The organism is Kitasatospora sp. NPDC057904, from assembly GCF_042887925.1.
Lineage (GTDB): Bacteria > Actinomycetota > Actinomycetes > Streptomycetales > Streptomycetaceae > Kitasatospora.
Genome location: NZ_JBHVOL010000022.1, coordinates 1 through 51,401, shown reverse-complemented (window position 1 = coordinate 51,401; position 51,401 = coordinate 1). Strand labels below are relative to the sequence as shown.

Annotated in this window: 65 protein-coding genes and 1 pseudogene (1 of these 66 running past the window's edge); 29 read left to right on the top strand and 37 right to left on the bottom strand. The window is 74.3% G+C overall.

Annotation, left to right across the window (positions count from 1 at the left end; translation table 11 throughout):
* Positions 1-1,040, bottom strand: the 5' portion of a protein-coding gene (locus ACFVSN_RS36580) for an ALF repeat-containing protein (protein WP_387957713.1). 274 nt of this gene lie to the left of the window's left edge; the window shows 1,040 of its 1,314 coding nt (coding positions 1-1,040); the start codon lies at positions 1,038-1,040; its stop codon lies beyond the left edge, outside the window.
* Between the two features lie 122 nt (positions 1,041-1,162).
* On the opposite strand from ACFVSN_RS36580, the gene ACFVSN_RS36575 reads away from it, so the two are divergent.
* A complete protein-coding gene (locus ACFVSN_RS36575; protein ID WP_387957711.1) occupies positions 1,163-1,459 on the top strand; it encodes a hypothetical protein in 297 nt (98 codons plus the stop codon).
* 155 nt (positions 1,460-1,614) lie between these two features.
* Here the strand turns inward: ACFVSN_RS36575 and ACFVSN_RS36570 are convergent, their stop codons facing one another.
* From ACFVSN_RS36570 to ACFVSN_RS36560, 3 genes are all read right to left on the bottom strand, one after another.
* Positions 1,615-2,391 (bottom strand): PE-PPE domain-containing protein, encoded by a 777-nt coding sequence (locus ACFVSN_RS36570; RefSeq protein ID WP_387957709.1) that lies wholly within the window; start codon positions 2,389-2,391, stop codon positions 1,615-1,617.
* Positions 2,392-2,711: 320 nt separating this feature from the next.
* Positions 2,712-3,704 carry an aldo/keto reductase gene (locus ACFVSN_RS36565; protein ID WP_387957706.1) on the bottom strand — a complete coding sequence of 331 codons (993 nt, stop codon included), beginning with the start codon at positions 3,702-3,704 and terminating at the stop codon, positions 2,712-2,714.
* Positions 3,705-3,745: 41 nt separating this feature from the next.
* A complete protein-coding gene (locus ACFVSN_RS36560) occupies positions 3,746-5,356 on the bottom strand; it encodes a PTS transporter subunit EIIC (protein WP_387957704.1) in 1,611 nt (536 codons plus the stop codon).
* A 55-nt stretch (positions 5,357-5,411) separates the two neighbouring features.
* Between ACFVSN_RS36560 and ACFVSN_RS36555 the strand changes: the two genes are divergently transcribed.
* Positions 5,412-7,217 (top strand): beta-galactosidase family protein, encoded by a 1,806-nt coding sequence (locus ACFVSN_RS36555; protein ID WP_387957702.1) that lies wholly within the window; start codon positions 5,412-5,414, stop codon positions 7,215-7,217.
* 55 nt (positions 7,218-7,272) lie between these two features.
* Here ACFVSN_RS36555 and ACFVSN_RS36550 read toward each other — a convergent pair whose 3' ends face one another.
* Complete coding sequence (locus ACFVSN_RS36550; protein WP_387957700.1) at positions 7,273-7,743, bottom strand: hypothetical protein; 471 nt, start codon at positions 7,741-7,743, stop codon at positions 7,273-7,275.
* 140 nt (positions 7,744-7,883) lie between these two features.
* On the opposite strand from ACFVSN_RS36550, the gene ACFVSN_RS36545 reads away from it, so the two are divergent.
* Positions 7,884-9,098, top strand: coding sequence for an RNA-guided endonuclease InsQ/TnpB family protein (locus ACFVSN_RS36545; protein ID WP_387957811.1), 1,215 nt, complete (start codon positions 7,884-7,886; stop codon positions 9,096-9,098).
* Here ACFVSN_RS36545 and ACFVSN_RS36540 read toward each other — a convergent pair.
* Both ACFVSN_RS36540 and ACFVSN_RS36535 read right to left on the bottom strand, forming a co-directional pair.
* Positions 9,057-9,395, bottom strand: coding sequence for a hypothetical protein (locus tag ACFVSN_RS36540; RefSeq protein WP_387957698.1), 339 nt, complete (start codon positions 9,393-9,395; stop codon positions 9,057-9,059). The genes ACFVSN_RS36545 and ACFVSN_RS36540 overlap by 42 nt on opposite strands.
* Before the next feature lie 30 nt (positions 9,396-9,425).
* Positions 9,426-9,842, bottom strand: coding sequence for a hypothetical protein (locus ACFVSN_RS36535; protein ID WP_387957696.1), 417 nt, complete (start codon positions 9,840-9,842; stop codon positions 9,426-9,428).
* Positions 9,843-9,922: 80 nt separating this feature from the next.
* On the opposite strand from ACFVSN_RS36535, the gene ACFVSN_RS36530 reads away from it, so the two are divergent.
* Complete coding sequence (locus ACFVSN_RS36530) at positions 9,923-10,132, top strand: hypothetical protein (RefSeq protein WP_387957694.1); 210 nt, start codon at positions 9,923-9,925, stop codon at positions 10,130-10,132.
* Between the two features lie 32 nt (positions 10,133-10,164).
* Here the strand turns inward: ACFVSN_RS36530 and ACFVSN_RS36525 are convergent, their stop codons facing one another.
* The 8 genes from ACFVSN_RS36525 to ACFVSN_RS36490 form a co-directional block, all read right to left on the bottom strand.
* On the bottom strand, positions 10,165-10,959 hold the full coding sequence (locus tag ACFVSN_RS36525) for a DUF4253 domain-containing protein (protein ID WP_387957692.1): 795 nt from the start codon (positions 10,957-10,959) through the stop codon (positions 10,165-10,167).
* Positions 10,960-11,041: 82 nt separating this feature from the next.
* Positions 11,042-11,428, bottom strand: coding sequence for a hypothetical protein (locus ACFVSN_RS36520; protein WP_387957690.1), 387 nt, complete (start codon positions 11,426-11,428; stop codon positions 11,042-11,044).
* A gap of 42 nt (positions 11,429-11,470) precedes the next feature.
* The gene (locus tag ACFVSN_RS36515; RefSeq protein ID WP_387957688.1) at positions 11,471-12,193 is read right to left on the bottom strand and encodes a helix-turn-helix transcriptional regulator; all 723 of its coding nucleotides are present in this window, start codon (positions 12,191-12,193) and stop codon (positions 11,471-11,473) included.
* Positions 12,194-12,218: 25 nt separating this feature from the next.
* Positions 12,219-13,199: an alpha/beta hydrolase gene (locus ACFVSN_RS36510; RefSeq protein WP_387957686.1), complete on the bottom strand. Its 981-nt coding sequence runs from the start codon at positions 13,197-13,199 to the stop codon at positions 12,219-12,221.
* A 136-nt stretch (positions 13,200-13,335) separates the two neighbouring features.
* Positions 13,336-13,593, bottom strand: a complete 258-nt coding sequence (locus ACFVSN_RS36505; protein ID WP_387957684.1) for a hypothetical protein — start codon at positions 13,591-13,593, stop codon at positions 13,336-13,338.
* Positions 13,590-13,940 carry a DUF6247 family protein gene (locus ACFVSN_RS36500; RefSeq protein ID WP_380497867.1) on the bottom strand — a complete coding sequence of 117 codons (351 nt, stop codon included), beginning with the start codon at positions 13,938-13,940 and terminating at the stop codon, positions 13,590-13,592. The genes ACFVSN_RS36505 and ACFVSN_RS36500 overlap by 4 nt, the downstream gene beginning before the upstream one ends.
* Before the next feature lie 137 nt (positions 13,941-14,077).
* Positions 14,078-14,599: a hypothetical protein gene (locus ACFVSN_RS36495; protein ID WP_387957682.1), complete on the bottom strand. Its 522-nt coding sequence runs from the start codon at positions 14,597-14,599 to the stop codon at positions 14,078-14,080.
* 125 nt (positions 14,600-14,724) lie between these two features.
* Positions 14,725-15,384, bottom strand: a complete 660-nt coding sequence (locus ACFVSN_RS36490; RefSeq protein WP_387957680.1) for a PH domain-containing protein — start codon at positions 15,382-15,384, stop codon at positions 14,725-14,727.
* 185 nt (positions 15,385-15,569) lie between these two features.
* On the opposite strand from ACFVSN_RS36490, the gene ACFVSN_RS36485 reads away from it, so the two are divergent.
* The 3 genes from ACFVSN_RS36485 (at position 15,570) to ACFVSN_RS36475 (ending at position 18,193) form a co-directional block, all read left to right on the top strand.
* Positions 15,570-16,016, top strand: a complete 447-nt coding sequence (locus ACFVSN_RS36485; RefSeq protein WP_329924585.1) for an XRE family transcriptional regulator — start codon at positions 15,570-15,572, stop codon at positions 16,014-16,016.
* Positions 16,017-16,304: 288 nt separating this feature from the next.
* The gene (locus ACFVSN_RS36480) at positions 16,305-16,898 is read left to right on the top strand and encodes a ParH-like protein (protein ID WP_387957679.1); all 594 of its coding nucleotides are present in this window, start codon (positions 16,305-16,307) and stop codon (positions 16,896-16,898) included.
* Positions 16,895-18,193, top strand: coding sequence for an MAB_1171c family putative transporter (locus ACFVSN_RS36475; protein WP_387957677.1), 1,299 nt, complete (start codon positions 16,895-16,897; stop codon positions 18,191-18,193). The genes ACFVSN_RS36480 and ACFVSN_RS36475 overlap by 4 nt, the downstream gene beginning before the upstream one ends.
* A gap of 223 nt (positions 18,194-18,416) precedes the next feature.
* Here ACFVSN_RS36475 and ACFVSN_RS36470 read toward each other — a convergent pair whose 3' ends face one another.
* The 4 genes from ACFVSN_RS36470 to ACFVSN_RS36455 all read right to left on the bottom strand — a co-directional run bounded on the left by ACFVSN_RS36470 (position 18,417) and on the right by ACFVSN_RS36455 (position 21,316).
* The gene (locus ACFVSN_RS36470) at positions 18,417-18,839 is read right to left on the bottom strand and encodes a hypothetical protein (RefSeq protein ID WP_380497862.1); all 423 of its coding nucleotides are present in this window, start codon (positions 18,837-18,839) and stop codon (positions 18,417-18,419) included.
* Between the two features lie 79 nt (positions 18,840-18,918).
* Positions 18,919-19,671, bottom strand: coding sequence for a helix-turn-helix domain-containing protein (locus tag ACFVSN_RS36465; protein ID WP_380441272.1), 753 nt, complete (start codon positions 19,669-19,671; stop codon positions 18,919-18,921).
* Between the two features lie 39 nt (positions 19,672-19,710).
* Positions 19,711-20,019, bottom strand: coding sequence for a hypothetical protein (locus ACFVSN_RS36460; RefSeq protein ID WP_387957675.1), 309 nt, complete (start codon positions 20,017-20,019; stop codon positions 19,711-19,713).
* 496 nt (positions 20,020-20,515) lie between these two features.
* Positions 20,516-21,316 carry a hypothetical protein gene (locus tag ACFVSN_RS36455; protein WP_387957673.1) on the bottom strand — a complete coding sequence of 267 codons (801 nt, stop codon included), beginning with the start codon at positions 21,314-21,316 and terminating at the stop codon, positions 20,516-20,518.
* A gap of 119 nt (positions 21,317-21,435) precedes the next feature.
* On the opposite strand from ACFVSN_RS36455, the gene ACFVSN_RS36450 reads away from it, so the two are divergent.
* A complete protein-coding gene (locus ACFVSN_RS36450; protein ID WP_387957670.1) occupies positions 21,436-22,257 on the top strand; it encodes a hypothetical protein in 822 nt (273 codons plus the stop codon).
* Between the two features lie 264 nt (positions 22,258-22,521).
* On the opposite strand, the gene ACFVSN_RS36445 is transcribed toward ACFVSN_RS36450, so the two are convergent.
* Both ACFVSN_RS36445 and ACFVSN_RS36440 read right to left on the bottom strand, forming a co-directional pair.
* Positions 22,522-22,992, bottom strand: coding sequence for a carboxymuconolactone decarboxylase family protein (locus ACFVSN_RS36445; protein ID WP_387957668.1), 471 nt, complete (start codon positions 22,990-22,992; stop codon positions 22,522-22,524).
* Between the two features lie 135 nt (positions 22,993-23,127).
* Positions 23,128-24,021: a LysR family transcriptional regulator gene (locus tag ACFVSN_RS36440; RefSeq protein WP_387957666.1), complete on the bottom strand. Its 894-nt coding sequence runs from the start codon at positions 24,019-24,021 to the stop codon at positions 23,128-23,130.
* Positions 24,022-24,086: 65 nt separating this feature from the next.
* Here ACFVSN_RS36440 and ACFVSN_RS36435 point away from each other — a divergent pair, with 65 nt between their 5' ends.
* Positions 24,087-24,893, top strand: coding sequence for an NAD(P)-dependent oxidoreductase (locus ACFVSN_RS36435; RefSeq protein ID WP_380441261.1), 807 nt, complete (start codon positions 24,087-24,089; stop codon positions 24,891-24,893).
* 20 nt (positions 24,894-24,913) lie between these two features.
* On the opposite strand, the gene ACFVSN_RS36430 is transcribed toward ACFVSN_RS36435, so the two are convergent.
* Positions 24,914-25,648, bottom strand: a complete 735-nt coding sequence (locus tag ACFVSN_RS36430) for an alpha/beta hydrolase family protein (RefSeq protein ID WP_387957663.1) — start codon at positions 25,646-25,648, stop codon at positions 24,914-24,916.
* A gap of 161 nt (positions 25,649-25,809) precedes the next feature.
* Here ACFVSN_RS36430 and ACFVSN_RS36425 point away from each other — a divergent pair, with 161 nt between their 5' ends.
* Positions 25,810-25,977 carry an SflA family class IV lanthipeptide gene (locus ACFVSN_RS36425; protein ID WP_380441257.1) on the top strand — a complete coding sequence of 56 codons (168 nt, stop codon included), beginning with the start codon at positions 25,810-25,812 and terminating at the stop codon, positions 25,975-25,977.
* A gap of 154 nt (positions 25,978-26,131) precedes the next feature.
* Entirely contained in the window at positions 26,132-28,711 is a 2,580-nt protein-coding gene (gene lanL / locus ACFVSN_RS36420; RefSeq protein WP_387957661.1) for a class IV lanthionine synthetase LanL, read from the top strand.
* Positions 28,712-28,732: 21 nt separating this feature from the next.
* Here the strand turns inward: lanL and ACFVSN_RS36415 are convergent, their stop codons facing one another.
* Complete coding sequence (locus ACFVSN_RS36415) at positions 28,733-28,945, bottom strand: hypothetical protein (protein ID WP_387957659.1); 213 nt, start codon at positions 28,943-28,945, stop codon at positions 28,733-28,735.
* Between the two features lie 240 nt (positions 28,946-29,185).
* On the opposite strand from ACFVSN_RS36415, the gene ACFVSN_RS36410 reads away from it, so the two are divergent.
* Entirely contained in the window at positions 29,186-30,025 is an 840-nt protein-coding gene (locus tag ACFVSN_RS36410) for a BPL-N domain-containing protein (protein WP_387957657.1), read from the top strand.
* Positions 30,026-30,040: 15 nt separating this feature from the next.
* On the opposite strand, the gene ACFVSN_RS36405 is transcribed toward ACFVSN_RS36410, so the two are convergent.
* Complete coding sequence (locus ACFVSN_RS36405) at positions 30,041-30,262, bottom strand: hypothetical protein (RefSeq protein WP_387957655.1); 222 nt, start codon at positions 30,260-30,262, stop codon at positions 30,041-30,043.
* A gap of 231 nt (positions 30,263-30,493) precedes the next feature.
* On the opposite strand from ACFVSN_RS36405, the gene ACFVSN_RS36400 reads away from it, so the two are divergent.
* Positions 30,494-31,255 (top strand): aminoglycoside phosphotransferase family protein, encoded by a 762-nt coding sequence (locus ACFVSN_RS36400; RefSeq protein ID WP_387957653.1) that lies wholly within the window; start codon positions 30,494-30,496, stop codon positions 31,253-31,255.
* Positions 31,256-31,355: 100 nt separating this feature from the next.
* On the opposite strand, the gene ACFVSN_RS36395 is transcribed toward ACFVSN_RS36400, so the two are convergent.
* The 4 genes from ACFVSN_RS36395 to ACFVSN_RS36380 form a co-directional block, all read right to left on the bottom strand.
* Positions 31,356-31,907 (bottom strand): hypothetical protein, encoded by a 552-nt coding sequence (locus ACFVSN_RS36395; protein ID WP_387957651.1) that lies wholly within the window; start codon positions 31,905-31,907, stop codon positions 31,356-31,358.
* 43 nt (positions 31,908-31,950) lie between these two features.
* Entirely contained in the window at positions 31,951-32,409 is a 459-nt protein-coding gene (locus ACFVSN_RS36390; RefSeq protein ID WP_387957649.1) for an NUDIX domain-containing protein, read from the bottom strand.
* A gap of 83 nt (positions 32,410-32,492) precedes the next feature.
* Positions 32,493-32,744, bottom strand: coding sequence for a hypothetical protein (locus tag ACFVSN_RS36385; protein ID WP_387957647.1), 252 nt, complete (start codon positions 32,742-32,744; stop codon positions 32,493-32,495).
* Positions 32,744-32,938 (bottom strand): hypothetical protein, encoded by a 195-nt coding sequence (locus ACFVSN_RS36380; protein WP_387957645.1) that lies wholly within the window; start codon positions 32,936-32,938, stop codon positions 32,744-32,746. The genes ACFVSN_RS36385 and ACFVSN_RS36380 overlap by 1 nt, the downstream gene beginning before the upstream one ends.
* A gap of 121 nt (positions 32,939-33,059) precedes the next feature.
* On the opposite strand from ACFVSN_RS36380, the gene ACFVSN_RS36375 reads away from it, so the two are divergent.
* The 7 genes and pseudogenes from ACFVSN_RS36375 to ACFVSN_RS36345 all read left to right on the top strand — a co-directional run bounded on the left by ACFVSN_RS36375 (position 33,060) and on the right by ACFVSN_RS36345 (position 37,029).
* Positions 33,060-33,914, top strand: a complete 855-nt coding sequence (locus ACFVSN_RS36375) for a Scr1 family TA system antitoxin-like transcriptional regulator (RefSeq protein WP_387957643.1) — start codon at positions 33,060-33,062, stop codon at positions 33,912-33,914.
* Positions 33,893-34,105: a DUF397 domain-containing protein gene (locus tag ACFVSN_RS36370; RefSeq protein WP_387957641.1), complete on the top strand. Its 213-nt coding sequence runs from the start codon at positions 33,893-33,895 to the stop codon at positions 34,103-34,105. The genes ACFVSN_RS36375 and ACFVSN_RS36370 overlap by 22 nt, the downstream gene beginning before the upstream one ends.
* A 94-nt stretch (positions 34,106-34,199) precedes the next feature.
* Positions 34,200-34,616 (top strand): annotated as a pseudogene (locus ACFVSN_RS36365) (DNA-binding protein); the annotation flags it as partial.
* Between the two features lie 29 nt (positions 34,617-34,645).
* The gene (locus ACFVSN_RS36360; RefSeq protein WP_387957639.1) at positions 34,646-35,092 is read left to right on the top strand and encodes an NUDIX hydrolase; all 447 of its coding nucleotides are present in this window, start codon (positions 34,646-34,648) and stop codon (positions 35,090-35,092) included.
* Positions 35,093-35,129: 37 nt separating this feature from the next.
* A complete protein-coding gene (locus ACFVSN_RS36355; protein ID WP_387957636.1) occupies positions 35,130-35,696 on the top strand; it encodes a DUF5919 domain-containing protein in 567 nt (188 codons plus the stop codon).
* A 207-nt stretch (positions 35,697-35,903) separates the two neighbouring features.
* Positions 35,904-36,119, top strand: a complete 216-nt coding sequence (locus ACFVSN_RS36350) for a hypothetical protein (protein ID WP_387957634.1) — start codon at positions 35,904-35,906, stop codon at positions 36,117-36,119.
* 394 nt (positions 36,120-36,513) lie between these two features.
* Positions 36,514-37,029 carry a hypothetical protein gene (locus tag ACFVSN_RS36345; protein WP_387957632.1) on the top strand — a complete coding sequence of 172 codons (516 nt, stop codon included), beginning with the start codon at positions 36,514-36,516 and terminating at the stop codon, positions 37,027-37,029.
* 65 nt (positions 37,030-37,094) lie between these two features.
* Here the strand turns inward: ACFVSN_RS36345 and ACFVSN_RS36340 are convergent, their stop codons facing one another.
* The 3 genes from ACFVSN_RS36340 to ACFVSN_RS36330 are packed head-to-tail and all read right to left on the bottom strand — an operon-like array spanning position 37,095 to position 39,267.
* A complete protein-coding gene (locus tag ACFVSN_RS36340) occupies positions 37,095-37,625 on the bottom strand; it encodes a hypothetical protein (protein ID WP_387957630.1) in 531 nt (176 codons plus the stop codon).
* Positions 37,626-37,635: 10 nt separating this feature from the next.
* Complete coding sequence (locus tag ACFVSN_RS36335) at positions 37,636-37,824, bottom strand: hypothetical protein (RefSeq protein WP_387957628.1); 189 nt, start codon at positions 37,822-37,824, stop codon at positions 37,636-37,638.
* 6 nt (positions 37,825-37,830) lie between these two features.
* Positions 37,831-39,267 carry an RNA-guided endonuclease InsQ/TnpB family protein gene (locus ACFVSN_RS36330; RefSeq protein WP_387957626.1) on the bottom strand — a complete coding sequence of 479 codons (1,437 nt, stop codon included), beginning with the start codon at positions 39,265-39,267 and terminating at the stop codon, positions 37,831-37,833.
* 208 nt (positions 39,268-39,475) lie between these two features.
* Here ACFVSN_RS36330 and ACFVSN_RS36325 point away from each other — a divergent pair, with 208 nt between their 5' ends.
* Both ACFVSN_RS36325 and ACFVSN_RS36320 read left to right on the top strand, forming a co-directional pair.
* Positions 39,476-39,703 (top strand): hypothetical protein, encoded by a 228-nt coding sequence (locus ACFVSN_RS36325; protein ID WP_387957624.1) that lies wholly within the window; start codon positions 39,476-39,478, stop codon positions 39,701-39,703.
* Positions 39,704-39,926: 223 nt separating this feature from the next.
* The gene (locus ACFVSN_RS36320; protein ID WP_387957622.1) at positions 39,927-41,189 is read left to right on the top strand and encodes an FAD-dependent monooxygenase; all 1,263 of its coding nucleotides are present in this window, start codon (positions 39,927-39,929) and stop codon (positions 41,187-41,189) included.
* Between the two features lie 91 nt (positions 41,190-41,280).
* Here the strand turns inward: ACFVSN_RS36320 and ACFVSN_RS36315 are convergent, their stop codons facing one another.
* The 4 genes from ACFVSN_RS36315 to ACFVSN_RS36300 form a co-directional block, all read right to left on the bottom strand.
* Positions 41,281-41,946 (bottom strand): hypothetical protein, encoded by a 666-nt coding sequence (locus tag ACFVSN_RS36315; RefSeq protein WP_387957620.1) that lies wholly within the window; start codon positions 41,944-41,946, stop codon positions 41,281-41,283.
* 65 nt (positions 41,947-42,011) lie between these two features.
* Entirely contained in the window at positions 42,012-42,644 is a 633-nt protein-coding gene (locus tag ACFVSN_RS36310) for a cysteine hydrolase (protein ID WP_380441317.1), read from the bottom strand.
* Positions 42,645-42,844: 200 nt separating this feature from the next.
* On the bottom strand, positions 42,845-43,429 hold the full coding sequence (locus ACFVSN_RS36305) for a TetR family transcriptional regulator (protein WP_387600850.1): 585 nt from the start codon (positions 43,427-43,429) through the stop codon (positions 42,845-42,847).
* Between the two features lie 117 nt (positions 43,430-43,546).
* The gene (locus ACFVSN_RS36300; protein ID WP_387600848.1) at positions 43,547-44,131 is read right to left on the bottom strand and encodes a CGNR zinc finger domain-containing protein; all 585 of its coding nucleotides are present in this window, start codon (positions 44,129-44,131) and stop codon (positions 43,547-43,549) included.
* A gap of 58 nt (positions 44,132-44,189) precedes the next feature.
* Between ACFVSN_RS36300 and ACFVSN_RS36295 the strand changes: the two genes are divergently transcribed.
* Genes ACFVSN_RS36295 through ACFVSN_RS36285 form a run of 3 tightly spaced genes read left to right on the top strand, consistent with a single transcriptional unit; the run spans position 44,190 to position 46,705 of the window.
* Complete coding sequence (locus ACFVSN_RS36295; protein ID WP_387957618.1) at positions 44,190-45,698, top strand: FAD-dependent monooxygenase; 1,509 nt, start codon at positions 44,190-44,192, stop codon at positions 45,696-45,698.
* Positions 45,699-45,731: 33 nt separating this feature from the next.
* Positions 45,732-46,502 carry a MerR family transcriptional regulator gene (locus ACFVSN_RS36290; RefSeq protein ID WP_387600842.1) on the top strand — a complete coding sequence of 257 codons (771 nt, stop codon included), beginning with the start codon at positions 45,732-45,734 and terminating at the stop codon, positions 46,500-46,502.
* A complete protein-coding gene (locus ACFVSN_RS36285; protein ID WP_387600839.1) occupies positions 46,499-46,705 on the top strand; it encodes a hypothetical protein in 207 nt (68 codons plus the stop codon). The genes ACFVSN_RS36290 and ACFVSN_RS36285 overlap by 4 nt, the downstream gene beginning before the upstream one ends.
* A gap of 80 nt (positions 46,706-46,785) precedes the next feature.
* Here ACFVSN_RS36285 and ACFVSN_RS36280 read toward each other — a convergent pair whose 3' ends face one another.
* Positions 46,786-47,715, bottom strand: a complete 930-nt coding sequence (locus ACFVSN_RS36280) for an ADP-ribosylglycohydrolase family protein (protein WP_387600836.1) — start codon at positions 47,713-47,715, stop codon at positions 46,786-46,788.
* Positions 47,716-47,783: 68 nt separating this feature from the next.
* Between ACFVSN_RS36280 and ACFVSN_RS36275 the strand changes: the two genes are divergently transcribed.
* Positions 47,784-48,542: a hypothetical protein gene (locus ACFVSN_RS36275; RefSeq protein WP_387600833.1), complete on the top strand. Its 759-nt coding sequence runs from the start codon at positions 47,784-47,786 to the stop codon at positions 48,540-48,542.
* Position 48,543: 1 nt separating this feature from the next.
* Here the strand turns inward: ACFVSN_RS36275 and ACFVSN_RS36270 are convergent, their stop codons facing one another.
* Positions 48,544-49,071 carry a DUF4232 domain-containing protein gene (locus ACFVSN_RS36270; RefSeq protein ID WP_387600830.1) on the bottom strand — a complete coding sequence of 176 codons (528 nt, stop codon included), beginning with the start codon at positions 49,069-49,071 and terminating at the stop codon, positions 48,544-48,546.
* Positions 49,072-49,304: 233 nt separating this feature from the next.
* On the opposite strand from ACFVSN_RS36270, the gene ACFVSN_RS36265 reads away from it, so the two are divergent.
* The 3 genes from ACFVSN_RS36265 (at position 49,305) to ACFVSN_RS36255 (ending at position 51,247) form a co-directional block, all read left to right on the top strand.
* Positions 49,305-49,877, top strand: coding sequence for an RNA polymerase sigma factor (locus ACFVSN_RS36265; RefSeq protein ID WP_387600827.1), 573 nt, complete (start codon positions 49,305-49,307; stop codon positions 49,875-49,877).
* Positions 49,874-50,533, top strand: a complete 660-nt coding sequence (locus ACFVSN_RS36260; RefSeq protein WP_387600824.1) for a PASTA domain-containing protein — start codon at positions 49,874-49,876, stop codon at positions 50,531-50,533. The genes ACFVSN_RS36265 and ACFVSN_RS36260 overlap by 4 nt, the downstream gene beginning before the upstream one ends.
* Before the next feature lie 90 nt (positions 50,534-50,623).
* Complete coding sequence (locus ACFVSN_RS36255; protein WP_380441195.1) at positions 50,624-51,247, top strand: carbonic anhydrase; 624 nt, start codon at positions 50,624-50,626, stop codon at positions 51,245-51,247.
* Positions 51,248-51,401 lie beyond the last annotated feature (154 nt).

The following is a 51,401-nucleotide window of genomic DNA, read 5'->3' as shown; positions in this document are numbered from 1 at the left end:
TTGCCGGCGGCGTCGGCCTCGTCCTGGGCGCGGGCCTTGGCCCAGCCCTCCTTGAGGAAGTTCGCGATGTCGTCGTTGCTGCCGTCGAGCGCCTGGAGCGCGGCCTTCTTCACGGCCGGCCCGCCGGTCTCGACGATCTGCGAGACCTTGATCCGGTTGTCGCTCGCGCGCAGCTGCGGCAGCTCGACCTCAAGGAAGCGCCGCACGTCGGCGGCCGTGCCGTTGAGCGCCTTCTGCGCTCCCTCCTGCACGTGCCGGCCGTTGCTCTTGTCAGCGATGATGCGCAGCGTCTCGACGCGGTCGTCCTCCGCGCGGGCCGTGAACTGGCCCTCCTTGAGGAACTTGACGACGTCCTCGTCGGTGCCGTTGCGGAGCACGGCCTTGGCGGCGTCCTTGACGGCCCGGCCGGTGGCGACGGAGAGGATCTGGTAGACCTTCACCCGGTTGTCCGCCACCCGAGCCCCGGGGAGCTCGACATCCAGGAAGTGCCGCACGGCGGCGGCGTCGCCCTTGAGGGCCTTCTCGCCGGCCTCGCGCACGCCGGCGCCGGTCTCCTTGTCGTCGAGGATGGCCTGCACCTTGGCCCGGTCCTCGTCCTCGGCGCGGGCTGTGAACTGGCCCTCCTTGAGGAACTTGACGACGTCCTCGGGGGTGCCGTTGCGGAGCACGGCCTTGGCGGCCTCCTTCAGCACGGGCCCGGCATTGTTGATGAGCTGGGCGACCCTCACGCGGTTGTCGGTGGCGCGCTGGTCGGCGAGCTCGACCTCCAGGAAGTGGCGCAGCTCGGCGGCGCCGCCCTTGAGGGCCTTCTCGGCCGCGTCGCGCACGCCCCAGCCGGATTCCTTGTCCGCGAGGATGCGCTGGACCTCGGCGCGGTCGTGCTTCTCCTGCTCGGTCATGTCGGGCTTGTCGGAGGCGGTGTCGGGTCCGGAGACGCCGGCCGGCTGCGGGCTGTCTGCGGCCGCGGCCGAGGACGGGAAGAGGACGGCGGGGGCCAGCACCGCGGCCGCGATCACGGCGGACACCTTGGGCAGCTTCATCCAGCGAAACCTGATTCGTGCGAAGAGTTTGTGAACGACGACAGCATAGATCGGTTTTTGCTATTGCCATACCAATCATTTACCCGACCGTCCCGTCCCACGGCGCCCCCTACGCTGACGCCATGAACAAGAGCGAGCTGCTGGTCGACGTCCGGGACCACGACGTCGACTCACTGATGGACTTCCGCACGGCCCTCGTCGCCGTCAACCACGAAGCCCTGCACCACTGGCAGGGCCGCAGCCTGGACGCCCTCTGGGACATCATCGAGAACCGCGGGTTCTCCGACCTCCTCGACTCCCACGACGTCCTGGTCGTACGCGCCCGGCGCAGCGCCTTCCTGTCGGAGGAGCATCCGGTGGGCCGGGTGCTGCTGGAGGTCTTCGCCGATGCGACGCACGCGCGGCTGGAGCTGTCCTGACGCACCGCCCGCGGGGGGAGGAGGAGGGACGGGTGTGGCGCCGCGGTCCCCCCACGGACCGCGGCGCCGGTTTTCCCCCGTTGCTCCCCCGTCTCCCCCGTCTCCCCCGTTGCTCCCCCGTTGTTCCCCCGTGGCTCTCCGCCCCCGCTATCCGGTCAGGCGCCGGCCGGGTACCACTTGGTGCCGTTGCCGCCGGTGTTGGCGAGGGTGTCGACGATGATGCTCCCGGGGTAGCGCGGGTGCTGCGCGAGGAAGCCGCTGAAGGAGTCCAGGGACGTCGCGTCGCAGACGCCGTCGGTCTTGATGCAGAAGCGCTGGACCGGCATGCCGCCGGGGAAGTTCTCCGGGCCGGTGCCCGGGGAGTACGCCACGAACGGGACCAGGGTGCCCTGCGGGACGAGGTGCCAGAAGCCGGTGCCGGGCTGCATCGGGTCGGCGTAGAGCATGCCGTCGACCTGCTCGCGGGGCACGGCGGTGCCGTTGTTGGCGATGGTCTGGAGCAGCAGGTCGCCGACCCAGGCGCCCTGCGAGTAGCCGGCGATGGTGAAGCGGGCGGTGGGGTCGGCCTTGTAGGCCTTCTCCAGGGCCGCCTTGGCGTTCCAGTAGCCCGCGTTGACGCTGTCGCCGAAGCTCGGCTCGAACGGGGCCGGCAGCTGGTTCTGGCCGCCGATGAACGGGCCGCCGCTGGCCGGGTAGCAGACCGGGATCGCGGTGCTGCCGGCCGGCAGGTGCTGGTTGGCGAGGTCGAAGGTGTAGGTGCAACGGGGTGCCGCCAGGGCCGTCCCGGTGCCGCCGAGCTCGATGTAGTAGTGGTGCGGCTGCGCGGTGTCGGCGTGCGCGGCGGTGGGCACGACGGCGGCGCCGGTGAGTGCGAGCGCCGTCGTCGCGAGGACGGCCTTGAGGCGGCGGGCGAGGCTGGCACGCATGGTCATGTGGGGTCAGCTCCCTCTGGTCGGGTGGGGCGCCGCGTCGGGTGCGGCGACCTGTGGCCATCGTGTTGTCCGGGCGCCGCGGGGAACCAGGACGGGCACCGGCCATATCTGGCCGGTGCCCGGAATGCCTGGTCAGGGGCTGTTTTTTGACGCCGTCATAGCGGGTGCGGACATCGGGGGAGCCGGTCGGCCCCGACCGCTCGGGACCTCATGACCACGCCAGCCCCGCGCGCGCCCGCCAGTACTCCCCCGCCGGCCCCGCCAGCGGCGCGAGGGCCGCGAGGGCCGCAGCCCGCCCACACCCCCAACCCCTCAGTTCCTCACGACCACACCAGCCCCGCACGCGCCCGCCAGTACTCCCCCGCCGGCCCCGCCAGCGGCGCGAGGGCCGCGAGGTCGTCCGGGGTGAGGGGGTGGACGACGGCGGTGAGGTTGGAGGCGAGCTGGGCGGGGGTGGCGGCGCCGGACAGGACGAGGCCGGCCCAGGGCTGGGCGGCGGCCGCGGCCAGGGCGAGGGCGTCGCAGGTGGCGCCGGTGCGGGTGGCGAGGGCGCGCAGGGCGGCGGTGTCGGGGCCGGTGGCGTTGCGGTCGGCGAGGCGGCCGTTGGCCATCGCCTCCTTGACGACCACGAGCCAGCCGGCGTCGTGGGCCTCGGCCAGGGCGGGGGCGGCGGAGGTCTCCAGCAGGTTCCAGGTGGACTGGACGGCGGCGAACAGCGGCTGCCCGTCGACCGTCACGGCGAGGGCCGCGCGGATCGCGTCGGCCTGGTCCGGGCCGCTGGTGGACAGGCCCACCCGCACGCCGTCGGCGGCGAGTTCGGCCAGGCGCCCGTGCAGGGCGGGGTCGGTGAGGGCGGGGCTGTCGGGAGTGACGGAGTGGACGAGGTAGACGTCCGGGTGGCGCCCGAGCAGGGCCCTGGTCTCCTTGACCTGACGGTCGAACACCGCCGTCGAGTGCTCCTTGACCTCGTGCGCGGCCACCCCGGAGGTGCGCCAGCCCGCCGTGTAGGTGTAGCCCCACTTGCTGCCCACCACCGTGTCGGCCGCCTCCCGGGGGTGCTCGGCCAGCCACTGCGCGACGAACTCCTCGGCGCGCCCGTAGGAGCGGGCCGTGTCGACGTACCGCACCCCGGCGGCGTACGCGGCGTCCAGCAGCTCGTGGGTGCGCCGGCGCAGCGCCTCGACGCTGCGCCCGGCGGGCAGGTCGGCGTCGCGCCCGAGGTTGATGTACCCCGGGCGGCCGACGGCGGCGGTGCCCAGGCCGAACCTGGTGATCGGCGCACCGGCGGGCGGGGTGGGCACGGCGGCACTCATGGCGGTACTCCTCGAAGATCGTCCGGTCGTCGTCACGGACCCTATCCGGCCGGGGCGCCTTCGGCCGGGGCCCCGCCTGCCCCGCCTGCCCTGTCTGGCCCGCCCGGCCCGCTTGGCCCGCCTGCCCCCTCCGCCGGGGCGTTGAGGGCGGTGAGCATCGCCGGGGTGAAGCCGAAGGCGTAGGTGGCGGCGCAGGCGGCGAGCGCGGCGGTGAGCCAGCCGCCGGTATAGACGAGGACGGCGGGGCCGATGCCGTGGCTGCCGTCGAGCAGGGGCAGCAGGACGAGGCCGGAGGGGCCGATCGCGGTGGAGCCGGTGGTGAGGCCGAGCTGGGCGAACGTGCCGACGACGGCGCCGCCGACCGCGGCCCCGATCCCGGCGGTGACGAAGGGCCGCACCAGCGGCAGCGTGACGCCGTAGATGACGGGCTCGGCGACCCCCAGGACGCACGTGGGCAGCGCGGACCTGATGACCCGGCGCAGCGAGGGGTTGTGGCGGGCGCGCAGGTAGACGGCGACGGCGGCGCCGGCCTGGCCGCCGCCGGCCATGGCGAGGATGGGGTAGAGCGCGCTGTAGCCCTGGTGCTCGATGAGGGTGGTGTGGATGGGGATGAGGGCCTGGTGGAGGCCGAACATGACGAGGGTGCCGAAGGTGCCGCCGAGGAGGACCCCGGCGCCGGCGCCGGCGTGGGCGAGGAGCCAGGTGGCGCCGTTGCCGATGCCGTCGGCGAGGAGGCCGGCGAGCGGCATCAGGAGGAGCAGGGCGGTCAGGCCGGACAGGGCGAGGGCGGTGGTGGGCACGAGCAGCATCTGCAGGGCGTCGGGGACCCACCGGCGGGCCCACCGTTCGAGCGCGGCGCACAGGGCGGCGGCGGCGAGGGCCCCGAGGACGCCGCCCTGGCCGGGCTTGAGGTGGCCGAAGGGGGTGTGGGTGATGGCGGCGACGCCCGGGTAGACGACGATGCCGGCGACCGCGCCGCCGAGGACGGGGGTGCCGCCGAACTCCTTGGCGGTGTTGTAGCCGACGAAGACGGCGATCAGGGACATGAAGCCCTGGGAGAGCGCGGTGGTGACGGGGACGATGCCGGTCAGGGCGGCGGTGTGGGTGGACAGGGCGAGGGAGTTGAGGGTGGCGCCGAGGCCGGCGATGACGCCGCAGGCGATGAGGGCGGGGATGAGGGGGACGAAGATGTCGGCGATGCGGCGCAGGAGCAGTTTGCCGGGGGTGGCGTTGCGGCGTGTGCGGTCGTCCTTGAGGGCTGCTCCCCTGGCGGCGAGGGCGTCGGCGTCCGCCGCCGGGGCGGCGGTGCCCGCTGCCGGGACGTCGGCGTCCGCCGCCGGGGCGGCGGTGCCCGCAGCCGCGGTGGCGGCGGCCACGAGCTGCTCGAACGCCTGCGCGACGCGGTCGACGGCCGCCGGTCCCAGGACGATCTGGTAGGTGCCGTCCACGACGACCCCGAGTACCGCCGGGTGGTCCTTGATCCGCTGGGTGCGCGCGAGGCCCGGGTCGGCCAGGCCCAGGCGCAGGCGGCTGATGCAGTGGGCGGTGGAGGTGACGTTGGTGGCCCCGCCGACGAGGGCGAGGAGGTCGCGGGCGGTGCCGGTGTGCGTGTCCGTCATGAAGATCTGATTGCCCGCGCGCGGCCTGGGCATACCGATCATCGTCCGTACGCACCCGGCCGCCCGGTTCCCTGCGAAAGGCCCCCGCATGCTCGACTTCGACGCCTCCGGATTCCTGCGCGACGGCGCGCCGCACCGCATCGTCTCCGGCGCCCTGCACTACTTCCGCGTCCACCCCGACCAGTGGGAGGACCGGCTGCGCCGGCTGCGGGCGCTGGGCGTCAACACCGTCGACACCTACGTCCCCTGGAACTTCCACGAACTCCCCACCGGCGAGGTGGACTTCACCGGCTGGCGGGACGTCGCCCGGTTCGCCCGCGCCGGGCAGGCCCTGGGCCTGGACGTGATCCTGCGCCCCGGCCCGTACATCTGCGCCGAATGGGACTTCGGCGGCCTGCCCGCCCGCCTGCTCGCCGTCGACGGCCTGCGGCTGCGCTGCTCGGAGCCCGCCTACCTCGCGGAGGTGGACGGCTGGTTCGACGCCGTCGTGCCCGAGATCCTGCCGCTGCTGGCGAGCCGGGGCGGGCCGGTGGTCGCGGTGCAGGTGGAGAACGAGTACGGCAGCTACGGGCGCGACTGCGCCTACCTGCGCCACCTGCGCGACGGCCTGGTGCGCCGCGGCGTGGACTGCCTGCTGTTCACCGCCGACGGCGCCCACGACACCATGCAGCAGGGCGGCACCATCCCCGGCCACCTCGCCACCGCGACCTTCGGCTCCCGCGCGCCCGAACGCCTCGCCGCGCTGCGCCGCCACCAGGCGTCCGCCCTGCCCGGGCCGCTGACGGCGATGGAGTTCTGGATCGGCTGGTTCGACCGCCTCGGCGAGCCGCACCACGTGCGCGACCCCAAGGAGAGCGCCGCCTCCCTCGACGAACTCCTCGCCACCGGTGCCTCCGTCAACCTCTACATGGCCCACGGCGGCACCAACTTCGGCCTGTGGGCGGGCGCCAACCACAGCGGCGCCCACCCCTGCGACGCCGGGTTCGAGCCCACCTCCACCAGCTACGACTACGACGCGCCGATCGGCGAGGCGGGCGAGCTCACCGAGAAGTTCCACGCGCTGCGGGAGGTCATCGGCCGCTACGTGCCCCTGCCGGAGGGCGAACTGCCCGCCCCGCCACCGCGCCTGGCCCCGCGCCGCCTGGAACGGGCCACGGGCCGGGCCCGGCTCCTCGCGGCCCTGGACTCGCTGTCGGCGCCGGTACGGCGGGCCTGCCCCGAACCGATGGAACGCCTCGGCCAGGCCCGCGGCCTCGTCCACTACCGCACCCGCGTGCCCGGACCGCGCCCCGAACTGCCGCTGCGCATCGACGGACTCGCCGACCGCGCCCACGTCTTCGCCGACGGGCGCCCGCTCGGCGTCCTGGACCGCAACAGCCCCCGGGCGACGCTGCCCCTGGCCACCGGGCCCGGCGGCGCCGTCCTCGACATCCTGGTCGAGGCCCTGGGGCGGGTGAACTACGGCCCCAACATGGACGACCGCAAGGGCATCACGCGGGGCGTCGCGCACGACGGCCAGCTGCTCTTCGAGTGGGAGATCCGGCCACTGCCGCTGGACGACCTCGCCGCCCTCCGGCTGGAGGAGCCGGGGGCGGTGGCGCTCACCGACGGCGACCCCGCGTTCCACCGCTTCGAGACCGACGTCGACGCCCCCGCCGACGCCTTCGTCGCCCTGCCCGGCTGGGGCCGCGGCCTGCTGTGGCTCAACGGCTTCCTGCTGGGCCGCCACACCGCCGAGGGCCCCCAGCGCACCCTCTACGCCCCGGCCCCCCTGTGGCGCCCGGGCCGCAACGAACTCCTCGTCCTCGAACTCGACCGCCACGGCGAAGCCCTCGAAGTCCGCGACCACCCCGACCTCGGCCCCACCGCCCAGGCCCCGAGCAGCGAGTACTGACCGCAGCCGCGCGGGAGGTCGGCGGGGCCGGCTTCCCGCGCGGCTGGAGGGGCGCTCAGGAGCACTCCCAGAAGAAGCGGCCTTCGCGGTGGTCGGGGCTGACGAAGCCGAAGCCGTAGCCGTAGCCGAAGTTGAGGAAGTACGGATCGTCCTCGCCCTCGCCGGCATCGCTGATCTTGAAGAGGAACTGCCAGGGGGAGTCGACGCGCGCGTAGAGGTTGGGGTAGCAGGCGGTGCCGCCGACGTAGTCGTGCAGGTCCTCGCCGCCGGGCATCTCGACATCGGGCCCCTCGCCCCGCAGGCTCCGCTCGAACGCCGCCTGGTCGTCGATCGAGCGATCGATCGCGGGGGCGACCGGCTGCAGGTCGACGTGCCACTCGACCGGGATCTCGGATTCGTCCGGGCCCCAGCGCCAGAGCGTCCGGCCCCGCGTGCCCGGCGGCCCGATGACGGCGAAGGACGGGATGCGGCCGCCGGGCTGCACCAGCAGGACGGCGTCGCCGGCCTCCGGGTCGATCCCTCCCATCCCTGATCTTGCAGGGTATCCCCGGCTTCAGCCGGGGAGGGAATGCATCCTTGGCCCGGAGCCGCGAAGCGGCGGAGAACGCTGCGTTGTCAGTGGGGTGCACTAGCTTGACCACATCGACCGAAAGGGGGGTGGGCTGGATGATCCGTGCGTACAAGTTCCTCATGCGGCCCACCGTGGGCCAGGCGCAGGCACTGTCGGAGATGCTTCGGGATCACTGCTCGCTCTACAACGGGGCGTTGCAGGAACGCCGCGACGCCTACCGGCACGTCTCGAAGACCGGCATCACGTACGGGATGCAGTCGGCGCAGCTCAAGGAGATCCGGGCGTTCGACCCGGAGCGCCAGGGCCGCTGGTCGTTCTCCTCGCAGCAGGCGACGCTCCGTCGCCTGGACAAGGCGTTCGCCGGGTTCTTCCGCCGGGTCAAGTCCGGCGAGACGCCCGGCTACCCGCGCTTTCGGGGGGTGAACTGGTTCGACACGGTGGACTTCCCGAAGGACGGGGACGGCTGCCGCTGGGATTCCACGCCGCACGACCGGGTGACCCGTGTCCGGTTCCAGGGCGTCGGGCACGTCAAGGTCAACCGGCACCGCCCGGTGGCCGGCAGGGTCAAGACCGTGTCCGTCAAGCGCGAGGGCCGCAAGTGGTTCGTCGTGCTGACCGCCGAACAGGGCGAGCCCCAGCCGCTGCCCGCAACCGGCTCCGTGGTCGGCATCGACATGGGCATAGCCAACTTCCTCGCCGACTCGGGCGGCGGGTTCGTGCCCAACCCGCGCCACGGGCGGAAGGCCGCCGCGAAGCTCGAAGCCGCACAGCGGACTCTGTCCCGGTTCCCGCGCTGCAAGGCCAAGGACCGCACGGCGAATCACCGGCGGGCGGTCGAGAAGGTTTCCGGGCTGCACGGCAAGGTGCGCCGTCAACGCCTCGACCACGCGCACAAGACCGCTCTTGACCTCGTGCGTCGGCATGACTTCATCGCGCACGAAGACCTCAGGATCCGCAGCATGGTCAAGGCTCCCGCGCCGAAGCCCGACCCCGGCCGGCCGGGTGTGTTCCTGCCGAACGGTGCGGCGGCCAAGGCCGGGCTGAACAAGTCGATCAACGATGCCGGTTGGGGGGTGTTCCTCACGATCCTCACCGGCAAGGCTGAAAGCGCCGGCCGGGAAGTGATCGCCGTGGACCCCCGCAACACCTCCCGCACCTGCCCCGAATGCGGGCACGTTGCGGCGCAGAACCGGCCCAACCAGGAGACTTTCCACTGCGTTGGCTGCGGCCACACGGCGCACGCCGACACGGTGGGAGCCACCAACGTTCTACGGGCAGGGCTTGTCCGTCGCAACCTCCGCCAGGGCTAGCGAGAAGCCCCCGGCTTCAGCCGGGGGAGGAGTCACGATGACGCCTTCCTCGTCGAGGAAGAGGTAGGCCAGGCGGAGTTCGTCCCCGGGGATCGGGAACTGCCCGATGAACACCAGGGGCCGCCCGCTGGACGGGTCCACCGGCCAGGCGGGCTCGGCCAGCCACACGGGCTGCCCGCCGAGCTTGGCCACCGGCTCGCGGATCGGCTGCTCGGCGGCTCTGAGGGTCATCTGCCGGCGCGGCAGGAAGGCGGCGTCGTACGGCCCCTCCGCCTGCCCAGTGGGACGCGTGATCATGAACGGGACCCTAGGCCATGCCACCGACTCCTACCGTCCTGCGGGTCCGGCGGTCCCGGCGGGCCCGGCTTGTGCGGCGGCTGCCGCCTCCAGCAGCGACCAGCCGTCGAGCTCCGCCGCCCGCTCACCGGGGTGCCACCCCCGGGCCGCGGCCTCGTCGAGCAGGGCCCGGACGGCGCCCGGTTCGTGCAGGTTCAGCGAGCCGCCCCGCACGAACCCCACGTCCCCGGACCCCAGCGGGGCCCCGCCCACGTACCGGCCCGGGCCTTCCGTGAAGACGATCCGCAGCGGGCCGCCGGTGCCGGCCGGCTGGGGATGCAGGGTGACGGTCGCACAGCAGTCCGCCCGCCGGCCGTCGCCGGGCGCGCGGTGACTGTGGCGCAGGGTCCACAGGTACGCACGCCCGTCGGCGACCAGGCGGCGGGGATTCCTCGGATGACGGGGCACGCAGCCGAGCGTACGCGCCCCCGGCGGGACCAAGCTCCGATGCAGGGTGGAGCGAGCGTCACCTGGCCGGGACGGCCGGGGTGCAGAGTCATCCCGGCCATGGCGGGGTCGACGTCCGCTACGACGAACTGACCCTGCTGCTGGCGTCGCACCGTCAGGTGCCGGCGGGCGCACGGCGGCTCGTGGGTGAGCTGCGGTTCGTTGCCGGTGCCCGCTACCGGGTCGACGGGCCCGACTACTGGTTCCGGTGGCGCCCCGCCATTGGTCGTCAGGCGCCGCCCCCGGCGTAGGAAGTCGGGCATGCCGACTTCCTACGCGATGCTCAGTCCCACCAGAACATCCACTCGTGCGAGCCCACGAGCAGGTCGGCGTAGGCGGTGAGGCTGCCGGTGCCCTGGAAGACCTGGTCGGGGCAGAGTGCCACGTGTTCGGCGGCCACCCGCAGGGCCGCCTCCCGTGTCGTGGGCGGGTTGGGGACGCTCAGTTCCAGGGTGTCGAAGCCCGCGCGGACGACGCGTATGCCGAAGCGGTGTTCCCAGTCGGCGAGGACGGCCGCGATCCGGCCGGTGCCGGCGTGGTTGGCCGGGCCCGTCCAGCCGCAGGCGGCCAGGGCCGCCGCACCGCCGGGGGCCGCGACCAGGCCGATCCGCAGGTTCGGCGCGCTCTCCAGGACCGAGGCGCGGATGCGGGCGCACTCGTCGGCGTCGGTGGCCGGGACCGGGGTCGAGGGCGCCGCACCGGGCCAGGTACGGCCGAACGGGGCCAGGACCGCGCCGAGTTCCTCTTCCTCGTCCTCTCCCTCTTCCTCTTCCGGGCCCAGGCCGTCCCACCAGGTGGGCAGGAGCTCGTGCGGGTCGTGCCGGGCGGGGTCGGTCACGGCGGGCGGGCTCAGTTCGCCCGACAGCCAGGGGCGGAAGTCCGCCGAGCGGTCGAGCGGGGCGAGCAGCAGCGGCCACAGTCCGGTGCGCGGGTGGGCGCGGTGCAGCGTCTCCCACAGCCCGGGCGCCGGCGCGGCGTCGCCGACCCACATCGCGGGCACCTCGTCGGCGCCGACGACGCGGCCCGGCGGCAGATCGGGGCAGTCGGCGAGGAGACGGCGCAGGTCGACGTGGTTCATGCGGCTCACCCTAGGCGCGGGCACCGACAACGGGGCGAGCCGGCCGACCCGCGCCCGTGCCCCGGGGCTGCGGGGCCGTCCGTCAGCGGATGACGCAGATCTCCGGCATCGGCAGGCGCCACTCCCCCGGCATGTCGGCGAGGACCCGGCGGGCCAGGTCCTGGGCTTCGCCCCAGCCGGGATCGGTCTCCAGGGCGTCCATGCTCCACCGGTCCGTGTTCCCCGCACCGCTCATCCCGGCGAAGACCGCGTCGATCGCCCGCAGGTCGGGAAGTACCGCAGGGCTGACGCCGTCGTCCTCGGTCAGGCCCCCGACCATGCGGAAGGCGTGGTCAAAGTCCAGGGCGATCTCGTCCGTCACGACACCGTGCCCGTCGATCCAGGCACACTGCGCCGAGGGGTCGGCCGCCACCACGGTCAGCGACTCGACGAGCAGTCGCCTGCCAAACGCAGCACCGGGGTTCCTCATCAGAGGATGGTCGCACGCTCCGCCGCCGGGCGGAGGCGGCCCTCACTTCCCCGACCGCAGCGGGTCCAGGGCCGCCGGGGGGAGTGCGCCGGCGGCGGCGGAGCCGGCCAGGAGGTCGGCCAGGGCGTGGGGCGGGGCCGGTTCGGCGGTGGGGGTGGCGGCGGTGATGCGGTCGAGGCGGAAGCCGCGGCCGGCGTGGCGGGTGCGGCACCAGGCGATGAGGTACCAGTTGCCGCCGGCGGTGAGCAGTCCGGCGGGTTCCACCTCGCGTTCGGTGGTCCTGCCCGCCGCGTCGGCGTAGGACAGGCGCAGCACGGTGGCGTCCGTGAGGGCCCGTTCGACGGCGGTGCGGACCGGTTGTCCGGTGTGGGCGGCGGGCAGGGCCACGATGCGGGCGGCGAGGTCGCGGGCGGCGGTCGCGGCGGGGCCGGTGATGGTGGCGGCGATCTTCTGGGAGGCGGTGCGGGCGGCGCCGGCGTAGGGGGCGCCGGGGTCGGCGGCGGCGAGGGCGGCGACCAGGGCGGAGGCCTCGTCGGTGGTGAAGCGGATCGGGGGCAGGGTCATGGCCCGGTCGATCGACCAGCCGCCGCCGCGTCCGGTGGTGGCGCGCACGGGGAGGCCGGCGTCCATGAGGGCCTGGAGGTCGCGTTGCACGGTGCGGGTGCTGATCTCGAACCGGGCGGCGAGCGCCGCGACCGTCAGGGGTCGCGGCGCTGCGGCGCGCAGATCTTCCACGAGTGCGTACAGGCGCGGGGTGCGGTTCACGGCGCCGACGCTACCGTCGGGGCCGTCACGCACCGGCCAGGAAGTCGCGCTCGCGCTGCTGTTCGCGTTCGGTGATGGTGAGGGGGAAGAGGGTGAAGCCGTGCATCGCGCCGGCCACGACGCCGAGGTGGACGTCCGCGCCGGTGGCCTGCCAGCGGGTGGCGAGGAAGAGCGAGTCGTCGAGGAGGGGGTCCTCGGTGCCGACGACGATGCGGGCGGGCGGCAGGCCGGTGAGGTCGGCGAAGAGCGGGGAGATGCCCGGGTCGCGGCGCCGTTCGGCGTCCAGGCCGGGGGTGAAGAGCTCGTAACTTCCGTGGAGGGATTCGGTGTTGCTGAGCAGTTGCCGGGAGCCGAAGAGGCGCTGGCTGGAGGTCATCGACAGGTCGTAGGGGCCGTAGACGAGGTTGGCGGCGCGGAACGCGCCGGTGACGCCGTGGCGGTCGCGCAGGCGCAGCAGGGTCAGGACACTGAGGTGGGCGCCGGCGGATTCGCCGCCGATCATCAGGCGCCGGGTGCCGAACTCGGTCTCGGCGTGGTCGACGAGCCAGCGGGCGGCGGTTTCGCAGTCGTCGGGTCCGGCGGGGAAGGGGTGTTCGGGGGCGAGGCGGTAGTCGACGCTGAGGACGGCGAGGCGGGTGTGCCGGGCGAGGTTCCACAGCCGTTCGTCCTGACCGTCGGCGGAGCCGAACGCCCAGGCGCCGCCGTGGATGTGGAGGTAGACGCCGTCGACGTGCTCGGGGACGAACGCCCGCACGCCGACCCCGCCGGGGAGGATCCGCTCCTGCGCCTGCGGCAGTCGCACGGGCGGGGTGTCGCCGCCGAGGCGGTTGGCGCGCAGGCGGGCGAGGGTGGCGGCGTCGGGGGTGGTGGAGCGGGAGGGGCGGGTCGCGGCGGCGACCTCGAACTGGGCGTTGAAGGCGAGGGTCTCGGCGAGGCAGTCCTCGTCGGTGAGAGCGGTGAGAGCGGGGGTGGTGGCAGTCGTCGTGGTCATCGCGGTGATCGTCATGCGTCGATGGTCGCGACCGTCCGCGACAACAGCATGTCACCCTTTCCGGGTGGCCTGCGTCACATTTCCGCCGTGCCGTCAAGGCAGGCGGATCCAGGTGTCCCTGTCGGCCTCGCACAAAGGGGTCCGGGGCTGGTCAGGCGATGGGTGGGGTCACCTGGCAGATCGCCACGAGTTCCAGACGGGGAACCACGTAGTAGGTCATGAAGCCGCCGGCAACGTCCAGGTGGCGCATGGGCTCACCGCTGCCCTCGTAGCCGGCACCGTCCAGGTAGAGCGCCTCGGCTGCGCGGACGAGTTCGGCAGCCCGGTGCTCCAGGGCAGCGACGAAGTCCGCGGGCGCACCGCCGATCACCCGCTCCTCGCTGGGGAGATACTCCCAGCTCCAGGTCATCCGGTCACCGCCGCGTAGGCGGTCCGGTAGATCTCGGCGACCTCGATGGCGTGCCTACGGCACTCGGCGACGGTTCCTGCGTGGTTGGCGAGGTAGTTCGCCCGGTGGTAGGCCTGCGAGGCCCCCGGGAACCGCTCGATCTCGACGACGGCGGCCCAGTGGTCCACGAAATTGCGAAGCGGCTGGACGCTGCCGGAGTCGATGGCCTCGGCCATCGCCCGGCTCTGCCCCTCGACCATCTCCTGCAGCCGGTCCGCGGCAACCACCGCCAGAGCGGCCTTGAGCGCGGCCGGGGTCTTCTCCGGGCGCGGGATTACTTCACCCCCGTTGGGTGCGGGCTGACTCATGGCTGGCTCCTCTCCCTCGGGTGTGAGGCTACTCGACGGACGCACCCATCGGCTGCGGCCCGAGGTGCTCCGGGGACGGCGCCGTCCTGCCGGCGGGAGGGGGGTGCGGCCGGTGCCGCGGGGCCGGGCGGGGGTGGCTACCCCCAGGGCTGCGGGCGGCCGTGTCCGTCGGCGGCGGCGGCCGGTTTGGCGGGGGTCTGGGCCGGGCGGCCGGCGGAGGGCCCGTACGTGGGGGCGGAGGACGTGGTGCGGATCGCCTGCGGGGCGGCGGGGGTGGCGGGGACGGCGGGGGTCATGGGGGTGCCGTGCAGGCGGGGCGTGCGCAGGGTCGTGGTGGGCTGCTCCAGGCGCAGCACGAAGTTGGCGTAGTCCAGGGGCTTGCCGGGGAAGTGGCGGTCGCTGCTGGTGAGCAGCCGGCCGCGCAGGCCGGCGTGGTCGGTGAGCGGGCCGGGGGTGGTGCGCGCGTTGGGTTCCCAGGTGCGGCCCCAGGCCAGGTGTTCCAGGGCGAGCGTCCAGGTGTCCTCGTCGACTTCCAGGGTGGCGCCGGGGCGGCCGGGGATGACGCGGGTGCCGTGGGGGCCGCGGACGACGGCGCGCTGTTCGAAGTCGGCGTCGCGGGTGAGGACGGTGATGCGCCACGCGCCGTGGAAGGTGAGCATGACGGCAGCCCCCTGGCCTCTCGCGCGCCGCGGGCCGGCGCGCTCCTGCCTGCGTCAACGGGCGCGGGCGGGCGCCGCGTTCAGCGGCGGCAGGTTCACCGGTGGCACGTTCAGCGGCGTCGCGTTCAGTGGCGGCCCAGCGGGGGCCGGCCGTGGGCGGAGAGGACGAGGGCGGCGTAGTGGGGGGCGTCGAGGCGTACGCCGTGGCGGTCGAGGAGGGTGAACAGGTCGGCGAGTTCGGGCGGTTCGGTGCCGCGCGGGCGGCGGTCGCAGGTGGTGGGGAGGGTGCCGAGGGCCGGTCCGCAGCCTGTGCGGCGGGTGGTGGCCAGGCGCAGGCGCAGCGCGAGGCGGGGGGCGGCGCTCTCGGAGTCCTCGCCGAAGTCCATTTCGAGGCCGGTGACGTCCTGCCAGCGGTAGCGGCGGCTCAGCAGGATGCGGGTGAGGGTGAGTCCCTGCTCGTCGGCGCGCAGCCGGAAGGTGCGGGGGGCGGCCAGCGCGACGGCGAGGGCGGCGGCGGTGACGAGCAGCAGGGACGGGGGTACGCCGAGGCGGTCGACGGTGCCGCTCTCGGCGAGGACGATGGCCAGCAGCAGGCCGGTGAGGGTGCCGAGGGCCCAGCCCGCTCCGCGCCACAGGAAGCCGAGGCGGACGGTCGCCGTACCGTTCGGGCCGATCGGGCCGTCGGTGGCGTCGGTGGCGGCCGCGTGCGGGCGGCCGGTGCGCGGGCCGGTGCCCGCGGGGTCGTCGGCGGTGTTGTCGGCGGTGTTGTGCGCGGCGTTGTTCACGAACCTCCCGGGGCCGGCGGTCAGTCGGCCAGGATGGCACCCGCCGCTCCACCGGTCAACTGGCATGGAAGAGTTGGCGCACCGCATCCACCCGGGCTCATCCCCTTGAGCTATGGTGATCGCGCAGGGTCTCCTCCGTTCACCCAGGCTGCGGCGCGGAGGTCACGGGCGGGAGAGGGGTTGCCATGGCGGAATCGCCCCGCGAGGACGGGCCGGTCGAGACGTCGGGGCTCGCGGCCAGGATCGAGGCGCTGTTCCAGACGGTCCGCCGGCCGGACCGCGAGCAGTACACCAACGAGGAGGTCGCCCGGGCCTGCCGCGAGGCGACCGGGGAGTCCTTCTCCACCACCTACCTGTGGCAGCTGCGCACCGGGCGCCGGGACAACCCGACCAAGCGTCACCTGGAGGCGCTCGCCCACTTCTTCCAGGTCCCGCCCGCATACTTCTTCGACGAGCGCCAGGGCGCCGAGATCGCCAAGGAGCTCGCCCTGCTCGGCGCGCTGCGCGACGCGGGCGTGCGCAGCCTCGCGCTGCGGGCGGTCAACCTCTCGCCGGAGGGGCTGGACACGGTCAGCGAGCTGATCGACGTCATCGCCCGCCGGGACTCCGCCCGCCGCCCGGCCTCGTCGTGACGCGTCCCTGAAGGTCTCGCCGCGGCGGGCCCCGGGCAGCGGGCGTCGGGAGTCGGGCGTCTTCGGGACGAGTCCGTGACGAAGTCCGCGGAACCCCGGGAGACGTCCGGGCGACTCGACTCATGCGGGGACGAGTCACGGCGACGGACCGGGGCCGCACCCGGGGGCGCGGGGCGCGGCCGCCGACGGCGGGCCGCGGGCAACGACCGGCCGGGGGCCGGAGGGCGAGGAGGACACACCGTGCGGGGTGCGTGGGGTTACCGGTCGGTACTGCGGCGGTGCCGGCGGATGGCGCAGGAGCTGGACCTGTCGGCGCCGTTCGACCCCGCCGTGCTCCTGGACCGGCTCGCCGGCCGGCGCGGGCGGCCCATCGAGCTGGTGCCGGTCGCCGCGCGCCCGAACCTGCCGTGCGGGCTGCTGGTGTCCACGGCGGAGGCGGACTACATCCTGTACGCGGCGGACACCAGCCCTCTGCACCGCCGGCACATCCTGGTGCACGAGATCGCGCACCTGCTGTTCGACCACGCCGGTTCGGCGCCGATCACGCCGGTGTCCTCGCAGGCGCTGCTGCCGCACCTGTCCCCCGCGCTGGTCCAGCGGGTGCTGGGGCGCACCGGGTACGACGAGCCGCAGGAGCGCGAGGCGGAGCTGCTGGCGTCGCTGATCCTCAGCCGGGCGGCGAAGGCCGACGCGGCGGCGGCCCGCCCGGGCTCGACGCCGGGGCTGGACACGCTGCTGTCGGCGCCGCCGCCCTCCGGCGCCGGCCCCGGCTTACGCGCTGGCTTCCGTACTGGCTTCGACGCCGGTTCCGAGGGCGGTTCCGGGGGCGGGGGCAGGGACGGGGGCACGGGCGGGGGCAGGGACGGGGGCGGGCGGCCGTGAGCGAGCTCGCGCTCTACCCCGTCGCCGCGTTCTTCGCCCTCAACGCCTACCACCTGGCGCGCAGCACCCGCGCCGCCCGCAACGCGCGCAGCCCGCGCGACGGCGCCCGCGGCGGGTGGACCGGGCTGGGCGCCTCCACCCGCTACACCTGCTACTGCACCGCCTTCCTCGGCGCGGCCCTGCTGCTGCTCGCGCCGCCCACCGTCACCGGCGCGGCGCGGCTGCTGAGCCTGGCGGGCCTGCTCGCCTCCCCCGCGCTGCTGCCCGTCCTGCTCGGCGACGCCCTGCACCTGTGCGCGACCGGCGCGATCGCCCTGCTCACCGTCGCGCTGGCCTCCGGCGAGCCCGCCCGGACCGCCGTGCGGCGCCAACTCGGCGTCCTGGGAACGGTCCTGGCGCTGTGCGCGGTGCTCATCACAGCCGCAGGCCCGGACGTGACCACCGGCGACCTCACCGTCGCCCCCGCCGGACGGCCCTACCTGGCCGCGTACAACGGGCTGCGCACCCTGTACATCGCGTACTGCCTCACCGCGCTGCTGCGCCAGGTCGCCCGCCGGGCGCGCGCCACCGCCCGCGGGCACCGGCGCACCGGGCTGCGCCTGCTCACCCTCGGGCTGGCCGTGGGCCTGGCCTGGGACGCCTGGGGCATCGACGACGTCGTGGACGCGGCCACCAGCGGCGCCCAGAGCGCGGGCGAGGACAGCGCCTCCGCCGTCCTCGGGCTGCTGTGCGCGGCGCTGCTGGCCGCGGGCCTGTCGACCACGCTGTGGCCGGCCGTGCTGACGCCCGTCCGCGGGTGGCTGCGGGCCCACCGGCGCTACCGGGCGCTGACCCCGCTGTGGACCGAACTGCACACCGTGCTGCCGCAGATCGCGCTCGTGCCCGCCCACCGGCTGCTGCCCCGGCGGCTGCTGCCGCCGCGCGACCCCCAGTTCGCCCTGTACCGGCGGATCATCGAGATCCACGACGCGCGCCTGATCCTGCGCCACCACCTCGACCCGCGCACCCCGCAGTGGCTCACCGCCGCCGCCCGCCGCTTCCCGCCGCCCGCCGCCCTCGTCGCGGCGACCGCGGAGGCGGCCGCGCTGGCCGCCGCCCTGGAACGGGCGGCCGCCGGCGCCCTGCCCACCCCGGTCGCCCCGCAGGCCGTCCCGCCCGCCGAACCGCCGTGCGCCGCCCTGGAGTCGGAGGCCGACCGCCTCGTCGACCTCGCCCGCGTCTACACCACCTCCCCGGCCGTCGCGGCCGTGCGCACGTACGCCCGCACGGCGCGGCCGAACGCCCCGCTGCCGTAGCCGTCGCGCCGATCACGGCGGCGGCCGGGGGGTGTGGCACCTGTTTCGCCGTCGCCACCGGAACGGACCGCCACTGACCGCCACGGACCGGACCAACGCGCCGTGCCTGCGGCGGAGTTGTCGGGCACCCGCCCCTCACCCCGGCCTCCGCGCCGACGCCAGCGAACGCAACCGGACATGGACGGCAGCCAGTTCGGTACCCCCGACCCCGACCCCACCCACCTCACCCCGGCCTCCGCGCCGACGCCAGCGAACGCAACCGGACGTGCACGGCGGCCGGTTCGGTGCCCGTGAGGGCGGCGATCCGGTCGGCGGGCAGGTCGAGGGCGAGGTGGAGCAGCAGGACGTCCTGCTGGGGTGCGGTGAGGTGGGCGACGGGGCCGAGCGTGCGGGGGCCGGCCAGGGTGCAGACGCGGTCGCGGACCGCCTGCCAGGCGCAGGCGGCCGGGCTCGCGGTGGCGAGGGCCTCCAGCCAGCGCCCGGCGAGGTCCTCGAAGGCGCCCTGGACGGCGAGTTGGGCCTCGGCCGGGGAGAGCAGCAGGGCGGCGTAGGCGAGGTAGTGCCGGCGGTGGAGGTCGTGCAGCGCCCACAGGCCCAGGGCGGGCGCGGGGGCGGTGACGGCGGCGGGAGTGCGTCGTATTGGCATGAGTGTTCCCGTGGTGGCGCGGGCGGGTCGGGCCCGCGGCCGGGGGTTTCCTGGTGGGTGTCCCGGCCGCGGGCCCCGGTCACACGAGCACCGGCGGGCTGTCCCCGGTGTCCTCGGCCCGGTCCGCGGCGTGGCTGTTGCGCAGCGTGACCCACAGCTTGAGCAGGTTCTCGGTGGAGATGCCGCCGCTGGAGTTGCGCATGGCGCGGGTGAACTCCCGCTGGTAGGTGCGGGGGTTGACGGAGACCGGGGTGCGGGCGATGGCCGCCCGGTCCCAGGCCGTCGCCCACAGTTCCCGGCGGGTCTCGCGGACCCCGCAGACCTCCATGTAGGTGCGGAACACCGACTTGTGCAGCGGCGCCTCGCCCTTGAGGACCAGGGCCAGGGTGCTGGAGGGCAGGCGCGCGCCCCTGGCCCGGGCCCGGCGGTCCAGTTCCTCCAGGGGCGGCCAGTCGGCCTTGCGCCGCATCTCGTGCATCGCGCGGCGCAGGTCGGCGAAGGAGTCGACCTGTTCGGGGTGCAGGGGTCTGGGCGCCCTGCGGCGCTGGGGGCCCGACGGGCGCGGCACGTGCGCCCAGTAGTTGGCCTGCGCCCATTTGCGGCGGGCGGCCTTGGGGTCCCCGCCGCATTCGCGGGTGAAGGCCTCGACGACCGTCCAGTTGGGCACGGTCCGCCCGCCGGCGGCCCGTTGCAGGGTGGTGGGATGGTAGTTGGTGCGGGCGGCGAGCTGTCGGTACGTCAGCCCGGCCCGTTCGCGCTGCTCGCGCAGCCACGCGGCCAGCCGGCCCAGTGCCGGGTCACTCGCCGCGACCGGTTTCTCTCTGCGTCCCATCGCGGGGGTCTCTCGCAGACGTTTCTCGCGGGCGTTTCTCTAGGCCCGCTCCCGCCGGAGCCTGAGTCCCAGCAGCAGCCCGCCGGTGGCCAGTTCGAGCGCGGCCTGGGCCGACAGGCCGGCCTCCACCAGGACGGCCGCCGCGGCGACGACCACGGTCACGACCACCACGATCACGACCGTCTCGACGGGTCCGGGCCCCCACGGCCACCGGGGCCGCCAGGGGCGCCGTACGGACTGCCGTACGGGCTGCCGCACGGACCGCCGCACGGTCTGCCGCGGGCGCGGCGGGGTGGCGGCGTCGGCGACGCATCGGGCCGGGGTGCGCTTCTTCCGTTTCCTCGTCATCGACGAGACCTCCTATAGCACTGTCACTCCAACAGCCGGACGTCTTCCCGTGGTTGGCGTCACCGGAAGGGCCCGTGCGAGGTAACACTCTGTCAGGCGTATGGGTGATTCCCAATCGGTTCGGTGAACGTCGCGCAGATTGATGCGACCGCGTCCCGCCCCCTGCCCGCAGTCCCGGACGATCTCGGTCACGAACGCGCAGGCCGAAGTGTCGAAACCGATAATTGATGCGCTTTCGTGCAACATCCCCTTGTAGGCCACCCTGGCCGGATGTGACGATTTGCAGCGGCGTCGTCCGGACCCGCGGGTCCGGAGCCCGGGGGCGCTGTTCACTCCAACACATTTCGGGAACACCGGCAGCGGGCCGTGTTGGCGCATGGGCCCGCCCGAGCAGCAGAGACCGCCCGGCCCCGACAGGGGCGAGCGGTCTCTGTGCGTTGTCCGTGGTCCGTTGTCCGTGGTCCGGCAGGCGGCCGGGGGAAGCCCGGGTGGGGGGTCAGCGCGGGCGGTACCTCCGGTACCGGACGTACAGCACGATGCACGTGATCGCGCCGACCGCGCACACCGGCAGGCTCAGCCCGACCGCCATGATCACGCCGTCACTGACGCCCTGCACGGTCTCCTCGCTGACCATCCCGTTCGCGTCGGTGACCCGGCGGGTGGTGTCCGCGTGGCTCGCGAGGTAGGTGACCATCGCGACGCCCACCGCCAGGAACGCCAGCGCCCCGCCCAGGAACCAGCCGCCCGCCTTCTCCTGCCACTCGTCCCCGGCCAGCCGCCGCGCGTCCGGGCTGTGCTGCAGCACGGCGCGGCCCAGGCCGGAGGCCCCGGCGGCGTGCCCGTCGATGTGCAGGCGGGCGCCGCCGTCGAGGGCGAGGCGGCAGCGGTAGTCGTTGCCCAGCCGGCGGGCGAGGCCGTGGATCCTCGGGGTGCCGGGGATCGTGATCGACACGACCTGGTCCCACTCCCAGCCCACCGCGCCGCGCCGCGAGCCGTGGACGAGGCCGCGCTCGCGGACCTCGAAGTACTCCCCCGCCCCGCCCCGCAGCGCGCGCCAGGCCTGCGTCACGGCGACGTACAGCGCACCCAGGGACAGGCCGATCACCAGGCCGATCACCCGGCCGCCGCGCGAGCGGCCGTCGTCCACGGTGAGCAGCAGCGCCCACAGCCCGAGCCAGCCGGTGGGCACGGCCACCACCAGCGCCCACACGGCGTTGTGCCACCGCGCCCGGGTGTCCACCCGGTGCCGGCTGAGCACCTCGCCGAACAGGTCCGTCATCTCCGCCTCGCCGATCATCCGCACAGTGAAGCACCGCCGCCGCACCCGCTCAAGAGCGGGAGCCCGCTCCCGATCGGTGCCGGTACGGACGAACGCCGCGCCGCAGCAGGGACGTTGGGGATCGGGGATTCGTGGCCATGGGCGAACCCGAGTGCGCCGCGCCCGCCCGTCAACTCGCCGACCGGATACGGGAGGTGCTCGGTGACGGTCCGTTCGCCGCACCCGGCGGCTGGTCCCACATGGGGGCGGTGATCTGCGACGCGGCCTTCCAGGCGCGGCGGCGCTACGAGGCGGTGGTCCGGCCGAGGATCGTACGGCTGCAGGAGAGGTGGCCGGACGCCGCCACCGTGACCGGGTTCCGGGCCCGGCTGGAGCGCGAGGACCTCGCCGCGGCGATGGACTTCGCCAGCCCCGCCCGCGTCGCCACCGCCCACGCCCTCGCCCACCTGCTGGCCGCCCACGGCGTCGACACCCGCGAGGACCTGCACGCCTGGCTCGGCGAGCCCGCCCACCGGGCCGCCCTGCGCACCGTGCGCGGCGTCGGCCCCAAGACCGCGGACTACCTCGGGGGCCTCGTCGGCCGCCCCGGGGTCGCCGTGGACGTCCACCTGCGCACCTTCGCCACCGGCGCCGGCCTCACCGACCTGCGCTACGGGCCGCTGCGCGCCGCCTACGAGGAGGCCGCCGCCCTGCTCGGGCACGACCCGGGCGCCCTGGAGCACGCGGTGTGGCGCTTCGGGGCGGCCCGAGCGGGCGCCGGGGGCCGATCGGGCGACGGGCGACGGGCGACGGGCGACGGGCGACGGGCGAGGCTTACCGCCCCGGGAGCGCGCGAAGTCCCGCCGCGGCCTCCTCGGCCGCGGCGGGACGGTGGTCGCCGGTTCTCAGCACTGCGGCCGACGGCCGTGGTTGGCTCCGCGCCTGGCCCGTGCCTTCTTCTTGCGCCGCCTCTTCGATGACATGACACCGCTCCTCTCTCCAGGACCGCCCCCTGCGTCCCACCGTTCCACACCGGCCCGGAACGGGCCTGTCGAGCGCCCGGGGAGGGCGACGGAGGCGGCGGACACCGGACGGCGGCGGGCACCGGAAGGCGGCGGGCCGGGTGTCCGCGTCGCCGCCCGGCTGCGGCTTCGTCCGCGCGGTTCACCCGGACAAGCCCGGGACCCGCCCCGCCTCCCGCCCACCCGTTCGCGAAAACGGGCGGGCGGGGAGGCGGGGGCGGCTCACCACTGGCCGGGCTGGTAGTCGCCCGCCGGGACGCGGCAGATCACGTTCAACCGGTTGTAGGCGTTGATCAGGGCGATCGTCGACACCAGCGAGGCGAGCTGCTCCTCGTCGTAGTGCTTGACGGCGTTCTCCCACACCGCGTCGCCGACCCCGCCGGCGGCGTCGGCGATGCGGGTGGCCTCCTCGGTCAGCTCCAGGGCGGCGCGCTCGGCGTCGGTGAACACCGTCGCCTCGCGCCAGGCGGCCACCAGGTTGAGGCGCTCGGGCTGGTCGCCGGCGTGCACGGCGTCCTTGTAGTGCATGTCGGTGCACATGCCGCAGCCGTTGATCTGGCTGGCCCGCAGCAGCACCAGCTGGGTGGTGGCGTAGGGCACGCCCGCGTCCTTGAGGGCCGCGCCGGCCGAGTTCAAGTGCTTGACGAACTTCGCGCCGGTGGCGGTGGCGTAGTAGTTGAAACGGGCTTCCATGACGGGCTCCTCTGGTCGGTGCGCTCGCTGTCCGCGTGCGCCGTTCGCGGTTGCTCTCACTACCTCGACCCCGCCCGCGCCACGGATGTGACATCCCCGACCGGCCGCTTCGATGTGACCTGCGTCACGTCGATGTCAGGGGCGTGCCGCCGCCTCGCGCAGGTGGACGAGGAAGGCGGCGGTGGCCGGGGGCGGGTGGTGGCCGCGGCGCACGGCGGTGAAGACCTGCCGCACCGGGGTGTCGTCGGGGTGCAGGGCGACGAGGGCGATGTCGGGGCGGGCGGCGCGGGCGGCCAGGGAGGGGATGAGGGCGGGGCCGAGTCCGGCGGCGACGAGGCCGAGCTTGGCGGTCCAGCCGGCGACGGCGTACTCGACGCGCGGGCGCAGGCCCTGGCGCACGAAGGCGGCCAGCAGGGTCGTCTCGATGGTGCGGCGGGCGGCGATCCAGGGCTCGTCGGCGAGTTCGGCCAGGCGCAGGCGCCGGCGCCGGGCGAGGCGGTGGCCGCGGGGCAGGGCGACCAGGACCGGGTCCTCGACGAGCGGCTGGAGGTCGAACTGCTCGTGGTCGTAGGGGTGTTCGGGGTAGAAGGCGACGACGGCGAGGTCGATGTCGGCGTCCGCGAGGCGGGTGAGGAGGGTGGCGGAGAGTCCTTCGGTGAGCGAGACGGCCACCTCGGGGTGGGCGGCGCGGAAGGCGGCGAGGGCGGTGGGCACCAGGGCGGCGTTGGCGCTGTCGAAGGCGCCCAGGCGCAGGCGGCCGGTGCCGAGTTCGGTCAGGGCCGTGAGTTCGCGGCGGGTGGAGTCGAGGCGTTCCAGCAGGGCCTCGGCGTGCGGGAGGAGGGCGCGGCCGTGTTCGGTCAGGCGCACGCCACGGGCGAGGCGGTCGAACAGCGGGGCGCCGAGTTCGGCTTCGAGGGTGGAGATCTGACGGGAGATCGCCGACTGGGTGAAGCCGAGGTGCTCGCCGGCGGCGGTGAAGGAACCGAGGCGGGCGGCGGTGCGGAAGACGTCGAGCCAAGCCATGTCCATGAGGCATGGGTACCATGCGAGACATTCGTTTGTCGCCTGGCTCGGGGCTGCCTAGCGTGGTGGCCATGAACACCGAGCACGCTCCTCTCCGAAAGATCGCCTTCCTCGGCCTGGGCCGCATGGGCCTGCCGATGGCCCGTCGACTGGCCGCCGCCGCACTGCCGTTGACCGTCTGGAACCGCAGCCCCGAACGCGCCGGCGACCTGCCCCGCGCCGCGAGCCCGGCGGAGGCGGTCGAGGGCGCGGACGTCGTCATCACGATGCTCACCGACCCGGCGGCGGTCCAGGAGGTGGCCGGGCACTTCCTCGGGCACCTGGCGCCGGGGGCGCTGTGGATCGACATGTCCTCGGTCGGGCCGCAGGCGGTGGCCGCCCTGCGCGAACGGCTGCCCGCCGGGACGTCCCTGGTGGACGCCCCGGTGCTGGGCAGCGTCGGGCCGGCCGCGAACGGCACGCTGACGATCTACGCGGGCGGCGAGAGCGCCGACCTCGACCGGGCGCAGCCGGTGCTGGAGCACTTCGGGCGCGTGCTGCGCTGCGGCGGGCCGGGTTCGGGCGCGGCGCTGAAGGTCGTGGTGATGGGCGCGGTGGTGGCCGGGGTGACGGCGCTCGGCGAGGCGCTGGCGGTGGCGGACGGGTTCGGGCTGCCGCAGGAGCTGGCGCTGGAGGTGCTGGGGGGCGGGCCGCTCGCGGGGGTGGTGGCCCGCGCCCGCAGCCGGGAGTCGGACTTCCCGGTGCGCCTGGCCGCCAAGGACCTGGCGCTGGCGGGCGGTGGCCGGGTGCTGACGGCGGCGCACGAGGTGCTGCTGTCACACCCGGACATCGCGGACGAGGACCTGTCGCGGGCGGTGGAGGCGATCCGCCGGGGCTGAGGCGCCTCCTGGTCGGGGGGCTATCCGGCGCGGTTCTCCAGCCAGCCCACCGCCGCCGCCCAGCTCGCGTGCCGCGGGTCCACGACCTGGAAGTGGTCGGTGCCCGCGTGCTCCACGTACGTCACCGGGTCCCCCGCCGCCTTCGCGGCCTCGACGTAGGCGCGGCTGTGGGTGACGGGCACGCGCTGGTCCTGGTCGCCGTGGACGATCAGGTGGGGGCGGCCCAGGGGCAGGCGGTGGAGCGGGGAGGCCTCGCGGTAGGGGGCCGGGTCGTCGTCGTAGGGGGTGCCGACGAACAGCGGGGTGGCGTCCTCGCCCAGGCCCTCGGCGGCGCAGCGCGGCAGGTCGGTGATCGGTGCGAGCGCGACCGCGGCGTTGACGAGGCCGGCGGCGGCCGTCAGCAGGGCGAGCTGTCCGCCGGCGGAGTGGCCGACGGCGATCGACGGGAGGTCGGCGAGGGCGGGGCGCACGGCGTGGGCGGCGGCGACCGCGTCGAGGGCGTCGGTGAGGGTGTCCGGCCAGCCTCCGCCGTCGCCGCCGGTGCGGCGGTACTCGATGTTGGCCACGCACCAGCCGCGGCCGGCGAGGTCGGCGGCGAGGTCGTCCATGAGGTGGAGGTCGTGCCGGTCGCGCCACCAGCCGCCGTGCACCGTCACCGCCAGGCCCCGGGCGGGCGGGCCCTGCGGGTCCGCGTCCCACAGCTCGACGAAGTGGCTGGGCGCGCTTCCGTAGCGCACGACCTCACGCTTCTGCATCCGTTTTATCCCTCACCCACATAGACCAACGGCACGTCGGTGGCCAACGGTACCGCTCCGAGCGCGAAGCAGGTGGCGTCACACCACTAGGACGGATGCACGGGGGTTAGTACGATGTGCGGACCGCAAGGCACCAATCCGGTAGATGGGAGGAACTACCCGTGACTGCAAGCATGTTGGAGATCCACGACGCGGGCCTGCTGGAGATCGACGAGGCGGGGATCGTGTTCGAAGACGAGTTCGACGCCGATCTCGCCCCGGCGGCCTGTCTCGCCGACCCGTTCGTGACCTGGGTTCCGACGCGATTCCCGTGCGGCGGCGACTCCTGACCCGAACGGCCCGTTCGACGGGACCGAAGCGGTCCGTCTGACCGGACGGGGGCAGCCCGTCCGACCGGACCGGGGCGGTCCGTTCTGACCGGCGGGTGAGCGCGGTACTCCGGGTACGGGGGCGCTCACCCGCCCGGCATTCCAAGGGGGTTCGGTGCGGGAGCACCCGGCGGGGCACCTCGCGCAGCTCGCCCGCCTGGTCGCGCGGGCACCGGAGGGCGGGGGACGGCGGCGTCTGCACGCGGACGGGCAGTGGCTGTATCTGCACGACCGTGCGATGCCCGCGCTCGCCCACGGCTGGAAGCTGCACGTCTCGGCCCGCGCCGCCCAACTTCCGCTCCTGCTGGACCTGGTGGTGCCGGTGCTGCTGCGCCGCACGTGCGACGCGAAGTTCGCGGCGGGCGCGGACGTGCTGGGCGCGACGAACTCCGGGGTGCACGGGGCGGCGGCCGTCGGCAAGGCCGTCACGGTGTATCCGCGTGAGGGTGAAGTCGTGGCGCTGGGTGAGGAGTTGGCGCAGCTGCTGGCGGGGTGGGACGGTCCGCGGGTGGTGAGCGACCGGCAGGTGCGCGCGGGTTCGCCGGTCTACTACCGCTACGGCCCGTTCCGTGCCCCGCAGGACCAGGACGTCGCGCTGATGAGCGGTCCGGACGGGCGGACGTTCCCGGGGCTCGCGCAGCCCTCGTACGCCCAACCGCCTTGGGCTGTGGACCCGTTCACCGCCGAAGCCGTCACCACCACCGCCGCGCCGCCGAAGGGCACGCGCGTGGGCGAGGGCCGTTACCGGATCACCGCGGGGATCAGCCGCGCGCCCGGCGGTCACGTCTACCGGGGTGTCGAACTGGCGAGCGGGCTGGGGGTGGTGGTCAAGCAGGCGCGGGCGTTCGTCGGGGAGGACACCGAGGGCGTCGACGCGCGCGGGCGGCTGCGGCACGAGCGGCGGGTGCTGGCGGCACTGGCGGGCGTGTCGGGGGTACCGCGGCTGGTCGACTACTTCCGGCACGGCGCGGACGAGTACCTGGTGACGAGCGCCTGCGGGCCGCGCGACCTGCGCCGCGACGTCCTCGCCCACGGGCCTTACACGGAAGGGGATTCGGGCGGGCGCGGCTGGCGGGAGGCGGCCCGGGCGCTGCTGCGGGTGCTGGACGCGGTGCACGCGCGGGGCGTGGTGGTGTGCGATCTGAAGCCCGCGAACGTCGTGCGGGGCGAGGCGGGTTCGTGGTCGCTGGTGGACTTCGGGGTCAGCGCCCTGGACGGTGAGCGCCCGGCCGGCGCGACCCCGGGCTACGGTCTGCCCGTCGCCTCGGCGTGTCCCCGGCCCGCGGATGACTACTACGCGTTGGGCACGACCCTGCACTTCGCGCTGACCGGCCTGGACCCGGTGGCGATCGGCCCGGACCCGGCCGCCTGCCGCGACCGCACCCTGGCCTGCCTGGCCGCAGCCCTGCCCGCCCCGGACCATCCGGCCCTCGCGGTGGTGGCGGGCCTGCTGAGCTTCGACGCCGGGGAGCGCACGGCGGCCGCGGCGGCCCTGCGGGAGGGCCGCCGCCCGGCCGGCCGCAAGGTCGCCCGCCCCGCCGCGGACGGCCTCGGGGAGGTCGTCGCCCACACCGTCGGCACCTGCGTGCGAATGGCCCACGAGCTGCTCGGCTCCCCTCCCGCCGCGCGCCGGCCGCGCACGCTGCTCTCGCTCTACGACGGCGCCGCCGGCCTCGGCCTGGAACTGCTCCAGCACGCCGACGAGCACCCCGATGCCCGCGAGGCCGCCGCCGCCCTCGCCCGCTGGACGGCCGCGCACCCGGCGCTCGGGCTGCTCGGGCCCGGCCTGTACGACGGGCGTGCGGGCGTCGAGCTCTTCCTCGCCCACGCCGCCGCCCGGCTGGGCACCCCGGAGCCCGTCTCCGCCGACGCCGACGCCCGGCTGGGCACCCCGGAGCCCGCCCTCGCCGACGCCTCGGACCCGGGCGCCCTGGTGCCCACCGACCAGATCTCGGGCGCGGCCGGTGTCGGCACCGCGCACCTGCTCATGGCCCGCCTCTGCGACGGCGCCCGTGCGCAGCGCCACCTCGCCGTGGCCGCCGCGTGCGCCCGCCGCCTGACCGACGGTCCGCCGCAGGATCTGAAGGAGGAGCCGAACCCGGGCACCGCCGCCCTCGCCGAGGGTTTCGCCCACGGCCGCGCCGGCCTGGCCCACCTGCTCCTCGCCCTGCCCTCCCCCGATGCGGCGACGCAGGCGGCCGGGCGCGCCATCGTCGAGGACCTGGCCGCCGCACTGCCGCGTCTGGTGGCGGAGGCCGCCCGGCCGGGCGCCACCCGCCGCTGGGGCTCGTGGTGCCGCGGCCTGGCCGGGATCGGCACGGTGCTGCTCCAGGCGGGTCTGCGCCTGGGCGAGGACGCCTACGTGGACCTGGCCGCCGAGGCGGCCGGGGCGTGCCGGGCACTGGCGCCGCGGATGGGCCAGGTGGTGCAGTGCTGCGGCCTGGCCGGGGTCGGCGAGCTGTTCGTCGACCTGGCGTCGGCCACCGGCGAGGAGCGCCACCGGGAGGCCGCCGGGCAGATCGCGGCCCTGGTCCTGTCGCGCGCCGGCGGCCCGCCCCACCGTCCGGTCTTCCCCGGCACGGCCCTGCTGACCGAGTCCCCCGCGTGGGCCACCGGAACGCCGGGCGTGCTCACGTTCCTGCGCCGCCTGCACCGCGGCACCGGCCCCCGCCCGGCCCTGCTGCCCGTCGCCTGACTGTCGCCCGACCGCCGACCGTCAGGCCGAAGGCACGGGGTGGACCTGCTGCCAGCCGTTCACCGAACGGGTGAAGAAGATCGTCACCCGGTAGACCTCGCGCCGCCAGACCGAAGCGCCCGGCCCGTACTCGTGCAGTTCCTCCAGCGCCTCCTCCTCGGAGTCGTAGGAGTAGTTGCGTCCCTTGGCGTCCATGATCTTCCACTCGACACCCGGCATGCTCTCCAGGCCCATCGCCCGCCCCTTTCGATCTTGCTATCCGAACGCGAGGACCCTAGCGCCCACCGGGCCCGGCACCGCAACCGGCTTTCCCTCCCCGGCCGCGCACCCCCACCGGGCCGATTGTGCACTGACGACGATCACCCCTTAGCGTCGTCGCTGCACGCCGTGCCCACCGGGCCCGGCGGACGATCGCCGGGGGAACGACCTTTGGAGGCAAGACCGTTGGGGGCACGACCGTTGGGGGAACAGCCGATGACGCGTGGGCGCCGTCCCGCCCGAGCCGCGGCGGCACTGGGCCTGGCCGCCGTACTGCTGGCCGCGAGCGCCGGCTGCGCCGCACCGCGGGCCGACGACCGCTCCGAGGAGGCCGCACCCGCGCCCACCGCGCCGGCCGCCGCCCCCGCGAGCGCGGACCCGGCCCACCCCCTCGCCGTCGTCTACCGGGGCCCCGCCGCGTGCGACGGCTGCTCCGAGGCCGCGCAGGACCTGCTGGAGCGCAACGGCTTCACCGTCCGCTTCATCGGCCCCGACGAGGACCTGCGCTTCGGCCCCGCCGCGCTGGCCGGCGCCGCCCTGTACGTCCAGCCGGGCGGCACCAACGGCCAGGAGGTCACCACCGCGTGGGGCCTGCTGCGCCGCACCCCGGGCTTCCGCCCCGAGCTGATCCGCGACTACGTGCGCGGCGGCGGCCGCTACCTGGGCATCTGCATGGGCGGCTACCTCGCCGGCGACCCGGGCTACGACCTCCTGCCGGGCGACTCCGGCGAGTACATCAAGACCCCCGGCGCGACCGTCACCGACGACAAGGACGGCCTCGTCGACGTCGCCTGGCGCGGGCAGCGGCAGCCGATGTACTTCCAGGACGGCCCCTACTTCGACGTCGACGGCCCCGGCGCCGACGTCCTGGCCCGCTACACCAACGACCGCATCGCCGCCGCCGTCGCCTCCTACGGCACCGGCCGCGTCGCCGTCAGCGGCCCCCACCCGGAGGCGCCCGCCGACTGGTACCGCAGCTACCACCTGCCCGACGTCTCCGCCACGGGCCTGGGCCTGGGCGACGACCTGCTGAAGACGCTGATGACCGCGCCGTGACGGGAAGGCTCCGGCTCAGCCGGCGGCCGGGGTCCAGCGCGGGTCCCGGCCGGAGAAAGCCGGCAGCCGGTCCGCCGCACCCGCGCCGTCCGCGACCGGCACGGCGGCGGCCAACGTGCCGAAGCCGTCGCGCACGACGGGTATGAGGAACGCCCCGACGCCCCCCAGCACGTCGCGGACGGCGGCAATCAGGTGGTCGTGCGCCCGGGCGAGCAGTTCGAACCCGTCGGCCGTCATGTTGTCCCCCGTTCCCCCGGTTTCCCGGCTTTCGCTTCACCTTCCTGCGGAACCGTAACAACCGTCCCTGACGCTCCATCAGTGCCGTTCGGCACATTCGCTCCCGGTTGTCCCGGCGTCTCGCCGTCACGACCCTGCCGATCCGGCCAGGGCCGGCCAGGGCCGGCCAGGGCCGATGCGACGGCACGATAACCGGTTGCGTCACGGCCGTTTCCTCGCGACGGTTTCCAGGTGAGCACACCAGATCTCGGCCGGGTCGAGCGCATCGGCGACACGGTCCACCGGCCGGCCGGACCGTGGACCCCGGCGGTTCACGGCCTGCTCCGCCACCTGGAGGCCGTCGGCTACGAACTCGCGCCCCGCGTCCTCGGCTTCGACGGGCAGGGCCGCGAGGTGCTGAGCTGGATCGGCGGCGAATCCGGCCCGGACGGCTGGGCCAAGGTCGTCGACGACCGGGGCCTGATCACCTTCGCCCGCCTCCTGCGCGACTACCACGACGCCGTGGCCGGATACCGGCCCCCGGACACGACGTGCTGGTCCACCAGGACGGCCGGTCCGGTCGGCGACGAAGTCGTCTGCCACGGCGACTTCGGCCCCTGGAACACCGTCTGGCACGGCACCCGGCCGGTGGGAATCATCGACTGGGACCACGCACGTCCAGCACCACGGCTGCACGACGTCGCCTACGCCCTCGAATACGCGGCGCCGTTCCGCGACGACGACACGTGCACCCGGTGGCTGCGCTACCCGAAGCCGCCCGACCGCCGTCACCGCCTGGAGGTGTTCGCCACCGCCTACGGCCTCACCGACACGACGGGCCTGGTCGACGCCGTGCTCACCGTCCAGGAGCAGAACATCGACGTCAACCGGCGCCTGGCCGAACAGGGCCACGAACCCCAGGCCACCTGGGTCGCCGAAGGACACCTCGACAACCTCCGGGCCCTCCTCGCCTGGAGCCGGGACAACCGGCACCTGATCGACCCATCGGGTTGAACTCGCGCTGCCGGCAGTCAGGTTGGGACAAGGCGAGCCGCACCCGCCCCCGGCGCCACCGGTCGACACCTCGCAGCACTACGAGGCGAGTCCACGCCGCCTAACGGCACACGTCCTGCTGCTGCCCCGTGACGACGGCCTGCGCGAGCTGCCCGAGGGCGTGATCGAAGGAGGTGGAATCGGCGTGCGGCTTGGGCCGGACGGCGCCCTGGGCGAGGACGGTGGCGCTGACGATGTCCGTGCTGCTGCCCGCGCAGTACTCGGTGACGCCGGACCCGCCGCCCCCGGTGATCGGCCCGCGCCCCACGAGGGCCCGCAGGTCGTGCCCGTCGGTGCCGGACGGCTGGTCGGGCCCGAGGCGGAACAGGACGATGCTCAGCGCCTCCTGCCCGTCGACGGAGACCGTGCAGGACGTCTGCGCGCCCTGCCCGTTGCCCGCCGCCTGCGCCTTGCGCTCGTCGCCGCCCGGACGCCCCTTGGGCAGCAGCGCGCCGAGCGGAGTGCCCTTGGCGCGCAGCTGCCCGCACAGGGTCTGCGTGAGGTCGGACTCCCCGGCGCCGAACGCCAGCAGGGCACCGCCGGTCCCGAGCCCGGCAACGACGAGCGCCCCGACGCCCAGTACCCAGGGCCGGCGCTCCGTGAGCCTCACCATTTCGCAGTTCCCTCGCCGTTCGCACACATGATCGACGCGAAGCTTAAGCACGCTGCCCACACAGAAGCAACGGCACGGCCCGCCCCGCCAGCGCCTCCGCCACACGGGCCGCCTGCGCGGGCGCCATGACGGCGGACAGCTGCTTCACCGGCACGAAGCGCGCCCCCAGCAGCCCGCTGCGCCTCTGCGGCGCAGCGACGGGCTGCGCGCCCGTGATCCCGCCATCGAAAACGAGGTTGAGGCGCTCCAGGTAGCGGTCGGCGGGCGTGTAGTCGACGGCCAGAACGTCGGTGAGCCGCAGGCTGATGCCGGTCTGCTCGGCGAGGTGGCGGCCGGCGGCCTCGTGCGGGGGCTCGTTGGGGCGGGCGGCGCCGCCGGGGAGGATGAGCCCGTCCATGTAGTCGGGGTCGACGAGCAGGACATCGCCGCGGGGGTTGCGGACGAGGGCGAGGCAGCCGAGCCGGCAGACGGGCGGCTTGGCGAGGAGGCGGGGGTCGCGCATTGGGGGGGTGCTACTTCCTGTTCCAGAAACACCAGTTGATCAGGGCGGCGAAGCCGAGCAGCCAGAGGAGGCGGGCGGCGAGTTCAGTCGTCATCGGCGGCGAGGCGCTCGAAGTGCAGCCCCTTGCGGAGCAGTTCGACGATCCGGACGACGTCGAAGGTGCGGGCCGCCCCGAGGGAGATCAGGTAGCAGCCGGTGCGGCGGCCGTACTCCCAGTCCACTTCGAGGGAGGGGAGTTTGGCCCCACCGAGGGCGAGGACGGCGGCCAAGTCGTCAGCAACGAGCGCGGCTTCACGGCGCTGCTCGGCAGTCGCCCGGTCGAGCATCGAGGCCATCACACACCGGTCCTACGGTGCACCTCGAACACCCGCCACGCCGAGAACGCAGCGCAGAAGGAGTGGAAGGCGGCGAGCTCACCGGCCGAGCCGCAGCGCAGCCACTCCCCCGTGACCTCGTTCCGCACCCGGTAGCAGCGCCCCTCCGGGTCCCACCGCACCCCGTACCCGTGAAGTCTGGACGACGACACCATGATTTCGAGAACCCTCCGCAGTCGGAATTTCACGTTCTGTACTCATGGTGGCGCGGAGGCCTCTACGATCGGAAGCAGATCTGAAACTTGAAGCCAGGCATCGGCAAGTAGGTGAAACCCGGTGAATCTCAAGGAGCTTGATCCAACGTCAGGCCCATGGGCACCCTTCGGGGTGCAACTGCGCAGGTCACGGAAGGCCAAGGGCCTCACGCAAGCCCAGTTGGCGAGACTCGTGGGAGTCGACCCCTCCTACGTCTCCTACGCCGAACTTGCCCCTCCCGGCCGCACCCCGCCAAGCGAGAAGTTCGCCCGTGACGCCGACCGAGTCCTTGAGACCGGCGGAACGTTACTGCTCATGTGGCTCCAGGCCAAGCACTCGGCCTTGCTGGAGGGCTTCCCGGAGTACGCAAGCCAGGAGCAGAACGCCGCTGAGATAAGAATCTACGAAGCAGGTGTCGTTCCCGGCCTGCTCCAGACCGAGTCCTACGCCCGAGCGCTGGCGGCCGGCGACGTCCGGAGAGGCACGATCACCGAGGGTCAAGCAGACGAGCGAGTCACCTTCCTACTCACCCGGCAACAGCTGCTTCGACGAAGCCGGCCACCGCTCGTACATGCCGTGCTTGACGAGAGCTGCCTTCGACGGCCCATCGGCGGCCGCGAAGTGATGAAGGCGCAACTCGCGTACCTGGAGACGCTGTACGCCGCACGCCATATGATCATTCAAGTTGCGCCGTTCGCCTTGGCAGAGGAACGACCCTTCGCCCTGCCAATGGTGCTCCTCACCCTCTCCGATCGTTCCCTCCTCGGCTACTCGGAGTCCGAGGGCCGAAGCCATCTTGAGCGGGATACTGAGAGGCTGGCCACCTGGAGGAAACACTACGATCGGCTTCAGGTGGGAGCGCTGGCCGAGACGGCGACTCTCGAATGGATTCGCGCTGCTCGGAAGGAACTCGAATGTTCGACGACATCAACTTGACCACGGCCCACTGGTTGAAGTCGAGCTTCAGCCAGCAAGGCGGCAACTGCATCGAGGTGGCTCCCGGCTTCACCGGCGTCATGCCCATCCGCGACTCCAAGGACCCGAGCGGGCCCGCCCTCGTCTTCACCGCCGACGCCTGGCAGTCCTTCATCACCGCTATCCGCGCTGACGAGTTCGACGCCCGGTAACAGCCCTTCAGGCCTTGCCCGCCCCGGAGCTCCGGGGCGGGCAAGGCATCCGAACCACGCCGCTGCGACGCGAGGAGGGCACGACATGCCCGACGACCACTCCGGGGTATGGCTGAGCCGGTACGAGTTCTACAGCAGCAGCCGCGACGGCACCTTCACCGGCCTTCACCACGTAGTCCTGGCGCAGCACGGCAACCGCATCACCGGACAATCGCTCCCCGGCGCGTCGTCCAATCCCGACTCCCCGATCTCCTTCGACCTGACCATCGACCGGAACATCGTCACCGGCACCTGGGTCGAACAGACGGCGCAGGACGGCTACTACCAGGGCGCCAGGTACCACGGGGCCGTTCAGCTCCTCATCGATCCGACCGGCCGGCGCATGTCCGGCAAGTGGGTCGGCTTCGGCAAGGAGTTCGACGTGAACACCGGCCCGTGGGACCTCCGCCTGGTCGACAAGTCCACAGCCGACGAAGTCCTGGCCCGGTACAGCACGCCGCCCGCCGAGTAGCCACGCGCCAAAGCCCTACCCTCCCGTGCATGAACAGCGACACCGAGACTTCCCGGTCAACACCGCTGCACTCCGTCTCCGTCGCGGGGGCGGTCGTCCGCGAGGATGGGCGCGTGCTGGCGATCCGTCGCGCCGACAACGGTGCTTGGGAACCACCGGGCGGAGTTCTGGAACTCGCCGAGACCGTCGAAGACGGCCTGCGCCGCGAGATTCGCGAGGAGACCGGGATCGACGTCACCGTCGGCCAACTGACCGGCGTCTACAAGAACATGGCCCGCGGCATCGTCGCCCTCGTCTTCCGCTGCCACCCCGAGAGCGGCGCCGAGTGTCTCTCCGCCGAAACAACCGCCGTCGCCTGGCTCACCCCCGACGAAGCCGCCGACCGTATGAGCGAGGTCTACGCCGTCCGCATCCTCGACGCCCTCCGCCCCGGACCGCCCCACATCCGCTCTCACGACGGCCGCCGGCTCACGTGAGAAGTCGACCCCGCCGACTTCCCGCTCCCCACTGTGAGTGATCTCGTCCAACTCCGGGCACGAGCGAGGGGTGTTCGCCGTCTATCCGTACCGCTCGGCCTGCCCTCAGTCAGTCTGGGCGCAGCTGATCGCTGAGGCGTGGTCCGAGATCTTCCTCGCCGGGTACACCAACTACTTCCTCTGGCTGGAGCAGCCGGCCCTCCCCCGGACTCTCCGGCGCAAGGCCGAGGCCGGTTGCCGGGTCCGCATCCTCCTCGGGGATCCCGGCTCCGAGACGACCAGCCGCCGTGAGCGGATCGAGGACGCGGCCCTCACCGTCTCCGCCCGCATCCGGATCACCCTGGCCCACCTCGCCGAACTCGCCGACGCCGAAGGCATCGAGGCCCGCTTCAGTGCCCTGGACGACGGCCCGAATCACGTCGGGCTCTCCGTCTTCCGCTTCGACGAGCACGCCCTCGTCACGCCCCACCTCGCCCGCACCGCCGGCCACGACTCGCCGATGATCCACCTGCGGCGCGGCGACGGGGACGGCATGTTCGGCCGCTTCGCCGAGCACACCGAGGAACTCTGGTCCCGGGGCACCGCCATCCGCGCCGCCGCCTGAGTCGGCGCAATCGACAGCCCCAGGACTCCTCGCCAACTTTGCACTCAACCGTCCCTTGGGAGGGCCGAGTTGCGGGTAGGGTCGGACCGCATCACCGGATGTCGGCTCTGGCCGGAGGCTGCACGCGCTTGAGCGCGTGGGGTGCCCAGTTTGCGTCGCCGTCCGGCACGGTTCCCCTTTTTGTGGGATTCATCTGGAGGTCGGCGCATGCCTGCGTGGCTGTCACGCCCCTTTCTCGTCGCGCTGTTCGCACTGCCGCTCCTGGCGGTCGTGCTGTTGTCCGCCCCGGCCTGGCTGACCTGGCCGTTCCTGCCGCCCGGGCGCCAGGACGTCGTGCTCGCAGTGCTCGACCACCTCGTCCAGTGGACCCGCGTGGCGGTACCGCTCACGCGCGGCACCGCCACCCGGGCCGTGGTCGAGTAGGTCACGCGGGCGCTCTCTCTGGTCTCCGACCGGCCTCGCGCAGGAAGTCGGCTCCGTCGACTTCCTGCGCGGGGGCGCTCCAGGTGGCCGTCGACGACGTACGTCAGGCCCTGGGCGCTACCGGCTTCCCCTCCCGGGCGCCCGGTACCGCCCGTGGCGTGCCAGGCGGGTGAACTTCACGGCCCGTACGGGTGATGGGCGTGACCGCTCGAACAGCACAGCCAGACCGTTCGTAGACGTCCCCACCCCTTGCCCCGCAAGGGATGCTGGCCGCGCCGCCCGGCCTGACACGCGGGGACGACGGTCGGCCGGGGGATCACCGTGTGTGGTCGACTTCCACCGGCTTCCGGGTGCTCAACCCGAAAGCACCGCCCCGGACTACCAAAGGAACCCCATGCACCGCGTCATGTCCGTCAAGCGCTCCCTCACCCTCGCCGCCGCCGCTCTGGCTCTCGGCACGACCGCAGCGCTGAGCATGCCCGCCATGGCGGACAGCCAGCCCCAGGCCGGCGCCCACCGCGCGACCAGGGCGGCGCAGGTGCCGGACTTCACCCTCGACAGCACGGGCACCGCCGACCTCGGCGGCGCCCCCCAGGGGGTCGGCAACGCCTTCGGCGGCAGGGCCGCGATGAAGGATGTCGACGGCAAGAACATCGGCACCGCCTACGCCAACTGCGACAAGGACGCCACCGGCACGAGCGCGGACCAGGTGCTGTGCACGAGCGTCCTCAAGTTCAGCGACGGTGCCCAGATCGCCGCCGAAGCGGTCATCCCGGTCCCGAAGGCGGGGGTCGACCCTCAGCCGTTCGACGCCATCGTCACCGGCGGCACCCTCAAGTACGAGGGCATCACGGGCAGCGCCCGCTTCACCCCCACCTCCGTCGGCGTCTACGAGGTGTCCTTCAGCTGACCCCACGCACCACGCGCAACCGCCCGCGTGTCCGGCACGGACCTCCGTGCCGGGCGCGCGGGCGCTCACGCGCCCTCGGCCAACTCCGCGAGGTCAACGGCCGATTCGGGCGTCAGGCGGTAGAAGCCCTGGAGGCTTACGGCACGTTCGAGGCGGCCGTCGACGACGTACTTCAGGCCCCGGGTGCGGCCGCGCTGGTTGCGCCAGGTGAGGCGGGGCAGGAGGTCGCCGGGGACGGGGAGGTCGAAGCGCACGGGCGTCGCCTCGACGTGGACCACCTCGGCGCCGCAGCCGCCGGCGCCGAGCGCCCACCAGTCGTGGTGGCCGGGGTGGGAGCGCTCGCCCCAGGCCTGCGGGGCGGGGCCGCAGCAGTCGCGCCGTTCGCGGTCGACGATCCGCATGCGGCTGACCACGAACACCTCGCGCTGCCGCACGTGCACCGCGTACACCTCGTCCCCGGCGCGGGCGCCCGACCAGGCGGGCAGGGAGGAATGAACGCCACTGAAGGCCACCGGGGGCCGCCGGCCCTCAAGGCCGGCCTTGCGCAGCTCGTCGCAGGTGTCGTGGGTCCACAGCACGGTGAAGGCGTCCGACATGCGGCTCATGCTACGAACCGGGACCGACAGCGAACTCCCCGATCCGGGCGTGGGTCTGCGCGGTGCCCGTGTGGACGAAGGCGGCCATGCCCAGGGCGCGGGCCGCGTCCACGTGCCCTGGGACGACCTCCAACCGGGCGTCCTCGCCGGCGCAGCCGACGTCGACCAGGATCGCGGGGTCGCGGGGCAGGGGCCGCAAGGTCGCTCACTCATCGCCAGGGAGCTCGAACTCCTGCCGCCGCCGCGCGCCGGCGCGGGTCGTGCATGTGGCCTCGCCCGGGAAGCAGCCGGTGGACTTCGCGACCTGATGCTGGAGTGCGACTACGACGGGATGGGGGCGTACTGCCGCAGCAAACTCGCCCAGTTGACTTCCTCCCCGCCCTAAGGCACGGGGATTCCGGCCGCGTGTGCCGCGCGGGGGCTTTGCCTCCGCGCGGGTGCGCGCGGCCGGTGGTTGGCGTTTCACGGACCGGCTGGTGCCGAGGTCTCCACGCCCTGACACCGCATGCCCTGCGGCGTTGAGGATGTTCTTCGCGGCGTTCACGTCGGCGTGGTCCCGGTGTCCGCAGGCGGTGCACTCGAAGGCCGCTTGGCTCTCGCGGTTCTTCGGGTCCACGTGCTTGCAGGCGTGGCAGGTCTGCGACGTGTACGCGGGATTGACCAGCACCACAGCAGTGCCAGTGGTACGCGCCGCATTGCGCAGCGCGAGTTCGAGCAGGTGCCAGCCCTTGTCGAGGATGGCCCGGTTCAGTCCAGCCTTGGCACGGACGCCTCGGCCGGGCTGCTCAATTGTTCCTGCGGCGGAGGCGGTCATGTTCTTTACACGGAGGTCTTCCAGCACCACGACCGCGTTGTGGGTGGCCAGCTTGTTGGCGGCCTGCGCACAGAAGTCCGCACGCCGGTTGCGGACGCGGACGGTGATCGCGTTGATCTTCGCCACTACCGCCTTGCGCCGGTTGCTGCCGCGCGTGCATCGGGCAAGCTGTTGCTGCATGCGGCGCAGCCGCTTCGCCTCGCCCAGCGTCACATACGGCCGGTCGTGGAAGTCGCCTGTGCTGGTTGCCACGGCGAATTTGACGCCGCGGTCCACGCCCACGGCGGCGTTCGGCATCGCGTGCCGCTCAGGGGTCTGATTGCCGTCCTCCACCAGGAACGACACGAACCAGTGCCGCCCTTGCCGGGTAACGGTCGCCGAGCGGATCTGGCCGCCGAGCGGGCGGGACCATCGGAAGCGGACCCATCCGAGCTTCGGCAGCTTCGCCCGACCCCATTTGCGGCCGATCCGCTCCACCGTGATCCGATTCCCCACCGGGAACCGGAACGACGGCCGCCAACGGGCCTTGGAGCGCCACCGCACCCGGAACGTGCCGTGTTCCCGGCACGCCCGGTCCAGATCCCTCAACGTCTGCTGCAACACGTGCGAAGGCGCCTCCGTCAGCCACGGGAACTCCCGCTTCGCCTCCGCCAGCTCGGCAGCCTGCGGAACGTAGTCCATCCACGCCCCACGCCGCCGGTACTCCCTGCGCTGCTCCAAAGCGGTGTTCCACACCGAACGGCAGACATCACCGAATGTCTCGCACAACTCAGCCTGCCCCGAATCGAGTTCAAGACGGCACCGTCGCCCGGACAACACGAGGAACACCCCCCTTCAACAGCCGCGATCAACCTAGCGCACGTCACTGACAACGCAGAGACCTGCGCCGCTTCGCGACTCCGAGCCCAAAAATGGGCCGCCCCCAGCCAAAGCAGGGGTTGGCACCCAAGAGTTCAGATCACCTGCGGGTTCGAGCTCGCGGCGCGCGTGCCGGCCGGCGAGGTGACGGTCAACAGCCTGCACCCCGGCGACGTTCATGCCCACCAAAATGGTGCTGGAGGAGATGGGGTACGCGGTCGACAGCCTGGAGGAGGGCGTGGCCGCCGTGCACCGCCTGGTGACCGATCGGGCACTGGCGGGCGTCACCGGCCGCTACTTCGACCGCACCCGCGAGACCCGGGCCGACGCGCAGGCCTACGACCCGGCGGCCCGCGCCGAACTGTGGCGCCGCAGCCTGGAACTGGTCGGCCACCCGGGGCCGTGAGGCGGGCCACGGGCGGCGGCACCGGCTCGGCACCGCCCCCGGCCGGCGGCGGGAAGAAATTTCTGCGCCGCCCGCCGCGTGCACTAGTGCACCACCCACCCCGCGCGGCCTGCGCAGCCGCCCCGAAGGCCCGCCCGAGCGCTCTAGTGCACTAGTGCGGTGCCGCCATGAACCTTGCAGATAGGGATTGTTGAGTGCACTGCGTACGCCGTACATTCGAGGCATGGAGAACACCACCGCGCACCCCGCGGACACCGACGGCAGCAGCACCAACGACGTCCTCATCTCCGGCGGCGGCATCGCCGGGCCCGTCCTCGCCCACTGGCTGCGCCGGGGCGGCTTCAACCCGGTCATCGTCGAGCGCGCGCCCGCCCCGCGCCCCGGCGGGCAGAACGTGGACCTGCGCGGCGCGGGGCGCACCGTCATCGAGCGGATGGGGCTCATGGAGCAGGCCCGCGCGCTCAACGTCGACCAGCGCGGGCTCGGACTCGTCGACCGCAGGGGGCGGCTGACGGCCCGGATGCCGGTCGAGCTGTTCGAGGGCGAGGGCATCGTCGCCGAGATCGAGATCCTGCGCGGCGACCTCGCCGACCTGCTGTACCGCTCCACCGCCCACGAGGTGGAGTACCTCTTCGACGACACCGTCACCGCCCTCGCGGAGGACGCGGACGGCGTCACCGTCACCTTCGAGAAGGCCGCGCCGCGCCGCTTCGCGCTGGTCATCGGCGCCGACGGGCTGCACTCGACGGTGCGCCGCCTGGCCTTCGGGGGCGACGACGGCCACTTCAGGCCGCTCGGCGGCTACAACGCCTGGTTCACCGTCCGCGACGGGATCGACCTCGGCGGCTGGTTCCTCATGTACAACGCGCCCGGCGGCCTGGTCGCCGGCGCCCGCCCCGGACGGCTGCCCGGCGAGATCAAGGCCTCGCTCGGCTTCCGTTCCGCGCCGCTGGGCCTGGACCGGCGCGACACCGCCGCCCAGCAGCGCCTGCTCGCCGAGCGCTTCGCGGGAGCCGGCTGGGAGGTGGACCGGCTGCTGGCGGGCATGGCCCGCGCCGAGGACTTCTTCTTCGACTCCTACGGCCAGATCCACCTCGACCACTACACCCGCGGGCGCGTCGCCCTCGTCGGCGACGCCGGCTACTGCCCCAGCCCGCTCACCGGCCTGGGCACCAGCCTCGCCCTGGTCGGCGCCTACCTGCTGGCCGGCGAACTCGCCGCCGCCCGCGCCGCCGGCACCGGCCACCGCGCCGCGTTCGCCCGCTACGAGGAGCTGATGCGCCCCTACGTCACCCGCTCCCAGGAACTGCCGCCCGGCGGCATGAACGGCTACGCCCCCAACAGCGCCACGATGATCCGCCTGCGCGCCGCCTCGATGCGGATGATGGGCCGCTGGCCGATGCGCGCCATCCTGGCCGCCCAGTTCGCCAAGGCCGGCGACATCGACCTGCCCGACTACGCCCTCGCCACCGCCACCGCCGCCTGATGCCGCACCGGCCGGGGAGGGACGGGAGCAGCGGAGCGCCGCCGCCACGGGGGTGCGGCGGCGCTGCGGCTCCGGCGAACAGCCCGCGCGCTCAGCCCTGCTGACGAAGCAGCCAGGCCCGGGCCTCCTCGCGCTCCGCCCGCACCGCCCCCATAAACCATTCCTCCCTCGGGTCCCACACCCGGTTCGCCGCCGCTCGGAGCCTGCCGCGCACGGACTCCGTGTCCCCGGGGTCGGACACCGCGTGGAAGGCGATACCGCTCTGCTCGGTCGTACCGAGCACGGTCACCGAGCCGTCGAGGGCGAGCATCGCGAACCCCGGCAGGCCGGGCCCGAAGCCGAGCAGGCGCTGGGGGTGGCCGAGTTCGTGCGTTCCGACGGTGACCGAGCAGCCGGCGCCCATCAGGTCCCAGCGCTCCAGCAGGCGCACGCGGCGCCACTGCTCGCGCCGGTGCCGGGACGCGGCCCGCGCGCTGAAGCGGTGGACGGGCAGGGCGAGCAGGAACTCGCGGTCGGCGCCGAACAGGCCGCAGGAGAGGGCCAGTTCGTACCAGCCCTGGTTGGCCCGCGCGACGAGGTCCGGTTCGTCGCTCTCGAAGCAGACCAGGCCCAGGTCTTGCGGCCCGGGGTCGCGGTGGAGCGCGAAACCCACCACGGACACCGGCAGGACCGGCTGCGGCACCCCGCCCTCCAGCACCTCCAGGCCCGCCCGCCGCAGCGGCGCGTCGACCGTGCGCCGCATCTCCTGCCTGCCCAACTACCGCTCCCACCCCGTCGTACGGCCTCCGGTCGAGGATACGGCCCGAGGATAGGGCCCCGCGGTCACCAGCCGCCCGTGCCCGCGCACGCGTCCGCGAAGGCGGCGGCGTCGGTCTCGGCGCCGAAGTGGTGGATCACGTGCTCGCGGACGTGGTCCTGCTGGGCACGGGTGAAGGCCGCGCAGGCGTCGTGGACGACGTGCGCGGTGTAGCCGCGGTCGTGGGCCTCGCGCAGGGTGGACTCGACGCACACGTGGGTGGCGAAACCGGCCAGGTACAGGTCGGTGACGCCGAGCCGGCGCAGGATCAGGTCGAGATCGGAGAAGCCGGCGAAGGCGCTGGCCCCGGCACGGCCGCGCACGACCGGCTCGCCGGGCCCGGGGCGGAAACCTTCGGCGAACCCGGTGCCCGCACCGCCCTCGATCCAGGTGCCCGCCGCCGGGATCGCCGCGCGCAGCCCCAGGCGGGCCGGGGTCCAGCCCGCCAGCTCCGGCGCGCCGGGCGTGAGGACGAGCGGGACGTGCACGACGGGGACACCGTGCGCACGGGCGGCGGCCAGGGCGGTGGCCGCGCCGCGCACGGCGGTGTCGAGCAGGTCGCGGTCCGCCACGAGGCGGTGGAGGGCGCCGTGTTCGGGGTCGAGCCACTCGCGCTGGAACTCGATCAGGACGAGGGCGGCGTGCGGGCGCGCGGGCATGACGGTCACGGTCGGCTCCTTGCCGGAAGAAACTCCAACTGACGAGTTGGAGACTAGCGCGAAAGGGCCGCACCTCCAACCGGCCAGTTGGAAATGCGGCCCGCCGACCACCCCCGAAGGCGACGACACCCGAGGGCGAGAACCCCCGAGGGTGACAGCGCCCGAGGGCGAGAACCCCCGAGGGCAGGGAGACCCGGAGGTCAGCGCACGAGCCTGCGCACCAGGTCGACGACGGCGGCGCGACGGGCCGCCGGATCCTCCTGCGCCGTCCCGCCGAGGATCATCCGGGCCAGCTGCGGCGCCGCGAACTGCCAGCCGGCCAGCGCCACGACGGCGTACAGCAGGTCCTCGGGGCGGGGCTGCGCCCCGGACCCGCCGGCGCCGCCGAGCGCGGCGACCTTCTGCGCGTAGTACGCGGCCCGCCGCTCCTGCCCCGCGACCTCCGCGCCGGGCTCGCCGCACAGGGCCTCCCACTGCAGCAGGCGCAGCAGGTGCGGGTGGGCGAGGTGGTAGTCGAAGACGCGGCCCGCGTACTCGGGGAGGTCGACCGGGTGTCCGTCGTCCTCCGCCATCGGCACGGCGGCGGCGAGCTGCTCCAGTTCGCGCTGGACCGCGGCGTCGAAGAGCTGCCGCTTGCCGCCGAAGTAGGGGTAGATGCGCTCCTTGTTGACGCCGGCCGCGGCGGCGATGCGGTCGATGCGCGCGCCCTCGGGGCCGTGTGCGGCGAACTCGTCCACGGCGGCGTCGAGCAGCAGCCTCTTGGTCTTCGCGGTGTCCCATCCCATGGGGCCAGCATACGAAGCGTCCAACCGGCCGGTTGGACGCACGGTCCGCCGGCCGCCCACCGTCCCCGGCCCCCGAAGGGCGCCCGCCGCCCGCCGTCAGCCGCCCGCCGTCAGCCGTCAGCCGTCCGAGCGCCGCGTGCGGTGGGCGGCCACGCGCACCCGGGTCGCGCAGCGCGGGCTGCAGAAGCGGCGGGGGGTGCGGCGGCCGGTGTCGATGAAGTAGCGGCCGCAGCCGTCGGCGGCGCAGCGGCCCCAGGCGCAGCGGCCGCGTTCGGTGAGCCACAGGCCGAGGGCGAGGGCGCCGGTGGACAGCAGCCAGTGGGTGGGGCCGGCGTCGGGGGGTGCCTGGGTGTGCAGGGCCCAGGGGCGGCCGGGCAGGCGCACGAGGCGGGGGCGGGGCGGGTGGCGGTCGAGGAGGGCGTTGATGGCGTCGGCGGCGGCGTCCTGGTCGTCGAGGTCGAGGATGCGGGTCAGGTGGGCGGTGGCGGTGCGCAGGCCGCGGGCGTCGGCGTCGGCGTCGGCGTCGGTGCGGATGAGCTCGGGGCCGGCGTGGCGGGCGAGCAGGGCCCGGAGGTCGGCGGCGGGCAGGTCGGGGTCGTCGCGGACGGCGTTGGCGAGGTCGGTGAGGAAGTACAGGCCGCGGGGGCGGTCGTCCCGGGGGTCACCGGGGGCCTCGGGGTTATTCGCTTGATCGTTCTCCACGTCACGATGGTAACGTCAAAACAACAGGTTAAGCGTTACGAAAGATGGAGGGCCCCGCATGCGCATCCCCGAGACGACGCCCGTCCTGGTGGTCGGCGGGGGCCCGGTCGGGCTGGCCCTGTCGCTGCTGCTGTCCGGGTACGGCGTGGAGCACCTGCTCGTCGAGGCCCACCCGGGCACCTCGCTGCACCCCAAGGCCCGTGGCGTGTCGGCCCGTTCGATGGAGGTCCTGCGGCGTCTGGGTCTGGAGGAGGAGGTGCGCCGGGCCGGGCTGCCGTCCTCGCACGTGTACTTCTACCGCGGCCGCGACCTCGTCGACCCGGACTTCGTGCGCACCGGCCTCGCCCCCGCCGCCGGCGAGGGCGCCGAGCGCACCCCCTCCCCCGGGCTGCTGTGCCCGCAGGACGTGCTGGAGACGATCCTGGCCCGCCGCGCCCGCCAACTCGCCCCCGGCTCCGTCCACTTCGCCACCCGCCTGGTGTCGTTCACCCAGGACGGCGACGGCGTGGACGCACTCCTGGAGGACCGCGACAGCGGGGAACGCCGCACCGTGCGGGCGCAGTGGCTGATCGGCTGCGACGGCGCCTCCAGCCCGGTGCGCACCGGGGCCGGGATCGCCATGGAGGGGCTCACGGGCCTGGGCCACTTCCTGAGCGTGCGCTTCGAGGCGCCGCTGGGGCCGGTGGTCGCCGACCGGGCCAGCGCCTCCTACTTCCTCACCGCCCCCGGCCGCGGCGGCTTCCTGGCCGTCGACAACGACCGGCAGTGGATCTACCAGCACCCGTACGACCCCGCCGAGGACGACGTTGCCGCCCTGCGCGCGGACCACCACCGCCTGGCCCGACTGGTGCGCGACGCGGCCGGGTTGGCGGACCTGCCGGTCACCGTCCGCGACACCACGACCTGGCGCTGCGACGCCCGCACCGCCACCGCCTACCGCCGCTCGCGCGTCCTGCTGGCGGGCGACGCCGCCCACGTGATGCCGCCCACCGGCGGGCACGGCATGAACACCGGCATCGGCGACGCGGACAACCTCGCCTGGAAGCTCGCCGCCGTCCTGGACGGCACGGCCGGCCGGGCGCTGCTGGACACCTACCAGGACGAGCGCCGCCCCGTCGCCCTCGCCGTCACCGAGCTGTCGCTCGCCAACTCCCGCGCCCGCACCAGCTACCGCATCGACGACGAACTGCTCCTCACCGCCGCCTACCGCTCCACCGCCGTCGCCGGGAGCCGGACGCGCCCGCCCGTGGACCCCGAGCGCGCCCACCCCGACGGCGGCCCCGGCGCCCGCCTGCCCCACCGCCCCCTGCCCGACGGCCGCTCCACCCTCGACCTCGTCGGCCCCGGCTTCACCCTCCTCACCCCGCACCCGGACGGCGCCCGCCGGCGCCAGGCCGCGGCCGCCACCGCCGCCGGCCTGCCCGTCACCGTCCGCACCGCACCCCTCGACCACACCGTCCTCGTGCGCCCCGACGGCCACATCGCCTGGCAGGCACCGAGGACCCCCGCCGACGACACCCACCTGCTCACCGTCCTGCGCGCAATCCTGTCGGCACCGCGGGCTTGAACCTCACCCGACGTCAGGAGGCATCGTTACGCCATGACCTCCGAACAGACGTGGAAGGTCGGCCCACTCGCCGAAGCGAGCGGGCTGACCGTGCGCACCCTGCACCACTGGGACCACATCGGCCTCCTCAGCCCCTCCCGCCGCACCCCCTCCGGACACCGCGAGTACACCGAACAGGACGTGGTGCGCCTCTACCTCGTCCTGGCGCTGCGCCGCCTCGGCCTCGGCCTGGAGACCATCGCCACCTGCCTGGACGCCGGCATCGACCCGCTGCGCCTGGTCGGCGAACACCTCGTCGGCATCGACGCCGCCCTCGCCTCCCTGACCGCGCTGCGCGAGCGCCTGGCCCACATCCACGGCGAACTCGCCGCCGAACGCACCCCCGACACCGCCGCCCTCATCCGCGTCCTGCAGGCCATGCGCGGCGTCGGCACCCCCGGCACCGAACCCGCGCTGCGCCGCCACCTCGACGACGACCAGATCGACGCCCTGCGCGACCACGCCGCCGCGCTCGGCCCCGCCGCCCACTACTACCTCGACATCGAGTGGCCCCAGCTCTACCGGCGCGCCGAGGCCCTGCGCCGGGCCGGCGCCGACCCGGCCGGCCAGGAGGTCCAGCGCGTCGTGCGGCGCATCGACGAACTGGGCGCCCTGTTCTCCGGCGGCGACCGCGCCCTGTCCGGCGCCGTGCGCGGCGCCTGGCGCGAGGACCCGGCCGCCGTCTCCGGCCAGAGCGACGCCCCCGCCGACCAGTGGCGCGACCTCGCCGACTTCCTCGACCTCGCCCGCCGGGGTGACGCATGAGCGCCATGCCCAGGCGCGTGCGGGTGCGCGTCGCCGTGATCTCCGTGCTGCCGGTGCTGTTCCCGGCACTGCTGCTCCTGACCATCCTGGCGATGGCCCACGTGGTGCCCTGGCCGGTGGTCCCCGCGGTGGCGCTGGCCCTGGTCGTCCAGGCCCTGGTCACCTACATACGCCTGGGCCGCTCCGACGGGCCCGGGAACTGACCCCGGGCGGGACGGCCGCCCGCCCCGGCCACAGGGGAGCCGGGGACCCGACCATCCCGCCCGGGCATCAGAACCGGGCGTCAGCCCTGCGCCGTCCACTCCGGCAGCGCCTCGCGCCGCTGGAGCCACAGCGGGTCGGCGCCGGAGAGGCCGGTGCGGGCGGCGACCGTGCCGGCGGTGATGGCGCAGGTCGTGTCGACGTCGCCGAGACCCTCGGCCGTGCTCCACAGGGCGTCGGTGAGGCTGTCGAGGTTCATGGCGGCCGACCACAGGGCGAAGGGGACGGTGTCGGCGGCGCTGACGCGCTGCCCGTTGCCGAGCAGGTCGGCGGCGCGCCACGGCCGGGCGTCGGGGCGCACCGCGCAGGCCAGGGCCAGGGTGTTGCGGACCTCGCCCGCGGGGGTGTGCCGCAGGACCTGCTTGAGGAACTCCTCGCCGTCCGGGGCCGGGCCGCCGCGCGAGGCGGCGGCCAGCGAGGCGGCGACGGCCACCGCGACCGCCCCGGCCACGCCCTCGGGGTGGGCGTGGGTGACCTCGGCCGACAGCGCCGCCTGCCGGGCGGCCTCCTCGGCGTCGCCGGCGAACCACGCGCCCAGCGGCGCGACCCGCATCGCGGCGCCGTTGCCGAAGCTGCCCTGGCCGTCGAAGAGTTCGCGCGTGCGGGTGCGCCAGGAGGACGGGTCGCCGGCGAGGGCGGGCAGCAGGCGGTGCATGCCGGCGCCGTAGCCGCGGTAGGCGTCGGCGAGGTAGGTGGCGCCGAAGGCGGCGGCGAGGGCGTCCTGGTCGACGGTGCCGTGCACGGTCAGGACCCGGTGGACGGACAGGGCCATCGCGGTGTCGTCCGTCCAGTGCCAGGGCGACTCCTCGGGCGTGCGGCGCGCGCGGATGTCCCGGTAGGCCTCGGGGGCGGTGCGGAACAGCGGGAACCAGCGCTCCCCGAACGCATCCCCGAGGGCGAGCCCCTCCAGCGCGTCACGGGCGGCCACGGGCACGGGCGGACGAGTCGTCATGTCCCCATCCTCCCTTGGCCCGGCGAATCCGGTGGCACCTCAGGCCGCCGGGGGGCGAGACTGCCGCGATGACCGCCCCCTCCCCCGCCCCCGACCCGCGCTCGTGGGGCGTCGCCCCGGACTACGCGGGCATACAGGCCCTGATCTGCGACCTGGTGGTGCCCGACGGCGCGCCGATGCACGTCGCGAGCGCGCTGGAGACCGCCCGCGAGCTGATCCGGCACTCCTACCACCGCTACGAGTTCGCCACCGTCGCCGTCACGCACGGCCTGCTCGCCCTGGACCACGTCCTCGCCGAACACCCGGGGGCCGACGAGCCGTTGCGGGTCCGGGTCCAACGGGCCGTCGCCGCGGAGCTTTTGCCCGCCCCGCTCGCCGCCGAACTCCGGTGCGCCGTACGGCTGCGCGAGCAACTCGCGCAGGGCGCCGTGACAAGCGGCGCCATCGGCCCCGAGCGGGCCGTCGCCCTGGTGCGCGCCGTCTTCGACGCCGTCCGCCTGCTCCAGCGCCCCGCACCGCCGCCGCCCGTGCAGCGGCTCGACCGGCTGTGGGAGGCGCACCTGGAGACGCCGTTTCCCGAGAGCTTCCGCGGCGTGGACGTCGACGGCGTGGACCTGGTCCTCCTCGACGCGAACGTCGCCGGGCTCGTCCTTCGGGAGCTGAACGGCGGCCTCGACGGCGACGGCACCGCCGTGCTGTGGGCGTGCATCGCCGACCTCGACGCGATCGTGCCCCGGCTCAACGAGGAGTACTGCGCCGCCTATTACCGGCGGCTGCGCACGGTGGCCGCCCTCGCCGCGGGCCGTCATCTGCCCGCCGCCACCTGACCTACCGGGTGACGGGCGGGCTCATGCGGACCTCCTGGCCGCAGACGGTGGCCTCGGCCGGCCTGCCGCTGCGGTCCGTCACCGGGACCCGGACGGCGGTCGCCTCGCCCGGGGCGGCAACCGTGGCGGTGGCGGTGGTGACCTGCGGGGTGCAGGCGCCGCCGGGGCCCTTGCCGTCGGGCCCGGGCCAGCGCAGCGCGAACACCGCCTTCCCGCCCGCGCCGAGCGTCACCGCGGCCGGGCCGCCCTCGCCGCTCCCCCGGGCCTGCGGGCCCTTGCCCCGGTGGAACTCCAGCTTCGGGTAGCCGGCCAGGGTGCAGGGCCGGGTGCCGGAGTTGACGGCGGCGAGCTCGGCGTCGGCCGGATCCGGCGCGGTCGCGCCCTCGGCGGTGAGCAGGGTGAGCGTCCACGTCAGGTCCGCGGCACGGCAGTTCGCCGTCCCGGCGGCGGACACGGCGGCCGTCGTGCCGGCGCCGCAGGACGTCAGCAGCGCGGACACGGCCACCATCGGCAGCAAGCGCGGGCGCATCGGATCCCCCGGATCGTCGGGACGGGCGACGGGCCGTCACCGCCCGACCGTCGTCGGGGACGAAGACACCGCACGGGGCCCACCGGTTGCCCCCGTCCCCGGCACAGCCGACGGGATGTGAGCTGCGCCACATTCGCCCTATGCCGTGCAGCAGAAGACGCCCCGGCGCAGTCATGACGCAATGCCAGGACAACGGCCAACGGCCAACGGCCAACGGAGAACGGGGGCGACGGGTGAGGCTGCGCAGGGCCGCTCCCGGGATCGGCTTCGCCGCTTTCGTGGAGCAGCGGTCGGGGGCGCTGTTCCGCACGGCGTACGTGCTGACGGGCGACGCGCACGCGGCGGAGGACCTGGTGCAGGAGACGCTGGAGCGGGCGTGCCGGCACTGGCGGAAGGTGGCCGCCTCGGACGCGCCGGAGGCGTACGTGCGGCGGATCCTGGTCAACCTGGCCAACGACCGCCACCGGCGCCTGAACCGCCCGGGCCAGCGCACCGCGCCGCTGGCGCCGTCCGGGTACGGGGAGCCGGCCGATCCGCGCGACGCCTACCGGTCGGTGGAGCTGCGCGAGGAGCTCGTCGCGGCGCTGCACACGCTGCCGATGGGGATGCGCACGGTGGTGGTCCTGTACTACCTGCACGACCTGGGCGACCGGGAGATCGCGCAGGCGCTGGACATCTCGCCGGGTTCGGTGCGCTCCCAGCTCTCGCGCGGGCTGGCCCGGCTGCGCGAGGTCCTGCCCCGCCAGGAGGACCCGCCCCTCTCCTCGCAGCCCGTTGCCTCGACTTCGCGTGAAGGTGCCCCATGACCCGACTGCCGCCCCCCGATCCCGAGTTCGAGACGGAGCTGCTCGCCGCCATGACCGATTTCGCCGACCGCGTGCCCGTCCCCGCCGTCGACGCCGCCGCCATCGTGCGGCGCACCGCGCGCCGGCGCACCGCCGTGGGCGGGGCGGTGGCCGTCGCGGTGGCGGCCGGTGTCGTGGCGGGCGGGCTGCTGCTCGCCTCCCCGTCTGCGCCGGGCGCCGGGGGGCGCCCGGCGGCTCAGGCCCCGGCCGCCTCCCCCGCCACATCGCCCACGCCCACGCCCTCGTCCCCGCCCGCGACCGCTCCGGCGGCACCGAGGCCGCTGTTTCCGGGCCCCTACCTTCCGGGCCCCTACCTTCCGGGCCCCGCCGCCCCGTCCGACGGCATCCCCTATCTCGTCTCGCCGCTCGCCAGGCCGCCCGAGTCCATGCCCACCAGGCAGGGCCCGCCGGTGACGGTCCCCTCCCTCGCAGGCTTCACCCGGGAGGCGGCCATGGAGGTGCTGCGGGAGGCCGACCTGCCCGGGGAGGTCCAGGAGGTGGCGGACGCGAGCGTGCCCGCCGGGAGGGTCGTGTCCACCGGGCCGTCCGCCGGCGCCGCGCTCCCGGCCGGCTCGACGGTGCGCCTGCTCGTCTCCACGGGCCCGCCGGCGGGCTGACCGGGGCCGACCCGCGAGCCCGCCGGGGGGCCGACCTGCGCCGCAGCCCCCGCCCTGCGGGTGCGGGCGGGGGCGATCTAGGGTGCTGGCATGATCTCCTCCCCGATATCCGGCCCCCGCCACGCCCTGCAGACGCTGCTGGAGGGCAACGCCCGGTTCGTCGCCGGCTCCCCCGAGCACCCCAACCAGGACGCCGGGCGCCGGGCCGCGCTCGCCCCGGCGCAGCGCCCGTTCGCGGTGCTGTTCGGCTGCTCGGACTCCCGCCTGGCGGCCGAGATCATCTTCGACCAGGGTCTGGGCGACCTGTTCGTGGTGCGCACGGCGGGGCACGTGGCGGGTCCCGAGGTGCTGGGCAGCATCGAGTACGGGGTGAGCGTGCTGGACTGCCCGCTGGTGATCGTGCTGGGCCACGACTCGTGCGGCGCGGTGGCGGCGGCCCTGGACGCGGTGGACGAGGGCCGGCTGCCGGGCGGTTTCGTGCGCGACGTGGTGGAGCGGGTGACGTCGAGCGTGGTGTCGGCCAGGGCGGCGGGCATCGAGGACCCGGACGCGATCGTCGACGAGCACATCCGTCAGAGCGTGGACCTGCTGCTGGAGCGCTCGCAGGTGCTGGCGGCGAAGGTCGCCGAGGGCAGCGTGGGCGTGGTGGGCCTGTCCTACCGCCTGACCGACGGCCAGGCCCGCATGGTCGCCACCCACGGCGACATCCTCTAGAAGGCTGATGAAGATCTTGGGTTCTGGCCCCACCGCGCAAGCGGTGGGGCCAGACTCGTTTCTGTGGCGATGGGGGAATGGGCCGGGGAGACGGTCGGGCCGGACGTGTGGGAGACGTGCCGGGAGCTGATCCCGGCGGGGAGCGTGTTCGCGT

What these genes read in the sequence shown, in the direction of transcription:
- ACFVSN_RS36575 (WP_387957711.1), top strand. Translation starts at nt 1,163, where the DNA reads ATGAACAAGAGCGAGCTGCTGGTCGACGTCCGGGACCACGACGTCGAC.
- ACFVSN_RS36570 (WP_387957709.1), bottom strand. Translation starts at nt 2,391, where the DNA reads ATGACCATGCGTGCCAGCCTCGCCCGCCGCCTCAAGGCCGTCCTCGCG.
- ACFVSN_RS36565 (WP_387957706.1), bottom strand. Translation starts at nt 3,704, where the DNA reads ATGAGTGCCGCCGTGCCCACCCCGCCCGCCGGTGCGCCGATCACCAGG.
- ACFVSN_RS36560 (WP_387957704.1), bottom strand. Translation starts at nt 5,356, where the DNA reads ATGCCCAGGCCGCGCGCGGGCAATCAGATCTTCATGACGGACACGCAC.
- ACFVSN_RS36555 (WP_387957702.1), top strand. Translation starts at nt 5,412, where the DNA reads ATGCTCGACTTCGACGCCTCCGGATTCCTGCGCGACGGCGCGCCGCAC.
- ACFVSN_RS36550 (WP_387957700.1), bottom strand. Translation starts at nt 7,743, where the DNA reads ATGGGAGGGATCGACCCGGAGGCCGGCGACGCCGTCCTGCTGGTGCAG.
- ACFVSN_RS36545 (WP_387957811.1), top strand. Translation starts at nt 7,884, where the DNA reads ATGATCCGTGCGTACAAGTTCCTCATGCGGCCCACCGTGGGCCAGGCG.
- ACFVSN_RS36540 (WP_387957698.1), bottom strand. Translation starts at nt 9,395, where the DNA reads ATGATCACGCGTCCCACTGGGCAGGCGGAGGGGCCGTACGACGCCGCC.
- ACFVSN_RS36525 (WP_387957692.1), bottom strand. Translation starts at nt 10,959, where the DNA reads ATGAACCACGTCGACCTGCGCCGTCTCCTCGCCGACTGCCCCGATCTG.
- ACFVSN_RS36520 (WP_387957690.1), bottom strand. Translation starts at nt 11,428, where the DNA reads ATGAGGAACCCCGGTGCTGCGTTTGGCAGGCGACTGCTCGTCGAGTCG.
- ACFVSN_RS36510 (WP_387957686.1), bottom strand. Translation starts at nt 13,199, where the DNA reads ATGACGATCACCGCGATGACCACGACGACTGCCACCACCCCCGCTCTC.
- ACFVSN_RS36505 (WP_387957684.1), bottom strand. Translation starts at nt 13,593, where the DNA reads ATGACCTGGAGCTGGGAGTATCTCCCCAGCGAGGAGCGGGTGATCGGC.
- ACFVSN_RS36500 (WP_380497867.1), bottom strand. Translation starts at nt 13,940, where the DNA reads ATGAGTCAGCCCGCACCCAACGGGGGTGAAGTAATCCCGCGCCCGGAG.
- ACFVSN_RS36495 (WP_387957682.1), bottom strand. Translation starts at nt 14,599, where the DNA reads ATGCTCACCTTCCACGGCGCGTGGCGCATCACCGTCCTCACCCGCGAC.
- ACFVSN_RS36485 (WP_329924585.1), top strand. Translation starts at nt 15,570, where the DNA reads ATGGCGGAATCGCCCCGCGAGGACGGGCCGGTCGAGACGTCGGGGCTC.
- ACFVSN_RS36480 (WP_387957679.1), top strand. Translation starts at nt 16,305, where the DNA reads ATGGCGCAGGAGCTGGACCTGTCGGCGCCGTTCGACCCCGCCGTGCTC.
- ACFVSN_RS36470 (WP_380497862.1), bottom strand. Translation starts at nt 18,839, where the DNA reads ATGCCAATACGACGCACTCCCGCCGCCGTCACCGCCCCCGCGCCCGCC.
- ACFVSN_RS36465 (WP_380441272.1), bottom strand. Translation starts at nt 19,671, where the DNA reads ATGGGACGCAGAGAGAAACCGGTCGCGGCGAGTGACCCGGCACTGGGC.
- ACFVSN_RS36460 (WP_387957675.1), bottom strand. Translation starts at nt 20,019, where the DNA reads ATGACGAGGAAACGGAAGAAGCGCACCCCGGCCCGATGCGTCGCCGAC.
- ACFVSN_RS36455 (WP_387957673.1), bottom strand. Translation starts at nt 21,316, where the DNA reads ATGATCGGCGAGGCGGAGATGACGGACCTGTTCGGCGAGGTGCTCAGC.
- ACFVSN_RS36450 (WP_387957670.1), top strand. Translation starts at nt 21,436, where the DNA reads ATGGGCGAACCCGAGTGCGCCGCGCCCGCCCGTCAACTCGCCGACCGG.
- ACFVSN_RS36445 (WP_387957668.1), bottom strand. Translation starts at nt 22,992, where the DNA reads ATGGAAGCCCGTTTCAACTACTACGCCACCGCCACCGGCGCGAAGTTC.
- ACFVSN_RS36440 (WP_387957666.1), bottom strand. Translation starts at nt 24,021, where the DNA reads ATGGACATGGCTTGGCTCGACGTCTTCCGCACCGCCGCCCGCCTCGGT.
- ACFVSN_RS36435 (WP_380441261.1), top strand. Translation starts at nt 24,087, where the DNA reads ATGAACACCGAGCACGCTCCTCTCCGAAAGATCGCCTTCCTCGGCCTG.
- ACFVSN_RS36430 (WP_387957663.1), bottom strand. Translation starts at nt 25,648, where the DNA reads ATGCAGAAGCGTGAGGTCGTGCGCTACGGAAGCGCGCCCAGCCACTTC.
- ACFVSN_RS36415 (WP_387957659.1), bottom strand. Translation starts at nt 28,945, where the DNA reads ATGGGCCTGGAGAGCATGCCGGGTGTCGAGTGGAAGATCATGGACGCC.
- ACFVSN_RS36410 (WP_387957657.1), top strand. Translation starts at nt 29,186, where the DNA reads ATGACGCGTGGGCGCCGTCCCGCCCGAGCCGCGGCGGCACTGGGCCTG.
- ACFVSN_RS36405 (WP_387957655.1), bottom strand. Translation starts at nt 30,262, where the DNA reads ATGACGGCCGACGGGTTCGAACTGCTCGCCCGGGCGCACGACCACCTG.
- ACFVSN_RS36395 (WP_387957651.1), bottom strand. Translation starts at nt 31,907, where the DNA reads ATGGTGAGGCTCACGGAGCGCCGGCCCTGGGTACTGGGCGTCGGGGCG.
- ACFVSN_RS36390 (WP_387957649.1), bottom strand. Translation starts at nt 32,409, where the DNA reads ATGCGCGACCCCCGCCTCCTCGCCAAGCCGCCCGTCTGCCGGCTCGGC.
- ACFVSN_RS36385 (WP_387957647.1), bottom strand. Translation starts at nt 32,744, where the DNA reads ATGGCCTCGATGCTCGACCGGGCGACTGCCGAGCAGCGCCGTGAAGCC.
- ACFVSN_RS36380 (WP_387957645.1), bottom strand. Translation starts at nt 32,938, where the DNA reads ATGGTGTCGTCGTCCAGACTTCACGGGTACGGGGTGCGGTGGGACCCG.
- ACFVSN_RS36370 (WP_387957641.1), top strand. Translation starts at nt 33,893, where the DNA reads ATGTTCGACGACATCAACTTGACCACGGCCCACTGGTTGAAGTCGAGC.
- ACFVSN_RS36360 (WP_387957639.1), top strand. Translation starts at nt 34,646, where the DNA reads ATGAACAGCGACACCGAGACTTCCCGGTCAACACCGCTGCACTCCGTC.
- ACFVSN_RS36350 (WP_387957634.1), top strand. Translation starts at nt 35,904, where the DNA reads ATGCCTGCGTGGCTGTCACGCCCCTTTCTCGTCGCGCTGTTCGCACTG.
- ACFVSN_RS36345 (WP_387957632.1), top strand. Translation starts at nt 36,514, where the DNA reads ATGCACCGCGTCATGTCCGTCAAGCGCTCCCTCACCCTCGCCGCCGCC.
- ACFVSN_RS36340 (WP_387957630.1), bottom strand. Translation starts at nt 37,625, where the DNA reads ATGTCGGACGCCTTCACCGTGCTGTGGACCCACGACACCTGCGACGAG.
- ACFVSN_RS36325 (WP_387957624.1), top strand. Translation starts at nt 39,476, where the DNA reads ATGCCCACCAAAATGGTGCTGGAGGAGATGGGGTACGCGGTCGACAGC.
- ACFVSN_RS36320 (WP_387957622.1), top strand. Translation starts at nt 39,927, where the DNA reads ATGGAGAACACCACCGCGCACCCCGCGGACACCGACGGCAGCAGCACC.
- ACFVSN_RS36310 (WP_380441317.1), bottom strand. Translation starts at nt 42,644, where the DNA reads ATGCCCGCGCGCCCGCACGCCGCCCTCGTCCTGATCGAGTTCCAGCGC.
- ACFVSN_RS36305 (WP_387600850.1), bottom strand. Translation starts at nt 43,429, where the DNA reads ATGGGATGGGACACCGCGAAGACCAAGAGGCTGCTGCTCGACGCCGCC.
- ACFVSN_RS36295 (WP_387957618.1), top strand. Translation starts at nt 44,190, where the DNA reads ATGCGCATCCCCGAGACGACGCCCGTCCTGGTGGTCGGCGGGGGCCCG.
- ACFVSN_RS36290 (WP_387600842.1), top strand. Translation starts at nt 45,732, where the DNA reads ATGACCTCCGAACAGACGTGGAAGGTCGGCCCACTCGCCGAAGCGAGC.
- ACFVSN_RS36285 (WP_387600839.1), top strand. Translation starts at nt 46,499, where the DNA reads ATGAGCGCCATGCCCAGGCGCGTGCGGGTGCGCGTCGCCGTGATCTCC.
- ACFVSN_RS36280 (WP_387600836.1), bottom strand. Translation starts at nt 47,715, where the DNA reads ATGACGACTCGTCCGCCCGTGCCCGTGGCCGCCCGTGACGCGCTGGAG.
- ACFVSN_RS36275 (WP_387600833.1), top strand. Translation starts at nt 47,784, where the DNA reads ATGACCGCCCCCTCCCCCGCCCCCGACCCGCGCTCGTGGGGCGTCGCC.
- ACFVSN_RS36270 (WP_387600830.1), bottom strand. Translation starts at nt 49,071, where the DNA reads ATGCGCCCGCGCTTGCTGCCGATGGTGGCCGTGTCCGCGCTGCTGACG.
- ACFVSN_RS36260 (WP_387600824.1), top strand. Translation starts at nt 49,874, where the DNA reads ATGACCCGACTGCCGCCCCCCGATCCCGAGTTCGAGACGGAGCTGCTC.
- ACFVSN_RS36255 (WP_380441195.1), top strand. Translation starts at nt 50,624, where the DNA reads ATGATCTCCTCCCCGATATCCGGCCCCCGCCACGCCCTGCAGACGCTG.